Below are 56,885 nucleotides of genomic sequence, written 5' to 3'. Positions count from 1 at the left end.
TGCACGATGTCCACGGTGTTGGCGGACTCGAAGGAAATGCTCACCAGGCCGTGGGCCTTTTTGAAGTCGAAGAGCACCTGGGGCAGCACGTAGTCCGCCAGGGTGGTGGAGGCCCCCAGGCGCAGGTTCCCGGCCATGTCGTCGGAGACCACCAGGCCCAGGCTGTCGTTGAGCTGGCGGTACAGGGGGGCCAGGTACGAGGCCAGGAGGCGGCCCTTCTCGTTGAGGCGGATGCCCCGGCCCACGCGGTCGAACAGGGGGATGCCCAGGTCCGCCTCCAGCTCGCGCAGGGCACTGGAAACCGCGGCCTGGGAGATGTACAGGCGCGAGGCCACCTCGCGCATGTTGGGCGTGCGGGCCAGGGCCAGAAAGATTTCCATATATCGAAGAGTCATTTGAATTGATAATCTCTGGTTGTCAAACTCAAAAGTTCTTTCCGTTTGCGCTGTTGATGCCAGGCGTCTAGATAGTTTCCCTGCGAGGGAAACGTCAACAAAAAGGTGCGGCATGATTTCCAGGTCCACGTATTTCAACGCCGATGCATTGAAGATCCTGAACGGAGTCTTGTTTGTTGCGCTCTTTGCGTCTGCAGCGTCACAAATTTCACATTGGAACGTCTTCACTGCTTTGGAGATCAGCCCCCTTATCGTCGGCGTGGTGCTGGGCATCGGGTACGGCAACACCCTGCGCCAGCATCTGCCGCAGCAGTGGGTGCCGGGAATCCTGTTTTCCTCCCGCAACCTGCTGCGTCTCGCCGTGGTGCTCTACGGGTTCCGGCTCACGGTCCAGGACGTGGCCTCGGTGGGCATGACGGGCATCCTCACGGACGTGGTCATGCTCTCCATCACCTTCGTGGGCGGCACCGTCCTGGGCGTGAAGGTCTTCGGCCTGCCCCGGCGCCTGGCCATGCTCACGGCGGCGGGCAGCTCGGTGTGCGGGGCCGCGGCCGTGCTGGCCACGGAGCCCGTGGTGCGCGCAAAGCCCCACGAGAGCAGCATCGCCGTGGGCACGGTGGTGGTCTTCGGCACCGTGGCCATGTTCGTCTATCCCCTGTTGTTCAAGAGCGGCCTGCTGGGCCTGCCCGAGAGCGGGTACGGCCTGTGGGTGGGCTCCACCATGCACGAGGTGGCCCACGCCGTGGCCGCCGGCAACGCGGTGTCCGCCCAGGCCGGAAACACCGCCGTCATCGTGAAGATGCTGCGCGTGGTGCTCATCGCTCCTCTTTTGGTGGGTGTGGGTTTGTGGCTGTCGCGCTTCCCCGAGGCCGGGGAGGCGGACGAAGCCGCTGAAGGCGGGGCGGCCGGGGCGCGTTCCTTCCCCTGGTTCGCCCTGCTCTTCATCCTCTGCATCGGCATCAATTCCCTGGGCGTGGTGCCCGCCCCGGTGGTCCGGGGCATCAACTCCCTGGACATCTTTCTGCTGACCATGGCCATGTGCGCCCTGGGCATGGAGACGAGCATGGAAAAGGTGCGGGTGGTGGGGCCGAAGCCCTTTCTCCTGGCCGGCGTGCTCGCCGTCTGGCTCATGGTGGGCGGCTACTTTGTGGCGAAAATCATGATGGGCTTAGGCCTCTGAGGCCGCGCAACCGGGTGTGAAGGGCGCCCGGTGGGAGGTTCCTGCCCTCCCGCGTTCCTGTCTGCGGCCCCCCGCTCCGGTTCCGGAGCGGGGGGCCGCGCGCGTTCGCGTCCCGCGTTTGACCGCTCCGCGCGATGGTACGATAGATATGTTAGTTGATATCACAAGGGTGGCCGTGGGGCGGCCCGCAACAAGGAGGAAAGCGTTATGGAACTGAGCGCGCGCAATCTCGTGCCCGGGACGATTAAGGAACTCACCGTGGGCATGGTCAACGCCGAGGTGGTCATCGAGGTGGCCCCGGGCGTGGAAGTGGTCTCGGTCATCACCAAGAATTCCGTGGAGCGCATGGGCCTGGCCGTGGGCGACAAGGTCAAGGCCATGATCAAGGCCTCCAGCGTGATGGTGGCCAAATAGGCGCATCCGCACACGCGGGCGACAAGGGGCGCGGCCTGGGGAACCGGGCCGCGCCCTTTTTCAGCGGTCCTGCTTCTTGCGCGTGGCGATGCCCGCCAGGCCCAGGTGGCGGTACACGCTGGGCACCGAGAGCCCGGACATGCGGCTGACCTCGGCCACGTCGTTGTCGCAGATGTCCATGAGGTGCTGGAAATAGGCCGCGTCGCGCATGGCCTTGTAGTCCGCGTAGGTCAGGATGCCCCCGGCGGCCTTGTCGCGGCGCTGGGCGGCGGGCTTGGGCTTGTCCAGTACCGACACGCGCAGCAGCCCGGGCAGGTGCTTGGGATAGATGGCCGGGTCGCCGCCGGCCTCGATGACCGCCGACTCCATGACGTTGCCCAGCTCGCGCACGTTGCCGGGCCAGGCGTAGCCCGTCAGCGTCTTGGCCAGGGACTTGGTGATGGTCTTGGGCGGCGTGCCGTAGCGTTCGCAGGCCCGGCGCATGAAATGCTCGGCCAGGAGCAGCACGTCGCCGCCGCGTTCCCGCAGGGGCGGCAGGGACACGCTCACCGTGCGCAGGCGGAAGAGCAGGTCGCTGCGGAATGTCCCGGCCTCGGTCATGGCCTCCAGGTCGCGGTTGGTGGCGGCCACCAGGCGGAAGTCGCTGCCCATCTCCCGGCCCCCGCCCACGGGGCGGAAGCGGTGCTCCTGCAGGACGCGCAAGAAGGATTTCTGCAGGGACATGGGCAGTTCGCCCACCTCGTCCAGGAACAGGGTGCCCCCGTCGGCCTCGGCCACCAGGCCCCGGTGGTCCGAGTGGGCGCTGGTGAAGGCCCCCTTCACGTGCCCGTAGAGCACGCTTTCCACGAGATTCTCCGAGAGGTTGGAGCAGTCCACCACGATGAAGGGGCGGCCCCGGCGCAGGCTGTTGGCGTGGATGGCCTGGGCGGCCAGCTCCTTGCCCACGCCGGTCTCGCCCAGGATCAGCACCCCGGCCTCGCTCTCGGCGGCCTTGGCGATGAGCTGCTTGGCCCGCTGCATGGGCGCGGACTCGCCGATGATGCCGCAGTCCATGAGGCTGGGCGCGGGCCTGGCCTGGGCGCCGCGGCCCTTGCGATAGCCCAGGGCGCTGGTCAGGGAGGCCCGGATGCTGGCCGGGGAGGCGGGCTTCTGGATGTAGTCCCAGGCCCCGTGCTCCATGGCCTCCCGGGCCCCGTAGTTGTCGTCGTGCCCCGTGAGCACGATGATCTCCGGGGAGCCGGGCGCGGCGGCCAGCTCGCCGATGGCCTCGCGCCCGTCGCCGTCGGGCAGGCCCAGGTCCAGGTAGATGACGTCCACCCCGGTCTCGGCCAGGGCCCGCCCCCGGGCCAGGCTGTCCGCCGTGAGCGCTTTGTGGCCCATGTCCTCGAAGCAGCGCGAAAGGCTGTTCAGGATGGGGCCGTCGTCGTCGATGATCAGTACTCTGGCCATGGATTGGCTCACTTCCGCCTAGCGGCCCTTTGAAAAATCAAGTTACGCAGGCCGTTCAAAAATAGTGAGATGCAAGTCGCTAGAAAAATTCAAGGCCGACGGGTACTCCCCGTACGCGAGGGTTTGAATTTTTCGCAGCAACGCAGCAGATTGCTGTTTTTCAACGGCCTGCTAGCGGCAGTACCGGAGAACGTTCTCCACCAGGGATTTTGGGCTGGTGGGTTTCATCAGGAACCCGGCCACGCCCGCCTCCTCGGCGCGGGCCTGGAGGCTGGGCTTCACGTGGCCCGTGCAGATGACCACCCGGCAGCCGGGGTCGTGGTCCAGGATGCGCGCGGCCATGTCCATGCCGCTCATGCCGGACATGGACTGGTCCGTGACCACCAGGTCGTAGCGGCCCTTGGCGCGGAAAAATTCCTTCAGCCCCTCCTCGCCGGTGTCCGCCGTGAACACCGTGAAGCCCGCGTCGCGCAGCACCCGCTGCATGGCCTTGAGCGCCCCGGCGTCGTCGTCCACCAGGAGCAGGCGGCCCGTGTTGCGGGGCGGGGCCTCGGCCTCGGTCCGCGCGTTCTTCTGCTCCAGGGGCCGCACGCAGGGCAGGTAGACCGTGAACCGCGTGCCCTGCCCCTCGGCGCTCTGAACGTGGATGCGGCCGCCGCTGCATTCGGCGATGGCGTGGACCACGGCCAGGCCCATGCCCGTGCCGCCGCTCTTCTTCTTGCTGGTGTAGAAGGGCTCGAAGATGCGCTCGATGTTCTCCGGGGCGATGCCGTGGCCCGTGTCGGACACCGAGAGCACCACGTATTCCCCGAGGCCCAGGCCGGGCAGGGGCGTGTCCTTGAGCGACTCCACGCGCTCGTTGCCGATGCCCACCCTGAGGGTCCCGCCGCCGGGCATGGCCTGCACCGCGTTGCGGCAGAGGTTCAGGATCAGCTGCTGGATCTGGGAGGGGTTGGCTGAAATGCAGTCCTGGTCCGCGCGGTAGTCCACCGTGAGGGCCACGCTGTCGGGCAGCGACGCCTGGAGCAGGGCCAGGTTCTCCTGGGCCAGGGGCGTGAGGTTCAGGGGCTCGCGGGTCACGTTCTGCTGGCGGCTGTACTCCAGGACCTGCTCCACCAGGTCGGCGGCCTTGTAGGCCGCGCGCAGGGCCTCCTCCAGGGGTTCGGCCAGGGCGGGGTCCGATATCTTGCCCAGCACGTGGTCCGTATTGAAGATGATGGGCACGAGGTTGTTGTTCAGGTCGTGGGCGATGCCCCCGGCCAGCACGCCGATGGCCCGCATTTTCTGGGCCTGCAGGAGCTCGCGCTCCACGCGCTTGAGCTCCGTGATGTCGAAGCCCAGCTCCATGACCAGGGGCTCGCCGTCGCTGTCCTCGAAGGGATAGTCGTAGATGTGGAAGATGCGGCCGTTGTTGTCCGTGAACTGCCAGTCCACGGGCTTGCCCGTGTCGAAGACCCGGAAGGTGGGGCAGTGGGGGCAGGGAGCGGTGAGGCCGCCGAAGACCTCGTAGCAGCGCCTGCCGGCCGTGTCCCCGTAGAAATTGATGGTCTTCTTGTTGGCGAAGGCCACGCTGTAGTCGCGGCGCTGCATGTAGACGAACACGGGCAGCTCGTCCACGACCTCGAAGAACAGCTTGCGCTCGCGCTCGGCCAGGAGCTGGGCCTTCCTGGCCCGCGTGCGCTCGGCCTTGAGCTTGTGCCTGAGGACCGGCACGGAGTCCTGGTCCCATATCTCCACTATCAGGGGCGTGTCCCCGTTCCCCTGCACCAGCCTATACAGCAGGCAGCGGCGCTTGCCCGCGCCCGTGTCCCCCTCCCAGGTGAAAGTGCGTTCGCCTTCCTCGGCCACCAGGGCTGCTTCCTTTACGGCCTGCTCCGTGAGGGACGGCGGCAGCAGGGGCAGCGGCGTCTTGCCGTTCTCGTCCCGGAGCAGGTCCCGCAGGGCCTGGTTGGCCCAGGACAGCCTGCCGTCCAGGCCCATGGCGGCCAGGGGGGTGGGGCTGTGCTCGGCGAAACGCAGGAAGGTCGAGGTCATGGGCAGGGTCCGTTGGATTGTTTTTACAATTATAGAATATTCACTCTATATTCCAGCCCCAGGAAAAACGCAAGAGCGAGTTTATGAGATAATATACTGTAATTAAAGAATTAAATAATTCATTTTTAAAAAACTAATTCTCATTTTTTAAAATTTGATTCTTACAAATGAGAAAACAGGCTCTTTCGCTGTCGTTTTGTCTTTGGCCTCATGGGTGCCCTAGGTCGGGAAGGCCTGTTCTGATAGGAAAAATGGGAAATCCGGTGTCTGTGGCACGAGTTTTGATACTATAATGGAGTAGATTAACAAAATTGAGCAGAATTTCTTGGAAAACTGTTTACAAAAAAGTAAAACTAAACCAGCAACGAGAGGCTACGCCAGTGTCCAAGTCCAGCGCCTTAGACATCATCAAGAAACAGATCAGGGACAACGACATCCAGTTCATCCGCTTCGAGCAGGCCGACCTGTACGGCGTGTCCCGGAGCAAGACCGTGCCTGTCAGCTGCTTCATGGATTATGTGGAGAACGGGCTGAACTTCTACGGCGGGCTGCTGGGGCTGGACATCCAGTCCATGGTGCCCACGGGCACGGGCTACGCCGAGGAGGTGGCCTTCGAGGACCACTGCACGGTGCCGGACCTCTCCACCTTCACGGTGCTGCCTTGGGTGCCCAACACCGCCAACATCACCGTGGATCCCTACTGGTACGACGGCCGCCCGGCCATGGCCTCTCCGCGCCTGCTCTTGAAGAAGCTCATCGATGAGTTCGACGCCATGGGCTACATCTGCCGCCTGGGCTACGAGTTCGAGTTCTACGTCCTGAACAAGGACACCCGCGAGCCCGTGTACACCGGCCAGCCCATCTTCGTGACGCTGAAGAACAACTTCGACCTGGACTACACCTACGACCTGATGCGCAAGATGGACCAGGCCGGGGTGCGCATCATCACCCAGAACTCCGAGCACGGCCCGGGCCAGCAGGAGATCAATCTCTACTACAAGGACGGCCTGGCCGCGGCCGACACCGCCTTCCTCTACAAGATGGGAGCCAAGGAAATCTCCCTCCAGCACGGCTACATCGCCACCTGGATGACCAAGCCCTTCATCGACTCCAGCGCGTCGGGCGCCCACTTCCACGTCAGCCTCATCGACAAGAAGACCGGCAGGAACGCCTTCAACGATCCCGACGCCGAGTACGGGCTCACGTCCCTGGCGCGCGATTTCCTGGCCGGGCTGCTCAAGCACGCCCGGGCCAACACCGTGTTCACCGCGCCGACCATCAACTGCTACAAGCGCTACCGCGTGAACTCCTTCGCCCCGCACACCGCCACCTGGGGCATGGAGAACCGCACCGTGGGCATCCGCTTGAAGGGCTGCCGCGGCGAGAGCACGCATTTAGAGAACCGCCTGGCCTGCGGCGGGGCCAACCCCTACCTGCAGGCCCTATCCACCCTGGCCGCCGGGCTGGAGGGCATCAAGTCCAAGCCCGCGCTGCCCGCCCCGGTCACGGACATCGCCTATGAGCGCGACGACCTGCCCCGGCTGCCCTTCACCCTGGACGAGGCCGTGGCCGAGTTCGAGAAGGACACGGACCTGCACTCCGTCCTGCACCCCGAGTTCATCAAGCTGGTGACGGCCGTGAAGAAATTCGAGGTGGCCAACGCCCGGGAGCATCTCAAGGACTACGGCACCCCGGAGTTCAACAACCGCGTGGATCCCTGGGAATGGGACTACTACATGGAGCTTCTGTGATCAGGCACCTCCCGTGAGGGGCGCGGAAGGATCGCCGGATTTCTTCCGCGCCCCCGCCCGGGGCCCGACGCAACGCCATATCGAGCAATGGAGACACAGAACATGTCCGCATCCCTTCCGGTCGTCGAACTGACCGGGACGCCCTACGAGATGGGCCTGGCCCACGGCAAGGCCATGAAGGCCCTGATCCGTGAATTCGCCGCCTCGGTGACCGCCGTGCACCAGGAGAACAACTCCCTGCTCAGGGTGGACGCCTCCTCCCTGACGGCCCTGTGCCGCAAGAACCTGGGCTTCATGGAGAAGTTCTCCCCGGACCTGGTGGCCGAGATGTGCGGCATCGCCGACGGGGCCGAGCTGCCCTTCGACGACATCCTGTATCTGAACTGCTTCCTGGAGCTGGAGGACCTGCGCGCGCCCGGGCTGGGCGCCCGCGTGCTGCCCGACAGGCTCTGGGGCTGCACCACCTTCAACGTCACGGGCGGCGCCTCCGCCGACGGCCGGGCCTACATCGGCCAGACCTTCGACATGGAGAAGTACTACGAAAAGTTCCTCTGCCTGCTGCGGGTCAGCCCCGAACACGGCCCCCGTGCCCTGGTGCTGAGCTTCGCGGGCGTGCTGGGCCTGGTGGGCATGAATTCCGCCGGGATCGGCGCGGTGATCAACAAGGTCGTGGCCACGGACGCCCGGCCCGGGGTCATCTACCCCTTCGTGATGCGCAAGGCCCTGGCCGCCGAGCGCGTGGGCGACGCCCTGGGGGCCATGATCTTCAGCCCCCGGGCCACGGGCATCAACTACCAGCTGGCGGGCGACGGGGTGGCCTTCTGCGCCGAGACCTCGGCCGCGCGCTACGAACTGTTGCCCATCGACGGGGCCATCGCCCACACCAACCACTACGTGGGCGGCCGCATGCGCGACTTCGAGACCCCGGGCTGGCTTTCCCACGGCGGGTCCATGGTCCGCAAGCAGGTGGCCGACGCGTTCCTGGCGCGCCACCGCGGCGGGCTGACCCCCGAGCTGCTCAAGGAGCTGACCCGCGACCACACCAACCACCCCAGCTGCATCTGCGCCCACGGCTTCCCGGGGGAGGGCGAAAACACGGCCTTCCACACCGTGTTCGGCGTGGTCATGGATCCCGAGGCCGGCTGGTGCGAGATCTGCCCGGGCAACCCCTGCGAAAACGGATATGAGCGCCACTCCCTGTAGCGGCGAACGTATAGTGTCGGACGGCTGAATATTTCCCCTTTTGACCGAGAGAGGTGTCTCCCATGAAAAAGAACCATAAGATCGACAAGGCATTGGAAGAGTTTGACGCCGGCTTGCTGAGCCGCCGCAAGTTCCTCAAGCAGATGACCGTGCTCGGCGTGTCCGCCTTCGTGGCCAACGCCGTGAGCCTGTCGCCCATGGGCGCGGTCAAGGCCTTCGCGGCCATCGGCGGCGCCGAGGAGCGCGCCTGGGAGCTGGCCAAGGTCGCCGCTGCCAAGGCCACCAAGAAGAAGCTGACCCTGCTCATCCCCACGGGCTCCATCGGCAACATGACCCCCTACGTGGACAAGTGGAAGAACGAGCTGGGCATCGACCTGGAGTTCATCGAGGAGCCCGACGAGGTCGTGCACACCAAGGGCATGCAGGAAGCCGTGGCCAAGACCGGCCGCTACGACGTGATGATGCCCACGGCCATGTCCTACCCGGACTGGATCGACTCCGGCGTGATCTACGACCTCACCGACTGGACCGAGAAGTACGACCCCGAGCTCTTCCACCCCGAGTGGGGCGTGGTCTTCCCGGCCAGCCACCACGCGCAGCTGTACAACGGCCGCGTGGCCGGCCTGCTCAACGACGGCGACCAGATCACCCTGCTTTGCCGCAAGGACCACCTGGAGAACGAGAAGAAGGCCAAGGCCTTCGAGGACAAGTTCGGCCGCAAGCTGGCCGTGCCCGACACCTGGAAGGAGTACTTCGAGCTCGCCCAGTTCATGCACGATCCGGCCAATGGTTTCTACGGCAGCCTGGAGTACCGCTCGCCCTACTACGTGAAGTGGATGTTCATGCAGCGCCTGGTGTCCAAGGGCCGCCTGTACTTCGACGGGGACATGAACCCGACCTTCAACTCCGACGAGGGCGTGGCCGCGCTGGAAGACATGCTGGCCATGAACCCCTACCTGCACCCCGACGCCTTCAGCTTCACTTGGTCGTCCAACTACAACGCCTTCGGCCGGGGCGAGGGCTTCATGAACATCGTCTGGCCCTCGGGCTTCAAGTACTCCAAGGCTCCGTCCACCGGCCCCGCCACCACCGGCAACATCGCCGCCACGGTGATGCCCGCGGACTACACCAGGGACGGCACCAAGCTCTACGCGGGCATGTTTTGCTGGGGCTACGGCTACGCCGTGTCCAAGTACTCGGCCAACCCCGAGTTGGCCTACGCCTACGCCCAGTGGATGACCTCGCCGACCATCGGCGCCGACGCCATCCCGTACCTAGGCGGCTACTCCGACCCCTACCGTGTCAACCACATGAAGGCCCCCACCAAGCGCCTCATCGACACCTACTCCCCCGAGTACTTGGAGACCCTGTACAACAACATGGTCAACACCGTGCCCGATTTCTGCCTGCCCGGCGGCTTCGAGTACCAGGACGCCCTGGACAAGCAGGTCCACGCCTGCATGACCGGCTCCAAGAAGCCCAAGGAGGCCCTGGACGCCGCGGCCCACTCCTTCGAGCGCATCACGCGCCGCATCGGCAAGGAAAAGGTCAGGAAGTCCTGGCTGGCCCTGGCCAAGAACCTGGCCGAGCCCATCAGGAAGGCCAGCGGCGCGGATACCTGGAGCTAAACGAGCAACCATAACCCCCAGCCGCTCCCCCGGGCGACCCCGCCCGGGGGGCGGCAAGGACAAAGAACGTGACGGATTCTGTAACCACTTCCGCCCAGGCCGCGCCGGCCAGGAAGGGCCTCTCCAACAAGGCCATCGCCCGCATCTTCACGGTGCCGGGCCAGGCCGTGTCAGTGCTGGTCCTGGTGATGCCGCTTCTGGTGGCCCTGTACATGAGCTTCACGGACTGGTCGCCCACGCGCGGCTCGCTGTTCGACGCCAGCTTCGTGGGCTTCGAGAACTACAGCGAGCTGCTCATCTGGGACACGCGCTTCGTGTACGCGGTCATCCGCACCCTGCTCATCTCCGCCATCTGCCTGAGCCTGGAGTTCGCCTTCGGCCTGGGCCTGGCGGTGCTGTTCATGCGCGATTTCCGCAGCAAGAGCTTCCTGTTCTCCGCGTTTCTCACGCCCATGATGATCCTGCCCGTGGTGGTGGGCTACATCTTTTGGATGCTCTTCCAGTCCAACGGGCCCATCAACCAGATCCTGGAGTTCCTGTTCGGGGCCCAGGCGTCCCTGGACTGGTTCAAGAGCGCTCCGGCGGCCCTGTTCGCGGTCGTGGTCACCGAGGTCTGGCACTGGACGCCCCTGTTCTTCCTGATCCTGCTTTCGGGGCTGAATTCCGTGCCCGAGAACCCGGTGCGCGCGGCGGTCATCCTGGGCGCCAGCCCGCGCCAGGTCTTCTGGCGGGTGATCATGCCCATGCTCAAGCCCGTGATCATCGTGGCCTTCGTCATCCGCTCCATGGAGATCATCAAGCTCTTCGACGAGGTCTTCATGCTCACGCGCGGCGGCCCGAGCTCGTCCACGGAAACCATCAGCCTGTACATCTACAAGCTGGCCTTCAACGATTTCCAGCTGGCCTACGGCGCGGCCGCGGCCTTCATCGTGCTGGTGGGCTCCCTGGCGCTGGTGCACCTGTTGCTCGCTCCGGTGCGCAACCAACTCCTGGAGGGCCGCTAGATGCAGGCCAAGAAACTCTCCCCCCTGCAGATGGTCATCATGGGCGCGGCCCTGATCCTGGTGCTGTTCCCGGTGTTCTGGGTGCTGATGACGGCCATCAAGCCGCCCACGGACTGGAACGCCTCCCCGGCCATCTGGGTTCCCTCGGAGCCCACCATGGTCAACTTCCAGACCCTGTTCGACCCCGAGGCCCTGGGCAAATACGGGGTGGGCGGCGTGAGCCAGTCGGCCACCAAGGCCGTGTTCGGCTCGCTCTTGGCGGCCGTCACCTCCACGGTGCTGTCCGTGGTCATCGGCCTGTTCTCGGCCATCGGCATCTCGCGCTACGGCAACAACTCCAAGGCCACGCCGCTGATCATCCTCTCGGGCCGGATGTTCCCGCCCGCGGCCATCGCCGTGCCCTTCGTGATCATTTTTTCCAACATCGGGCTCATCGACAGCTACGTGGGCCTGGTGGCCATCTACGTGGCCGTGACCCTGCCGTTCTCCACCTGGATGCTCAAGAGCTTCCTGGACGATTTGCCCCGGGAGATCGAGGAGGCGGCCATGATCGACGGTCGCTCCAAGCTGGCGGCCCATCTCACGGTGACCATTCCCCTGATCAAGGGCGGGCTGTTCGCCACCACCATGTTCATCTTCATCCTGAACTGGTCGGAGTTCATGTTCGCCCTGGTGCTCGCCTATTCCAACATCAACACCATCCCCGTGCAGCTCGCCAAGTACGTCACGGCCACGGCCGGGACCCTCTACGGCGTGCAGGCGGCCCTGGCCGTCCTGGCCATGGTCCCCCTGGTCCTGGTGGGCTACAAGATCCAGGGTCATCTGGCCCGGGGGATGACCTTCGGAGCGATCAAGCAATGAGCAGGCCCAAACTCGAACTGGTCTCCCTGCGCAAGGAGTACGAGGACGGCTCCGTGGTTGCCGTGGACGACATCGACCTGTCCATCAACGCGGGCGAGACCGTGGCGCTCCTCGGCTCCTCGGGCTGCGGCAAGTCCACCACCCTGAACATGATCGTGGGCCTGGAAAACCCCACCTCCGGGGACATCCAGATCGACGGCAAGTCCGTGGTGGGCGTCCCGGCGGGCAAGCGCAACGTGGGCCTGGTGTTCCAGGACTACGCCGTGTTCACCTCCATGACCGTGCGCAAGAACCTGGCCTTCGGCCTGGAGGTGCGCGGCAAGGGCAAGAACGAGATCGACAAGGCCGTGGACGAGGTGGCGGAGCTGTTGGGCATGGGCGACCGCCTGGACGCCCGGGCCCGGGAGCTCGGCGGGTCCGAGCTGCAGCGCGTGGCCATCGGCCGCACCCTGGTCACCAAGCCCGAGATCCTGCTCCTGGACGAGCCCCTGTCCAACCTGGAGTCCGCCGCGCGCCTGGCCATGCGCAAGGAATTGCGCCGTTTGGCCAAGGAGATCGGCCTGACCATCATCTACGTGACCCACGATCAGGTGGAGGCCCTGTCCCTGGCCGACCGTATCGCCGTGATGAACGCGGGGCACATCCTGCAGCTGGAGGAGACCGCGAAGATCTGCGAGCAGCCGGACCACAGCTTCGTGGCCGGGTTCCTGGGCTCCCCGCCCATGAACCTGCTCTGGGGCCGGTTCCAGAAGGACGAGGCCGGAGCGGCCTTCGTCAAGAGCGGGTTCTCCCTGCCTTTGACCCTGCCCGCGTCCATGGCCGAGCCGTCCAAGGACTATTTCATTCTCGGCATTCGGCCCGAGTCCCTGCGCCTGGCCGCCCCCGGCGAGGCCCCGCTGCACGGCGAGGTCAAGGTGGTGGAGCCCCGGGGCCCCGAATGCGTGGTCACCGTGGAGGTGGCCAGGGAGCCGCTGAAGTGCGTGGCCCCGTCGGGCGTGGACATCCGCCAGGGCCAGACCGTGGGCCTGGCCGTGGACTATGACTCCCTGTTCTTCTTCGGCGGGGACAGCAACCGCAGGGTGGACCTGCATGTGACCGCGAGGGATGCGTGATGAACCAGGCGGCGAACAGCGAAACGACGCCCCCGGTGCTTGCCATAGAGGGCTTGAGCAAAAGCTTCCACGGCAAACCGGCCCTCGCGGACGTGAGCTTCGAGGTGCCCCCGGCCTCCCTGGTGGTCATCCTGGGTCCGGCGGGCGCGGGCAAGACCACGACCCTGCGCATGATCGCGGGTCTGGACGTGCCCGACGAGGGCCGCGTCCTGCTCTCGGGCCAGGATGTCCTGGGCTGGGAGCCCAAGGACCGCAACGTGGCCATGATCTTCGACAACCTGGCCCTGTATCCCAACAAGTCCGGCTACGCCAACATCGCCAGCCCCCTGGTCATCCGCAAGGAGTCCCCGGAGGTCATCAAGGAGCGCGTGGCCGCCGTGGCCAAGACCCTGCAAATCGCCCACATCCTGGACCGCCTGCCCAAGACCATGAGCGGCGGCGAGCGCCAGCGCATCGCCCTGGGCCGCGCCCTGATCCGCACGCCCAACCTGTTCCTGCTGGACGAACCCCTGTCCAGCCTGGACGCCAAGCTGCGGGCCGAGCTGCGCACGGAGCTTCGGCGCATGCAGCAGGAGCAGGGCTACACCTTCCTCATGGCCACCCCGGATTTCAACGAGGCCATGGCCATCGCGGACACCGTGGTCATGCTGCAGCAGGGCAGGGTGGTGCAGATCGCCGATCCCCAGACCCTGTACGACGACCCCGTGGACGCCGAGACCGCCCGCTTTGTGGGCGCGCCGGAGATCAACCTGCTGCCCGCGCGGAGCCGGGACGGACGGCTGGACTTCGCCGGGGCGGACCTGCCCATGCCCGGGCATCTGGCCGCCGTGTTCGGCGGTACGGACCAGGACTTCGACCTGGGGCTGCGCCCTGAGAACCTGCTGGTGGCGGATGCGGATTCCGCGCCCATCCGGGGCCTGCTCAGCGACGTCGAGCCCTTGGGCCCCAAGTCCGTGCTCACCGTGAGCAACGACCACGCCGAACTGCGCCTCACCGTGCCCACCGCCGAGGCCCGCGAAATGAGCCTGGACCAGGCCGTGGGCCTGGAGCTGGCCGAGCCGTCGCGCCTGCTGGCCTTTGACCCGCACAGCGGCCGGCGCCTGGCCGCGGACTGAGGCCGGACCCCGGGCTCCCGGGGCCAGAGAGTATAATGATCAATATATTCGTGACCTATCGCTGCAACCTGGCCTGCTCCTACTGCTTCGCCAGGGAGCTGCATACGGAATACCCCGACGACCTGAGCCCCGAGAACTTCGCGAGGCTGCTGGCCTGGATGCGCGGGGCCGGGATGCCCAGCGTGGCCTTCATCGGCGGGGAGCCCACCCTGCATCCCCGGCTGGTGGAGATGATCGCCGAGACCGTGGACGCGGGCACCGCCGCGGTGCTGTTCACCAACGGCCTGTTCCCCGACGGGCTGGCCGACGAGCTGGCCCCCCTGGTGTCCAATTTCGTGGTCAACTACAACGACCCCTCCCTGTACGCCGGGGCCCAGTCCGAACAGCTGCACGCCAATCTCTCCCGCCTGCGGGACCTGGGCGCGCACCTGACCTTCTCCAAGAACTTCTCGGCCGCGTACATGGCCTACGACTATCTGCTGGAGGGCTGCGAGCGCTACGGGGTGGACAGCGTGCGCTACGACATCTCGCGGCCCAGCGGGGGGCGGGGAAACGATCATTTCACCCTGGAGGACACGCGCGGGATCATGGCCCACATCGTGGGCTTCGTGAAGGCCTGCGAGGCCCGGGGCGTGCGCACGGGCCTTGACTGCAGCGTGCGACTCTGCGACCTGCGTGACGAGGACCGCAGCTACCTGGAGCGGGCGTCCATGAAGTTCACGGGCATCTGCCATCCGTCCATGGACGTGCATCCGGACCTGTCCGCGTCCTACTGCCTGCCCCTGCGGGACATGGCCGTGCCCGACATCACCGCCTTTGCGGACCAGCGGGCCCTGATGTGGCATTTCGCGGAAATGGTCCGGCCCCTGCGCAGCAGGAACGTGTCCCAGAACTGCCTGGACTGTCGGGATTTTATGCGCCGCTGCCAGGGCGGGTGCATGGCCCTGCGCCGGGCCGGGAGCGCGGACAACGAGTGAGGCAACAGAGTTGAAGATGAAGAAGACCGTCGTCACCACCTGCACGCGCGACTGCGCCAACACCTGCGGCCTGGTGGCCACCGTGGACAACGGCCGCCTGGTGAAGCTCGCGGGCGATCCGGACCATCCCCTGACCCGGGGCGTGGCCTGCCACAAGGCCGCCAAGTACGTGCGCCGCGTGTACAATCCCGAGCGCGTCACCCATCCCCTGATCCGCAGGAACGGCGTGTTCGAGCGCGCTTCCTGGGACGAGGCCCTGGACCTCGTGGCCCAGCGCATGCAGGACATCGCCGCCGAGACCGGGCCCGAGTCCATCCTCTACTACCAGGGCTACGGCGAGCGCACGGCCCTGAAGCTGCTGAACAAGTATTTCTTCAATCTCTTCGGGCCGGTGACAACGCTTCGCGGGTCCCTGTGCGGGGGCGCGGGCCAGGGCTCCCAGAACCTGGACGTGGGCGACCGCGTGTCCCACGACCCCCTGGACCACTACAACAGCGCCTCCATGATCCTCTGGGGCCGCAACCCCGTGTCCACCAACATCAGCCTGGTGCCCATCATTCGCGACATCAGGAAGCGCGGGGGCCGGGTCATCCTGGTGGACCCGGCGGCCAGCCGCTCGGTCCAGCTGGCGGAGCGGCACATCGCCCCGCATCCGGGCCGGGACTGCTTCCTGGCCATGGCCGCGGCCAAGCTCGTGCTGGCCGCCGGGGCCGAGGACCGCGAATTCCTGGAAAATCGCACCGAGGGCTGGGCCGAGTACCGGTCCATCCTGGATCGCTACGAGGTGGACGACCTCTGCGCCCGGGCCGGGGTGTCCGTGGATGACGCCGAGTACCTGGCCGAAACCCTCATGACCCAGCGGCCCACGTCCATCCTCATGGGCTGGGGCCTGCACCGCTACGAGTACGCCGACTATTCCATCCGTTGCGTGGACGCCCTGGGCGCCGTGGCGGGCCTGCTGGGCGCGCCCGGGGGCGGGGTCAGCCAGGGCTTCGAGGAATACGGGGCCTACGACGAGCAATGGTGGGGCGACCACCTGCACCCGGACCGGCGCACCCTGCTCATGCCCACGGTGGGCGAGGAACTGCTGGCGGCCACGGACCCGGCCATCCGCATGATCGTGGTCACCGCGGCCAACCCCGTGTGCATGGCCCCCAACGCGGACAAGGTGGCCCGGGCCTTCAAAAAGGCCGAGTTCATCGTCTATTCCGGTCACTTCCTGGACGACACCTCGGACCTCGCCGACGTCTTCCTGCCCGCAACGACCTTCCTGGAGGAGGACGACTTCATGGGCAGCTACGGGCACAACTTCGTTGGGCCCGTGAACAGGGCCATCGAGCCCGTGGGCGAGTGCCGCTCCGAATTCGAGATGTTCCACGGCCTGGCCGCGCGCTTCGCGTTCGCCGAGGAGTTTCGCAAGAGCGCGGAGGAATGGTTCCAACTGCTGCTCAAGCCCGTGCTGGACCTGGGCGTATCCCTGGACGAGCTGCGCGAGTGCGCCTACCGCCTGCCCGCGCCCATGGTGCCCTACGAGGGCGGCGTGTTCCCCACGCCCTCGGGCAAATACCGTTTCATCACCGAGCTGGAGCCCGCCAACCTCGCGGACTGCCCGCCCGAGTATCCCTTCCGCTTCCTGACCATCGCGGCCCACGGCTACATCTGCTCCGAGCGGACCATGGCCGAGCACACGGCCCTGCCCGAGATAACCATGAACGCCGTCGACGCCGGGGCCCTGGGCCTGGAATCCGGGGCGCCCGTGGAGGTCTCGAGCCTGCATGGCCGGACCACGGCCCTGCTGCGCACGGACCCGGACCAGCGCCCGGGCGTGGTGGTGGCCGAGCGCGGAGGCTGGGCCAAGGCCGGGCACGGCCTGAACCGCCTGACCAGGGACCTGGCCAGCAAGGTGGGCAACGGCACCCCGTACTACGAGTCCTGCGTGTCCGTGGCTCCGTGCGCCGGGGAGCGGGCCCGGGTGCTGGTGGTCCAGCACTGCGACCGTGCGCCCGGGGGCAACTTCTGCAAGCAGTTGGAGCGCCGGGGCGCGGAGCTGACCACCCTTTGGCCGGAAAACGGCGACGCCCTGCCCGCGAACCCGGACGGGTACGACGCCCTGGTGGTCCTGGGCGGGCCGCAGCACGCCTTCGACGACGGGCCCTCGCCCCATTTCCCTCGGCTGCTGGAGTTGATGCGCGCCTTTGACGCGGCGGGCAGGCCCGTGGCGGGCATCTGCCTGGGCTGCCAGCTCCTGGCCCGGGCCCATGGCGGGCAGCCAGCGGCCATGGGCGACCTGGAATACGGGTTCACGGCCCTGGAGGCCACCGCCGAGGGCGGCGAGGATCCGGTGCTGGCCCCGGCCCTGCCCCTGCCGCGGCTCATGGAATTTCACCAGGACACCTTTTCCCTGCCCCCGGAGGCCGCTCTCCTGGTGCGCGGCGCGGCCTGCCCCAACCAGGCCTTCCGCGTGGGCAGGGCCTCCTACGGCTTCCAGTTCCATCTGGAGGCGGACCCGCCCACCGTGGCCGCCTGGATCGAACTGCTGCAAAAGGACGAGGAGGGCGAGTTCGCCCGCTACGCGCACAGGTACGACGCGGAATTCTTTGGCGAGTTCCAGGCGGACCTGGCCCTGCTCACCGCCCGTTCCGAGGAATTCTGCCGCAAGGTGGCCGACGTCTGGCTGGATCTGGCCCGCAAGGACCGCCCGTAGCGCGCTTTTCTTTTGCCGGTCCGGGGGCTAGTCTGCGGTTCGCCGCGGCGGGGATTCGTCTTTCCTCGCGGTGCGCCTCGGGACCCCAGCGAAGGACGCCGGTAGTGCCTTTCCACATTTCGCAGCACGCACAAGGCCGCGGACACGGCGTCCGCGGCCTTCGGCGCGTTGCCCGGATGCCTCCGGGCGGCGGGCCTCATGAAGGGCTTCTCCCCTCCCCTCAAAAGTCCCGCCTGTCTCTAGTCAATTTTCAGGCTGTCCCAAAACGCACGATTGCTGCGTTGCCGCGGGAAATGCAAACCCTCGCGTATTGGGATACGCGTCGGTCTCGCATTTCCCTTGCGCCTTGCACTCGCACATTTTGGGCCACCATGAAAACTCCTTGTTATCAGTATGTTACTAGCGCAGTATGGTTATCTCACGCTCATGCATCAGGCGCATGATCTCCAGCCGGTCGCGGCCGTCGCGCTTGGCGCTCGGGCCCGCGAGGGCGGTCGTCTCGCCCCGGGGTTCGTTCAGGAACGTCAGGTGCCACCACACGTCGTCCATGCTCACGTGCCGCCGCAGGTAGGCCTCGGCCGGGGCGTGGCTGAAGTGGTGGACCAGGGCGTTCATGACCACGGCCCCGCGCAGGTTGTCCCGGCGCAGGGCCGAGTTGATGTAGAACTCGTCGGCCCGCGAGATTCCCTGGGGCAGGCGCAGGGGCATGGGCACGATGCGCTCCACCATGTCGCCGTCGAACAGCAGGCAGTCCGCGCTGATGTGGCTCAGGTACACGTGCCTGGGCCGTTCCAGGGCGAAGTACTTGCCCACCAGGTCGTCGTGCAGGACCTTTTCCCAGACGAAGCGGTGGTAGATGCTGTTCCGTTCCATGGGCGTCGTGGGCAGGCGGCGGCGCTCGTCCGGGTAGTGGGCCCGCAGCACGCGGTCCAGGACTTGGCGGCCCGTGCGGCTCACGGGCGTCATGGCCGAGATCACGGGGATGCTTTCCTGGCCCCGGTGCAGCTTGTAGCTGGCCAGCAGCCGCTCCAGCCAGTGGGGCGTCACGAACACGTCCTCGGACAGGCGCAGGATCACGTCGTTCTTGTGGCGCTCCATAATGAAGTTTTCCATGGACACCATGGCCGGAATCTGGCCTCTGGGCGTGGCGTGCACGTCGATGACGTTGGGATGCCTGCGCTGGAAGGACTTGATGATCACGGCGTGCTCGTCGGTCACGTCGTTGGCCACCACGTAGATCTTCTTGAAGCGGGACAGGTCGGTGTACAACTCGAGGCACTTGACGCAGAGCAGGAAACAGTCCACCCGGTGGGACGTGAGAAGCATCAGAACAGGTCTGATGCCCTGGGATTTCGGGGTGATGTCGATGATCCTGGCCATGCGTTCCTCGCGCTTTCCGATCCCTGGAAGGGGCAGGGGCACAATTTGCCTTCTGGGTGCAAGTCTTATCGGGCGTTATAGGGATTACTTTAGGGCTGCGGCCCGGTATTTTTCATTTTTGTGATAACAGATTAGGACTAAAGGAGATTTCGGCAGTGATTTTTTGCGAACACGGGCTTCCGGAAAGGGGCCCCTCAGAAAGCGCGGGCCGCGCGGCCGGGCCCGGGGAGACTTTCCATGAACGATGAAGCCGCCCGGCGGCGGATGTATATTTTTCTCCTGGCCCTGACCGTGGCCTCCACCATGGGGCTTCAGGGCTGGCGGACATTGGTCAACAATTTCGCTGTGGAAGTGGCGTCCGTGGACGGCCTGGGCATGGGCGTGGTGCAGTCCGTGCGCGAGGTGCCCGGGTTCTTGTCCCTGCTCGTGGTCTATCTGCTGCTGGTGGTGAGCGAGCACCGGCTGGCGGCCCTGAGCGTGCTGATCATGGGCCTGGGCGTGGCGGCCACGGGGCTGCTGCCCTCGGTCTGGGGCCTGACCTTCACCACCCTGATCATGTCCTTCGGCTTCCACTTCATGCAGACCTGCAACCAGTCCATGAGCCTGCAGTACTTCGACAGGAACACGGCCCCGGTGGTCCTGGGGCGGCAGCGCAGCGCCGGGGCACTGGGCAACCTGGTCATCGGCGGCGTGGTCTTCCTGCTAGCCGGGGGGATGGATTACATGGCCATGTTCGGCCTGCTGGGCGGGGTCGTGGTCCTGGGCGGAGCGGGGCTCTTGTTCTTCCGGCCCGAGGTGCGCCCCGTGGCCGTGCAGAAAAAGGGCATGGTCCTGCGCAAGCGCTATTGGCTGTACTACGTGCTGACCTTCCTGGCCGGGGCCAGGCGGCAGGTGTTCGTGGCCTTCGCCGTGTTCCTGCTGGTGCAGCGCTTCGGGTTCAGCGTGCGCGAGGTCACGGTGCTCTTCGTGGTCAACAACGTCATCAACTGGTTCGCGGGGCCGCGCATCGGCTGGGCCGTGGCGCGCCTGGGCGAGCGCAAGGTGCTCAGCGTGGAGTACGCGGGGCTCATCGTGGTCTTCATGGTCTACGCCCTGTCCGAGAGCAAGGGCCTCGTGGCCACGATGTACGTGGTGGACAACCTGCTCTACGGGTTCAGCCTGGGCATCAACACCTTCTTCCAGAAGATCGCGGACCCCGGGGACATCGCCCCGAGCATGGCCGTGGGCTTCACCATCAACCATGTCGCTGCGGTGATCATCCCCTTTGCGGGCGGCCTGCTCTGGACCCTGCGCCCCTCGGTGGTCTTCATGGCCGGAGCCGGTATGGCGGCCTTGTCCCTGTTCTTCGTGCAGCTGATCCGCGTGCCGGAGGAAGCGTAAGCCGGGCTTGGCCACGCCGCAGGCCGTTCAAAAATAGTGAGATGCAAGGCGCAAGAGAAATGCAAGACCGAAGCGTACTCCCCGTACGTGAGGTTTTGTATTTTTCGCAGCAACGCCGCAGATTGCTGTTTTTCAACGGCCTGCTAGATGTCCAGGGTCTTTTCGCCGCGCAATAGGGCCTCGGCCTCCTCGCGGGGGATGGGTCGCGAGAACAGGTAGCCCTGGGCGTATTCGCAGCCCAGCTCTTTGAGCATCTCGTTTTGTAGGGGGGTGTCCACGCCCTCGGCCACCACGGCCACGCCCAGGTTCTTGGCCAGGGAGATGATGGACCGCACCAGGACCTGGGACTCCCGGTCCTCCCCGAAGCGGGAGATGAAGCTGCGGTCGATTTTCAGGGCGTCGATGGGGAATTGCCGGAGGTAGGACAGGGACGAGTATCCCGTGCCGAAGTCGTCCATGGACAGGGAGATGCCCAGGGTCTTGAGCTGGCCCAGCATGTCCGAGGCCAGGGACGAGTGGTTCATGAGCACGGTCTCGCCGATCTCCAGGCAGATGTTGGCCGGGGTGATGCCCGTGCGTTCCAGGAATTCCCGGATCTGCGAAACCAGCGTGGGCTGGATGAACTGCTTGGTGGACAGGTTCACGGAGATGGACAGGGGCGCGTCCGGCGGGAACTCCCGCTCCCAGTCCGCGAGCATGGAGCAGACGTTCTCCACTATCCAGATGCCCAGGGGATGGATGAGCCCCGTGTCCTCGGCCAGGGGGATGAACTCCCCGGGCGCGATCATGCCCAGGCGCGGGTGCAGCCAGCGCACCAGGGCCTCGAATCCGCACAGGCGCTTCTGGTTCAGGTCCACGATGGGTTGCAGCAGGATCGTGAAGTGCCCCTGCTCGATGGAGCGGCGCAGCTCCATCTCCATCTCCAGCAGGCGCAGGCTCTGCTCGTGCATGCGCTGGCTGAAGACCTTCAGCCTGCGGGCGCCCCCGGATTCCTTGGCGTGGTACATGGCCGTGTCCGCGTCGCGCAGCACGGCCTCGGGGCTGTCGTACTGGTCCGTGAGCAGGACGACGCCGATGCTGGCCGAGGTGTGCACGTCGTATCCCGAGAGGCGCGCGGGCTCGGCCACGGCGTTGGCGATGCGCCGGGCGATGGTGATGGCCTCCTTGGGCTGGTGCATCTCCTCCAGGAGCACGGCGAACTCGTCGCCGCCGAAGCGGGCCACCGTGTCCATGCCGCGCACGGCCTGCTCCAGCTTGCGCGCCACGTGAATGAGCAGCTCGTCGCCCACGTTGTGGCCCAGGCTGTCGTTGACGATCTTGAAGCGGTTCAGGTCCATGTACAGGACCGCGTACACGTACTCCCTGCGGCGGCGCGAGCGCTTCATGGCCATGCGCATGTGGTCCAGGAACATGATGCGGTTGGGCAGGCCGGTGAGGGGGTCGTGGAAGGCCTGGTGCCGCAGGCTGATCTCGGCCTCCTTGCTGTCGCTCACGTCCTGCACGGAGCCCTCGTAGAAGCCGATCTCGCCGTCCTCGTCGCGCACGGCCCGGGCGTTCTGGGTGACCCAGACGATGTGCCCGTCCCGGCGCCGGGCCTGGGACTCGAAGCCGCGCACTTCGCCCGTTTCCACCAGCTGGGACCAGAATTCGCGCCCCCGTTCCTCGTTGACGTGGAAGCTCTCCATGCCCGAATTGGCTGCGGCCAGCAGCGCCGAGGGCGAGGCGTAGCCGTAGATGCGGGCCATGGCCGGGTTGGCCGCGATGTACGTGCCGTCGGGCGAGATCTGGAAGATGCCCTCCAGGGCGTGTTCGAAGATGCCCCGGTACTTGGCTTCGGCCCGGCGCAGGGCCTGCTCGGCGGCGCCGCGCTCGTGGGCCTCGGCCAGCAGGCGCTTGTTGATTTCGGACAATTCCCTGGTGCGGCGCTCCACGCGCTGCTCCATCTCGTCGTGGGCCTGGCGCAGGTTTTCTTCCGCGCGCTTGCGCTCGGCGATGTCGCGCAGGATGCAGACCACGTTCACGTCGCCGTGCACTCCGAACAGGGCCAGGGACATCTCCGCCGGGAATTGCGAGCCGTCCGCGCGCCCGGCCGTGAGCTCCAGGGAGGCGCCCCTGGACGGGGCTCCGGCCTCGGGGTCGTAGCCCTCGGCCAGGCCCGAGCGGGCCAGGATGTCGCGCATGGCCGCGCCCAGGAAGCGGCCCGCATCGCCGCCCGCGAGACCGTTCTCGCCTTCGCCCAGCATCCGCGCCAGGGCGGAATTGTGCCTGAGCACCGTGCCGTTCAGGTCAGTGACCAGGAGCCCGTCGGCCATGCTCTGGAGGATCGCCGAAACAGTGGCCAGGGCGTCCTGCATCTCGTCCGTGGCGTTCTCCACGGCGTTTTCCAGGCCGCTGATGAGCCCGGCGAGTTCCTCGGCCGTGGAGCGCAGGGTCGTGGCCAGCTCGCCCACCTCGTCCCGGGCGCTGATGTCCACGTGGGCCTCGAACTCGCGGTTGCGGATCCTGCGCGCGTATTCCGTGAGCTGCACCAGGGGCTTGGATATCTGTTCCGTGAAGAACCAGGCCGCCAGGGTGCAGACCGCGAACAGACCCAGGGCCAGGATCTGGGTGTTCAGGACGGAGGCCTTGATGGCTTGGGCGATGAGCCTCTTGTCCATGCCGATGTGGATGCTGCCCGCCTCGCCCGCCAGCACCGGGTGGGCCACGTGGATGAATTCGCCCACGCCCTGGGCCTTCACGGCCATGCTCCTGGGCTCCCTGATCCGTCCCATGTCCGTGGTGCGCAGGTCCCAGAGGGCCGCCGTGACCTCCGGGGGCACCTCGGGCACGAAGGTGTGGGCCACCACGTCGCCCGAGCGGGAGAGCACCAGCACGTAGGACACGCCCTCGATCTCCAGGAACTGGTCGATCTTGGACTGGATGCGGGCCGCGTTTTCCGAGAGCAGGAGTTCCACGCTGGAGTTGGCCAGGGACTTGCCGATGGCCAGGGCCTTGGATTCGTATTCCCGCGACAGGCGCTGGTTCAGGGTCCAGCCGGAATACAGCGACGAAATCGCGGCGATGACGCCGAAGGCCACGAGCATGAACAGGAGCGTCTTGCGCAGCAGGCGGGACATCTTCATTTGCGCCACCGCCCGAAGTCGGAGATCGGCACGGGCCCGCCGGGTTCCACGCTCACGAAATACACGTCGCTCAGGGCCTGGTTGCAGCCAGGGGCGAAACACGCGGGCGGGCCGATGCCCAGGTCGAAGGGGGCCTCGCGGCAGGCCTTGGGTATCCCGGCCTGGTCCGCCTGGGGGCCGAGGCGCCTTAAGACCTCCACCACCAGCTTGGCGTTGAGGAAGCCCTCGAAGGCCACGGGGTTGAGGCTCGGGGCCGGGCAGGGGGCCTGGACGAGGCCCGGCGGAAGCGAAGGCGGGTGCGCGGCCAGGAGGCGCTTGAAGTCCCGCACCGCGGGCAGGGTTTCGTCCTCGTGGCTGGGCGTGGTCAGGCTGCCTATGAGCCCGGCGGCGAGGGGCTCGACGTGCTCGCGGCGCAGGATGTCCTGCACCTCCCCGGCCGGGGCGAAGGACAGGACGGCCACGGGCGCGTCCAGGCCCAGGGCCTGGGCGTCCCGCACGAAGGCGGCCACGGCCTCGGCCGTGCCCGCCGCGATGACCGCCTCGGGTTTGACGCGGGCCAGGGCCCGCACCTGGGGCCGCATGTCCGTGGCGAAGCCTGAGCCTCTGCGGTAGGTGGCCTCGGCGGCGATGGCCAGGCCGCTTTCCGCCAGGGCCGCGCGCACCCCGCTCCAGGCGCTGCGGCCGAAGGAGTCCACCTGGTAGAACACGGCTATGCGCGTGCGCCCCGCGGCGAGGAAGCGGTCCACCAGGGCCCGGGTCTCCTGGGCGTAGGAGGCCCGCAGATTGAAGACGTACTGGTCGTAGGGCGGCTGGCGCAAAAAATGCGTGCCCGAAAGCGGCGTGAGCAGGAAGACGTTGCGGGCGGCGTAGCGCTTGAGCAGGGGCAGGATGCGTGTGGCCGTGGGCGTGCCCACGTAGTTGAACAGGGCGAAGACGTCGTCCTTCTCCACCAGGCGCACGGTGTTGGCTATGGCCGGGTCCGGGGCGTAGCCGTCGTCCAGGGCCAGGATCCGGACCGGGCGGTCGTGGATTCCGCCCTGGCGGTTGACCTCGTCCAGGTACAGGGCCGCCCCGCGCCAGAGTTCCACGCCCAGGCTCCGGGCCGGGCCGCTGAAATCCGCGGACATGCCCAGCACGATGGCCTCGCCGGCCGTTGCGGGCCGGGCGCACAGCAATGCGGCCAGCAGGACGAGAGCCTGGATGTACGACGCGCGATTCATGCCTGCTCCGAAAGGGGTGCCTAAGTGTAGACCCCATACCAAAGTTGCCCAGGATAAACAAACAAATATCGCCATAATGGCGCTTCCCCCGGGCTCGCATTCCAGCCGGGCCTGTGCTAAAAACCACGGCTTCGGGCGGAGAGGCTTTCACGCGCCGCCAAAATACGGAGGAAAAAATGGATCGACCGCGCATCGTCGTCATGGACGGCTTCAACCTGAACCCCGGGGACAACCCGTGGGACGAGGTTGCTGCCCTGGGAGAACTCACCGTGCATCAGCGCACCGCCGCCAGCGAGGTGCTGGAGCGCGCAACCGGGGCGGACGTGGTCTTGACCAACAAGGTCGTGATCCCCGGCGACGTGATCAAGGCCCTGCCTGACTTGAAATTCGTTTCCCTGCTGTCCACGGGATACGACAGGGTGGACATCAGGGTGGCCGCCGAGCGGGGCATCCCGGTGTGCAACGTGCCCGCCTACAGCACCACCACCGTGGCCCAGTTCGCCTTCGCCCTGATCCTGGGCCTGAACCACCGCGTGGCCGATCACGACAGGGGCCTGCGCGAGGGCCTTTGGCACAAGGGTGGCCTGAACTGGGGTTTCTGGAACGCCCCGCAGGTGGAGCTGGCCGGCCAGACCATGGGCGTGGTGGGCTTCGGCGATATCGGCTCCCGCGTGGCCGAGTTGGCCCATGCCTTCGGCATGCGCGTCTTGGCCTACGCCCCCCGGCCCAAGCCCGCGCCCTGGTACAAGCCTTTCGGGTTCGTGTCCCTGGAGGAGCTGTTCGAGCAGTCCGACGTGGTCAGCCTGCACTGCCCCCTGACCGCGGACAACGCGGGCTTCGTCAACGCGTCGCTCATCGACCGCATGAAGTCCGACGCCATCATCGTGAACACCGCCCGGGGCGCGCTGATCAACGAGGACGACCTCCTGGCCGCCCTCACGGCCAAGCGCATCCGCGGCGCGGGCCTGGACGTGGTGGCCAAGGAGCCCATGGTGGCCGACCACCCGTTCCTGAAGCTGGACAACTGCCTGCTGACCCCGCACATGGCCTGGGGCTCCCTGGCCGCGCGCCAGCGGCTCATGCACCAGACCGCCGAGAACATCAAAGCCTGGATGGCCGGAGCGCCGGTGAACGTGGTCAACGGCCTCTGATCCGACGGAAAGCCATGCCTTTTGGGGGCGGGGCGGCTTTCGGCCGCCCCGCCCCCGTGCGTTCCGGGCGTTTGAACTCCCCGGGGGATGTGTTAGTTTGGCGTTGTATGGATACAGGCCCGCAGCATGATTGCAAGGAGTTCCCATGAGCGACCGCGAAAAGCACGACCATCAGGACGCCCCCGGTGACGGGGACTGGCTCCTGCCCGAGGACAGCCGTGAGCACCTGCGCACGGCCTTCGCCGAGATGCCCGCCCCCGTGACCGTGGAGGTCTTCACCCGGGAGGGGGACAACGATCCCTACAACGAGGCCGTGACCAAGTTCCTCAAGGACGTGGACCGCCTGGGCGAGAAGATCACGGTGAACCACAACGGCCTGGACGGGGACAAGGCCAAGGCATACGGGGTGGACCGCTCCCCGACCCTGCTCGTCGAACCCGATAGATTCCGCCTGCGTTACACGGGCGCGCCCCTGGGCGAGGAGGCGCGGGTCTTCATCGAGATCCTGCTCCTGGCGTCCCAGGGCAAGAGCGGCCTGTCCGAGGCCTCGCGAGGGTTTCTGGCTGAGTTGGACGAGCCGCGCGACGTCCGGGTCTTCATCAGCCCCACCTGCCCCTATTGCCCCGGCCAGGTGAGCCTGGCCATGCGCGCCGCTCTGGAGCGGCCGGACCTCGTGTCCGCCGAGTGCGTGGAGACCGGGGAGAACCAGGATCTGGCCGAGAAATTCGACGCCCGCTCCGTGCCGCTCACCGTGACCAACGGGACCTTCCGCCAGAACGGCCTGCTGCCCGAGGAACGCTTCGTCCTGGAGCTGGTGCATCTGAAGGACGCCGAGGAGCTGCTCAAGGAATTCGAGGGCAGGGAGGACAACCCCGTGCCCCAGGCCGAGGCCGCGCCCGCCGGGGCCTATGACGTGATCGTGGCCGGGGGCGGCCCCGCCGGGCTCACGGCGGGCATTTACGCCGAGCGCAGCGGTTTGAAGACCCTGGTGCTGGAGAAGAACGTGCTGGGCGGCCAGGTGGTGCTGACCCCCGAGGTGGAGAACTACCCCGGATTCAGGCAGGTGGGCGGCCAGAAGCTGGTGGAGATGATGGCCGAGCAGGCCCGGGTCTATTGCACGATCCACGAGGGCGAGGGGCTCACGGAGCTCAAGATCGGCAAGGCCATCGAGGTCTTCACCTCCAAGGGCCGCTACACGGCCAAGGCCCTGGTCCTGGCCACCGGGGCCAGCGCCAAGCGCCTGGGCGTGCCCGGGGAGAACCGCTTCTTCGGCCAGGGCGTGTCCGTGTGCGCGTCCTGCGACGGCTGGGCCTACAAGGGCAAGGATGTGGTCATGGTGGGCGGGGGCAACACCGCACTCACCGAGGCCCTGCACCTGCACGCCATGGGCGTGAACGTGACCATCATGCACCGCCGGGGCGAGTTCCGCGCGGAAAAGCATCTCCGCAACGCTGTGGACCGGGCCGGGATCAAGGTGGTCTGGAACACCGTGGTCCTGTCCTTCGAGGGCGGGGATGACGGCCTCTCCGCCGTGCGCGTCAGGAATGTGGAGACTGGCGAGGAGAGCGAGATCAAGACCGACGGGGTCTTCCTGGCCATCGGCTGGAATCCGGACACCGAGCTGGCCGAACAGGTGGGCTTGGCCCTGGACCAGTGGGGGTACATCAAGGTAGACCGGTCCATGCGCACGAGCATCCCACGCATCTACGCCTGCGGCGACGTGGTGGGCGGCGTGCAGCAGATCGCCACGGCTGTGGGCGAGGGCGCCACCGCGGCCCTGGCCCTGTTCGAGGACATCTCCAACCCCTACTGGACCCGCGCGGAATAAGACCCATGCACTACGACGGCACCATCATCCGTCCGCCCAGCGAGGCGGACAGCATCCTGTTGGAAGTCACCACCGGCTGTTCGCACAACAAATGCACCTTTTGCGGGGTGTTCAAGAACGAGCGCTTCCGCATCAAGCCCATGGACGTGATCCGCGAGGACGTGCATTGGGCCGCGCGGAACATGCCCCGGGCCCGGCGCATGTTCCTCTGCGGGGGCGACGCCCTGGTCATGCCCCAGGCGCGGCTCCTGGAGATCCTGGCCCTGGTGCGCGAGGTCCTGCCCCGGGTGGTGCGCGTGGGCGTGTACGGCAACGCCAAGTCCATAGGCATGAAGAGCGACGCGGAACTGGCCGAGCTGGCCGGGGCCGGGCTGGGCATCGTGTACATGGGCCTGGAGTCCGGGGACGACGCCACCCTGGCCGAAGTGCGCAAGCACGGCACCAGCGAGGCCATCGTCCGCGCCGGGCGGCGCGTGCGCGAGGCGGGCATGCGCCTGTCCGTGACCGTGCTCCTGGGTCTGGCCGGGGAGGAGCGCTCCCTGGAGCACGCCCGGTCCACGGGCCGGGCGCTGACTGCCATGGCCCCGGACTACGTGGGCGCCTTGACCCTGATGCCCATGCCGGGCACCTCCCTGCATGAGGACTGGGAGAGCGGCGCGTTCCGTCTGCCCGGGGCCCTGGGCATGTTGGCCGAGCTGCGGGAGATGCTGGCCGCCACGGACATGGACGGCGGCCTGTTCATGGCCAACCACGCCTCCAACTACCTGCCCCTCAAGGTGCGCATGCCCGGGGGCAAGGCCGAGGCCCTGGCCTCCATTGACAAGGCCCTGGCCGGGGAGCGGGCCCTCAAGCCCGAGGGCTTCCGGGGCTTCTGACCGCCCGTCCGGCGCTCGATCCGCATATGGCTTGGTTCCGGAATCCCAAGAATACCGCCTGTGCCGCTTGACATGGATGATTAATAGTAATAGTTATTACTCAGGAGGAGCCTATCCCATGTCCGAACCCAAGCCCCAGAGAATGACCAAGCAGCGCAGGATCATCCTGGACGAGTTGCGCAAACTGACCTCGCACCCCACGGCCGACGAGCTTTACGAGATCGTGCGCAAGCGCCTGCCGCGCATCAGCCTGGGCACCGTGTATCGGAACCTGGAGGTGCTCTCCGAGAACGGGGACATCCTCAAGCTGGAGAGCGCGGGCAGCCAGAAGCGTTTCGACGGCGAGGCCCGCGCCCACTGCCACGTGCGTTGCGTGCACTGCGGCCGCGTGGGCGACGTGGAGGGCGAGGTTCCCGCGCCCTCGGTGGCGGGGGTCACGGCCCCCGGGTTCACCATCACCCAGGGAAGCGTCGAGTTTTATGGAGTTTGTGAACGCTGCGCCGGCACCCACTAGGCAGACTGCCCCAAAACGCACGTTCGCTGAGTTGCTGCGAAAAATGCAAACCCTCGCGTAGCGTAACCGCGGGGAGTACGCGTCGGGCTTGCATTTTTCTTGCGCCTTGCGCCCGCACATTTTGGAACAGTTTGCCAAGCTTCGGCTGATGGGGGGAGTCCGCGGTGCGCTTCGCTGCCGCGGATGGATGGGAAAGATTTGGAGTTGGACGAAAGCAGAACGCCCCCGGGGTCCGGGGGCGTTTATTTTATGGGGCGTTTAGTCTTTGTTGGCGGATTTCATGCGCGGGGATTTTTCGATCAGGTCCAGGAGCAGCAGGGCCGAGGTCATGTCCTTGTTGTTCCTGGTGTTGACCTCGCCCAGTACGTAGTCCTTGAGGGAGCGCACGGCCTCCTTGAGTATCTGGCTCTTGCCCGGGTCGTAGTGGTAGGCCGCGTCCAGCACGCAGAGGATCAGGTATTGCCACTCCTCGTTGGAGCGCACGTGATAGCGCAGGATCTCCCTGATCTTGAGGATGGCGAAGACCTGGCCGCCGATGCTCGTGTAGTCGCGGGCGAAGATTTCGCTGTCGTTGATGCGCGGGCGCGGGTAGAGGGTTGCCTCCAACCCGCATTCCGGCTCTTTGGCGCGGCGGAATTCGTCCAGGGCGATGACTGAGCCCATGAATCGTGCCTCCCGTGGGGAAGTTTGGTTCGTCCCGGTTGAGGGATTTCCTGCAGAAACCCCATGCCGTTCTTTTCGGCCGCGCCCGGGAAAACATTAGCCGGATTCGGGACGGGATGGGGGTGTCCGAATTCCGACGCAAGGCCCGGGACACGGGCGTTTTACGGCCTTCGCAACCCTTGTTTCTCCTTGTTTTACGGGTCTAAATCGAGGTTCATCCATGGCTGGTCCGATAATTGCTCAAATGCCTCCAGATTGGAATCAACGGGGGCCGCCCCCCGCAACCACACGGAGACGCACGAGCATGAGACCCCGAACCCCCGAACCGACCCAGGAAGAGATGAACAGGACCTTCGAGCAGCTGCGCGCCCACCTCAAGCCCAAGGTGCTTGCGGATGTCATGCACAGCGGCCTGCGCGACAGCGTGATCAACGAGTACAAGGACCTGGCCCTGGCCACCCGCGACCTCATCGACCTGTTGAACGCCACGGGCGCGGCCAGCCTGCTCATGGGCAAGGCCGTGGAGCAGTACGAGCATATCCTTGCAAAATTTTCCGTGAGCGGCCAGCGCATGCGGCTGCTCATCGACGAGTCCTCGGCCGTGGACGAGACAGCGCTCCTGGCCATTGCGGGCGACGAATATTCGACGGTGAACTAGCGTCGAAGCGCCCGCGCTTGAGAGGGGAATCGCGTCCAGGAGGGACGCGCCGTGTGATTGTCTCCTTGGGGGGACGCGAAAGAGCGCCCGGCCGGATGGCCGAGCGCTCTTTTTATTCTTTTAGAGGCTGTCCCACACAGCCTCCCCTTGTATGGTTTAGGGCGGCCTAAAGGTCCTTGAGCATCTTCACCGCGCAGAACTCGCCGCACATGGCGCATTCCTTGAGATCCTTGTGCTCCTTGCGGCGCTCGTGCAGGGCCGAGGGGTCCAGGGCCACCTTGGCCATCTTGTCCCAGTTCAGTTCGGCGCGCGCCTTGTTCATGGCCATGTCGCGCTGTCTGGCCAGGGGGCGGCCCATGGCGTTTTCCGCGGCCTGGGCGGCGATGCGCGAGGCCATGACGCCCGCGAACACGTCCTTGCCGTCGGGCAGGGTCAGATGTTCGGCCGGGGTCAGATAGCACAGGAAGTCCGCGCCGGAGCTGGCCGCGATGGCGCCGCCGATGGCACCCACGATGTGGTCGTAGCCCGGGGCGCAGTCCGTGACCAGGGGCCCGAGCACGTACAGGGGCGCGCCCATGCACAGCTGCTTGATGCCCTGGATCTGGGCCTGCACCAGGTTCATGGGCACATGGCCGGGGCCTTCGATCATGACCTGCACGCCCGCGTCCCAGGCGCGCCGGGTCAGCTCCGCCAGGGTCACCACCTCTTCCCACTGGGCCGTGTCGCCCGCGTCGCACCCGGCCCCGGGGCGCATGCCGTCGCCGAGGCTGAGGGTCACGTTGTGGCGCTTGGCGATGTCCAGGAGCCTGTCGTACTGCTCGTACAGCGGGTTTTCCTTGCCCGTGTCGCGCATGTAGCGGGCGGTGATGGAGCCGCCGCGCGAGACCACGCCCATGACGCGCTCGGCCTTTTCGGCCAGCTCGGCGCTGCGGAGGGTCACGCCGCAGTGCACGGTCATGAAGTCCACGCCCTGCTCGGCCTGGGCCTCGATTTCCTCGAACAGGCCGTCGGCGGTGAAGGTGGCCGGATGGGCCCCGGCGCGCACGCGCTTCTGGGCGGCGGCGTACAGGGGCACCGTGCCCAGGGGCAGGGGGCAGGCTTCGAGGATGCTTTGGCGGATGGCGTCCAGGTCGCCGCCCGTGGACAGGTCCATGATGGTGTGGGCGCCGGCGGCCCGGGCCAGGTCGACTTTTTTCAGTTCCTTGGCCGGGTCCTCGATGAGGGGCGAGGTGCCCAGGTTGGCGTTGACCTTTATGGTGGCGGGCTGGCCCACCAGGATGGGGGCCACGTTCTTGTGGGCCGGGTTGGCCAGGAGCACCATGGTGCCCTGGGCCACGGCCTGGCGGATGGTATCCTCGTCCAGGGCCTCGAGCCCGGCCAGGTCGGAAATGTGCCGATTCAACAGGTCGTTCAGAATGGCGTTCTCAGGCATGGCGGCAATGTATCCTCTTAAGGTTGTCGGGCGCCGCCCCGGCGGGCGCGCCACAGCAGATAGGCACCAAACAGTGCGAGGGGCAGGGAGAGCAGCTGGCCCATGGTCAGTCCCAGGGCCACCTGGCCCAGCTGCGGGTCGGGCTCGCGCACGAATTCCACCAGGAAGCGGAACACGCCGTAGCACAGGGCGAAGAGCCCGGACACGGCCCCGGCCGGGCGGCGGCGGGAGGAATAGACGAACAGCGTGACGAACAGGACCACGCCCTCCAGGGCGAATTCATAGAGCTGCGAGGGATGGCGGGGGTAGGGACCGGCCTGCCAGCCCGGAAATATCATGGCCCAGGGCACGTCGCTGACGCGTCCCCAGAGCTCCGCGTTGATGAAGTTGCCCAGCCGCCCGGCGGCCAGGCCGATGGGAACCAGGGGCGCGATGAAGTCCGAGACCTGCCAGAAGGAGCGGCCGGTCTTCCTGGCGTGCAGGACGAAGCAGGCCAGCACGCCCAGCAGCCCGCCGTGGAAGGACATGCCCCCGTTCCAGATCTTGAGGGCCTCCAGGGGGTGGGCCAGGTAGGCCATGGGCTCGTAGAACAGCACGTAGCCCAGCCTGCCGCCAAGGACCACGCCGAACATGCACAGGGCCACCAGGTCGTCCACCTCGCCCGGCTTCCAGCCCGAGCCCGGGCGCGAGGCCCGCCAGCGCCCCAGGAGCCAGCCGCCCGCGAAACCCACCAAATACATCAGCCCGTACCAGCGCACGGACAGGGGGCCGATGCTGAAGGCCGTTGGGTCGAAGCGTGGATAGGTGAGCATGGGGGTCCTTTTTCGGCTGCCCGGGCAAACTCTTCAGATTGCTATGAAGTTGTCTGGCGCAGGCCGTTCCAAAATAGTGAGATGCAAGGCGCAAGAAAAATTCAAGTCCGACGTGTACTCACCGTACACGAGGGTTTGAATTTTCCGCAGCAACGCAGCAGATCGCTGTTTTGGGGCGGCCTGCTAAGCGTTGCGTTTGAGCCAGTCGGCCACCAGGGCGCGCTCCTCGCCCCAGCCCTCGGAAAACCGCAGGGTCAGGAACTGGAAGTACGCCGCGTCCAGGAATTCCAGGCAGCGCTCCACGAGATACATCTTTTCCAGGAAGGGCGCGTCCGGGTCGTCGCCCTCCTCCTGCTTGAACTCCACCTTGGGCGTTTTCAGGGAGTTCAGGCTGAAGTCTTCGGCCTTGACGGTGGTCTGCCAGGAGTCGGCGTCCACTTCGATGCGGATCAGCGCCTTGGAGACCTTCTTGCCCAGGGTCAGCCCGGCCTTGGCCTCCTTGAGTTCGCTCATCAGCCCGGAGACCGAGGTGGTCTCCTTGGCGTCGCCCTCGCCGCCGGTCACGGAGATGCGCTGCTCCATGTACAGGGCGAAGGCCTCGTTGTCCGGCGTGCTGAAGGTGCCGCCCAGGGCCTCGCTCTTGTACCACAGCCAGGTCAGGAAATCCTGGCCCAGCATCACGTCGGAGGCCTGTCCGAGGTATTCGTTTTCCATGGTCGGCTCCTCTTACGCGAAGATGGCGGGTTCGTAGTCGTCGAGCTGGGCCTGGCGGTTCTCGCCCAGGACCTGCAGCGCCTGATAGTAGGGCGTCAAAGGCTCGAGGTGCAGGTCGAAAGTCAGGGTGAAGCAGTCCTCGAACAGGGACCGCAGCTTGGACTGCACCGAGGCCAGGTAGATCACGCCCGAGCGTGTGTTCCAGACCACGTCGAAGACGGCGGGGATGGGCAGGGTGCGCGCCATGATCCGCAGCTTGGTCTGGTCCTTGAGCTCGCGCTTGCGGTCACGGGAAACGAACTTCTTGCCGTCCTTTTCCATGCGCTCCATTTCGTCGTTCATGGCCAGGGTGAAATGCTTCTTGAGCACGGCGGCGGAGATGCGTCGGGTGTCCAGGCGCAGGGCGAAGGTCAGGAACTCGCCCTTTTCCGGGGGCGCGACCCTGAAGGCCGGGTCCAGCATGTCGTCGAAGGAAACCCAGCCGAAGGACCGTTCGTCCGCGGTGTGGTCGATGTCCTGGAAGGCGTTGCGCTTGAGCCTGTCCAGGATTTCGGGCCACAGGGTGTCGGGCACCTCGCCCTGGATGCGGTAGCGCGTGAAACTTGTGCTGGCGGAGAGAAATCCCACTGGACGCTCCTTGGTTGCGGCCCGCGCGCGGGCCGTGTCGATCGAGAGTTGTCACATACCGTTCCGCGCGGGCCGGGGCAAGTGCAAACCGCCAAGGCGCATTTTTAGCGCCTTGAATGCCGTCCGGGGCTGGGCTATGCGATAATGACGGGCACAAAGGAGGAAACCATGCCGAGATACGCGGGAGTCAATCATCTGGCCATGGCCACGGGCGACATGGAGGCAACGGTGCGCTTCTGGCGCGATTTGCTGGGCATGCGCCTGGTGGCGGGCCTGGGCAGGCCGGGCTACCGGCACTATTTTTTCGAGATATCGGACAGCGACATGATCGCGTTCTTCGAGTGGCCGGGGGTGGAGCCCCTGGCCATGAAGGATCACGGGTTCCCGGTGCGCGGGCCCTTCGCCTTCGACCATGTGGCCATCGGCGTGGCCGACGAGGAGGACCTGTGGGAGGTCAAGGCGCTGCTCACCGCCGCCGGGTTCGAGCCCAGCGAGGTGGTGGACCACGGGTTCATCCATTCGGTGTACGCCTTCGACCCCAACAATGTGGCCATCGAGTTTTCCTGGGCCGTGCCCGGCGCGGATCCGCGCGCGCATCCGGCCATGGCGGACAGGGAGCCCTGCGCCGCGGCCCTGGAGGGGCCGGAGCCCCGGGCCGGGCATTGGCCGGGCGTCGATCCTGGGGCGCAGGACGAGCGCGAGGTCTATCCCGGCGAGGGCCGGGAGGTGCTGGACCCGGCGCGCGACGCCTGGGAAGGACGGGAGGGGGAGTAGAGGGGAACGGGGTGTCCCGGGGGGCTGTCAGTCCCGGGCGTCCTGCTGCTTCACGTCCACGCCGTGGCAGGCCATGCGGCGGCCCGATTCCGCGTAGTGTTCGCGCAGCTCCTTTTCCACCAGCACGGGATCGCGGGTGAGCAAGGCGTCCAGGAGGATCCTGTGGCGCTCGCAGAAGCGCTGGGGCGAGTAGAGCTTCAGCCAGTCCCTGTAGAACAGGAACTTGGAGATGCCCTGGCAGGAGCGCTTGCACAGCTCCACCAGGAGGTCGTTGTCCACGCGCGAGAACAGCACCCCGTGGAATTCGTTGTCCAGGGGCGCCATCTCCTTCATGCCCTCGCCCTTGTCCGCGACGTCGTACATCCGCCGCAGGATTTCCTCCATGCGCAGGAAATCCTCTTCGGTGTAGCTGTCCAGCACGTGGGCCACGGCTGCGGCCTCCAGCACCGCCCCGGTGAAGTAGCTGTTTTCGATCTCCTTGGCGGTGAGGGCGGCGATGTACTTGCCGCGCTGTGGGCTGGACTGGATCAGGCCTTCCTTGACCAGTGTCTGCAAGGCCTCGCGGACCGGGGCCCGGCTGATGGTCAGCTCCGTGGCGATGGCCACCTCGGTGACCTTGTCGCCGGGGTTGAGCTTGCCGTCGAGGATGCGCTGGCGGATGTATTCCTGGACCTGGTCGCTGTAGGTCTGTTTTTTGAATTCGGCCATAGGTAGAGGGAGTTTGGGGTGGCTTGTCGATTGTAGGCAGTTCCGTCCGTCTCTCGATCTATGGTCTATTTTCCCTGAAAGGGCAATGCCCCCCTTCCATCGGAAGGGGGGCATTGCAAGGAGCCCAAGAGGAGGGGCGGATCAGCTTTCTACCTGTATCTCTTCCATTTTCGCCAAGGGAGTGGCGGCCATCTCGCGGTCCAGGGTTCCTTCCAGGGCCGCAACGACCACTCCGGAGGAGTTGTCGCCGAAGATGTTGGTGGTGGTCCGGAACATGTCCAGGATGCGGTCGATGCCCGCGACGATGGCGATGCCCTCCAGGGGCAGGCCCACGGACTCCAGCACCATGGTCAGCATGATCAGGCCGCCGCCGGGGATGCTCGCCGTGCCCACCGAGGCCAGCACGGCCGTGAGCACGATGACTCCCTGCTGGGTCAGGGTCAGGTCGATGTTGAAGGCGTTGGCTACGAAGATGGCGGCCACGGCCTGGTACAGGGCGGTGCCGTCCATGTTGATGGTCAGGGCCATGGGCAGGGTGAAGCCCGAGACCTTGTCCGGTACGCCCAGCTGCTTCTGCGCGCGCATGGTGAAGGGGAACGCGGCCGCGGCGCTGCACGTGGACAGGCCGATCATGGCGGGCTCCATGACCTTCTTCAGGAAGTCCAGGGGGCTGATGCGCGCCACCAGGGACACGATGCTGGTGTAGGAGATGAGCACGTGCAGCAGGCTGGCGGCCAGGGCGGCCATGATCAGCTTGCCCATGGGCAACAGGATGTCCAGGCCGAACTTGCCCGTGGTCCAGGCGATGAGGGCGAACACGCCGTAGGGGGCCATCTTGATGACGATGTCCGAGACCTTGAACATGACCTCGGCCAGGGACTCGAAGAACCGGGCCACGGGCTTGCCCTTCTCGCCGGCCAGGGAGACGCCCGCGCCGAAGAGCAGGGCGAAGACGATGATCTGCAGCACGCGGCCCTTGGCCAGGGATTCCATGGGGTTGATGGGGAACATGTTGATGAGCATGTCCGCCGGGGAGACGGTGTCCGGGCGCTTGATGGCGCTCACCTCGCCCAGGGTCAGGCCGGAGCCGGGCTGGACCAGGTTGGCCACGACCAGGCCGATGACCACGGCCAGGGTGGTGGTGAGCATGAAATAGATCAGCGTGCGGATGCCCATGCGGCCGATCTTGCGCACGTCGCCGGTGCTGGTGACGCCCGTGATGAGGGTGGAAAGGATCAGGGGCACGACGATGAGACGCAGGCAGCGGATGAAGATGTCGCCGATGGGTTTCAGGTAGGCGGCTTTCTCGCCCAAGGCGAGGCCGGCGATGATACCCAGGACCAAACCGATCATGATCTTGTGATAGAGCTTCATGGTGGGTGCCTCCTTGGTGGTGGAGGGCACGGCCCCGGAGGGCCGTGCCGTGAAGGGGTACGGGCTATTTTCGGAAGGTGTCGAGATATGCGTACAGGGCGGGGGAGCCGCCGGTGTGCAGGAAGAGGATGTCGCCGCAGTCGTCGAAGGTCCCCTTGCGCACCAGGTCGATGAGCCCGGCCATGGCCTTGCCCGAGTACACGGGGTCGAGGAGGATGCCTTCGGTGGAGGCCAGGAGCTTCACGGCCTCGGTCATGGAGTCCGTGGGCAGGGAGTAGCCCGGACCCACGTAGTCGCCGTAGCAGCGCACGGCCTCGCGGGGCACGCCGCCGGTCACGCCCACGCGCTCGGCCGTGGCCTGGACCAGCTTGTAGACCAGCTCTTCCTGGACCTCGCGGGTGCGGCTGACGTTGATGCCGCTCACGGGGATGTTGGCGTTGGTGCCCGCCATGCCGGTGACGATGCCCGCGTGGGTGCCGGCCGATCCGCTGGGCACGATCATGTGCTTGATGTTCAGGCCCATGGCGAACAGCTGCTGCATGGTTTCCTCGGCGCAGGCCACGTAGCCCGTGGCGCCGATGGGGTTGGAGGCCCCGCCGGGGATGATGTAGGGCTTCTTGCCGTCGTCGGCCACCTTGTCGGCAACCTGCCGCATGGCCGCGGGCATGTCGCTGCCCCCGGGCACCACGGTGATGCTCTTCACGCCCATGAGCTGGAACAGGAAGTTGTTGCCCGAGGCCTCGGGGTTGTAGCTGCCGGCCACGCGCTCCTCGAGCACCAGGTGGCAGTCCATGCCCTCGTAGACGGCCCAGGACAGGGTCAGGCGGCAGTGGTTGGACTGCACGGCGCCGCAGGTGATCACGGTGTCGCAGCCCTGCTCCAGGGCGTCGGCAAAGCAGAAGTCCAGTTTGCGGGTCTTGTTGCCCCCGGCGCAGCCCGGGAGCAGGTCGTCGCGTTTGATCCAGACGTTGACCCGATTGCCCAGGGCCTTGCTGAAATTCTTCAGGGGCTCGATGGGGGTGGGGCTCTTCAGGTAACCGCGGCGTGGGAATTGGGCCAGATTCATGGAAATCTCCTCCTAATGCGAAGTGTCGGAAGCTGCCGCTTGCCCCTGGCCGTCGTGGGCAGTGCGCACGTGCAAAGCCCCGGCAGCCGCCGATTCCTACCATTTTGTCGTGTATAATGTCGGCTGTCGACATTCGGCATTGAGTCTTGTCTATGCCCTTTCTCCAAGGAGTGTCAAGAGTTCGGGGAATTTTCGCGGCAAAGGAAAAGGCCCGCCCCCAATGGGGACGGGCCTTTGGCACTGCAAACAGGCCCGGAGTTCGGGTCCGGGCCGAGGGGGCTTAGGCCGCGGCCTTCTTCACGCTCACGGCGATCTTCCAGAGCACGGTCACGATGAACGCGCCCAGGGCGTAGATGCCCATGGAGATCAAGAGCTCGGTGCCCGAAGGCATGTATTCGGTCACGCCCTCGAACATGTTGGGGATGAAGCCCGCCACCACCAGGCCCATGCCCTTGTCGATCCACGTGCCGGCCACGAGGATGATCAGAGCGAAGATCAGCACGGGCTTGCAGTTGCGGGTCGTGGAGGGGATGAGCAGGATCAGCGAGAGGATGGCCATCACCGACGCCGCGAGGAAGAAGGGCACGTAGGCGGTGTGCCCGTCCAGGCCCGAGAACAGGTACACGATGGAGTGCATGTGCCCGGGGATGTTGGAGTAGAACGCGGTGAACAGCTCGAGGCCGAAGAAGAAGACGTTGAAGATCATGGCGTAGGTGATGATCCGCGCCAGCATCTTCACGGCGTCCTTTTCCAGCTTGAAGTCCGCAACCTTCTCCATCACGAACAGCAGAAGCAGCATGATGGCGGGACCGGCGCAGAACGCGCTGGCCAGGAAGCGGGCGGCCATGATCGCGGTCAGCCAGAAGTGGCGGGCCGGGATGCCGGCGTACAGGAACGCCGTGACCGTGTGGATGGAGAAGGCGAAGGGCACGGATACGATGGCCAGCACCTTGACCCACTGGGCGTAGGGCACGCCCTTCTTCTGCGCCTCCAGGGAGGCCCAGCCCACGATGATGTTCAGGAACATGTAGCCGTTCAGGACGCAGGCGTCCCAGAACAGGATGGAGTTCGGCGTGGGGTGCAGGAAGAGGTTCATCAGGCGCTGGGGCTGGCCCAGGTCCACCACGACGAACAGCATGCACATGATGATGGCGCCGATGGCCATGAATTCGCCGAACACCACGAGGTTCCCGAATTTCTTGTAGTCATGCAGGTAATAGGGAAGCACCAGCATGACGCCCGACGCGGCCACGCCCACCAGATAGGTGAGCTGGGCGATGTAGAAGCCCCAGGACACGTCGCGGCTCATGTTGGTCAGTTTCAGGCCTTCCTGGAACTGCTGCAGGTAGCTGTAGCCGCCTATGAGCATCAGGACTCCCAGGAACCCGAGCCAAAGCCAGTATCTCTTGTCACCCTTGAGTGCATTTTCCAGCATATCGCACCACCTTAGATGATGTAGAAGACGCTGGGTTCGGTTCCCAGGTCAGGTTTGCGGCGGATGGTGTAGTTCTCGGCCAGAACCTTGCGGATCTCGGACTCGGGATCCTCCAGGTCGCCGAACACCAGCTTGCCCTGGGCGGCCTCCACGCAGGCCGGGAGCTTGCCCTGCTCCAGGCGCTCCACGCAGAAGTCGCATTTCTCGACCACGCCCTTGGTGCGGGTGGGGTATTCGGGATTCTGCTCGGCGATGAAGGGCCTGGGATCCTGGAAGTTGAAGCTCCGGGACCCGTAGGGGCAGCCCGCCATGCAGAAGCGACAGCCGATGCAGCGGTGCATGTCCATCATCACGATGCCGTCCTCGCGCTTGAACGTCGCCTGGGTGGGGCAGACGCGCACGCAGGGCGGGTTCTTGCAGTGGTTGCACATCAGGATGAACTGGCGATGGTGCACGTCCTCGGCCAGGTATTCGTTGTGGCTGTACGGGAAGGTGTGATGGAAGCTGTCCGTCCAGATCCACTTGATTTCCTGGGTGCCGGGGATGGTGGGCACGTTGTGGGCCTTGTGGCAGGCCGTGACCAGGGGCTTGAAGTCCTCGGGGCCGTGGAAGGCCCGGGTGTCGATGACCATTCCCCAGCGCTTGGCCGTGAGATGGCCGTGCTCGGGGGCCACGTGGTCGTAGTGCGGCAGATAGCTCGCCGCGGCGGGACCCGCGGCCGCCAGCCCAAGGGCCGTGACTCCGGCCACCTTGAGGAAGTGTCTTCTATTGGTTTTCATCTACTTCTCCTCCTTGGGCTCGATGTGGCAGTCCCAGCAGTAGGGGGCGACAGCGGCGGCCGTGTGGCACTTGTCGCAGAACTCCTTTTTGCTGGTATGGCACTTCATGCAGGTCTTCTGCAGGCTCATCTCGTAGTGATGGCCGTCGAGCTTGCTGGTGTAGACCCGGTCGGCGTCGCGCACGACCCAGTCCCGCCAATGGTCGAGGAGCTGCATGTGTTCGGCACGCATCCATTCCGTGGACTCCACGCATTTCGTGGCCACGTCCTTGGGGGGAAGCTGCAGCTCGGGCGTCTTATACGCGGCCTGACCGACGTTGTACCAGAAGGGGAACGTCATCAGGGCGAGGAAGACGATGATTCCGGCAATGATTTTACCACCGTCGAACATAGGTCATCCTCCCTTTATTCGGCGCCCGGCAGGGGTTCCTGCCTGAGGTTCACTTCTCTGGGGATCTCCCCTTCCATCACCAGGGCGTTGGCCACCAGCTCGTGGCAGCCGTACACCTCCACGCCCGGGGCCCAGTAGTTGGCCAGGGGCGGCAGGGTCGCGCGGTCGATGGCGCAGACCGTGGCCAGGGTGTTCACGTCATGCTTCTCCTGCACGTACCTGAGGGCGTTGCCTCGGGGCAGGCCGCCGCGCATGCGCATTTCCATGTACTCGTCGGTGTTCAGGCCGGAGCCGCCCGCGCAGCAGAAGGTCTTCTCGCGGATGGTGTCCTCGGGCATCTCGAAGAAGTTGTTGCACACGTTCTGGATGACGTAGCGCGGCTCGTCGAGAAGGCCCATGGCCCGCGCCGGGTTGCACGAGTCGTGGAAGGTGACCCGCAGATGGTCGTTGCGGCTGGGGTCGAGTTTGAGCTTGTTGTGCTTGATGAGGTCTGAGGTGAACTCCGTGATGTGGATCATGGAGGTCCCGGCCGCGTGGTCGAAGCGGGTGCCCGTGATGGGGCTCACCGGGGTCTCCAGGAAGTCCGCCGGGCCGTTCATGGTGTCCATGTACTGGTTGATGACGCGCCACATGTGGCCGCACTCGCCGCCGATGATGTACTTCACGCCCAGGCGCTTGGCCTCGGCGTACATCTTGGCGTTCAATTTTTTCATCATGGAGTCCGAGGTGAACAGGCCGAAGTTGCCGCCCTCGGAGGCGTATGTGGACCAGGTGTAGTCCAGCCCGATCTCGTGGAAGAGCATCAGGTAGCCCATGTAGGTGTACGTGCCCGGGTCGGCGAAGATGTCGCCCGACGGGGTGATGAACAGGACCTCGTGGCCCTTCTCGTTCACCGGACAGTTGACCTTCACGCCCGTGATCTCCTCGATGTCGTCCACGAAGAACTCCATCATGTCGTAGTAGGCGTGGGGCTGGATGCCCATGTGGTTGCCCGTGCGGTTGGAGTTGGACGCGGGCTCCAGGATCCAGTTGATGTTCAGGCCCAGCAGGTGCAGCAGCTCACGCGCCATCATGGTGATCTCGGCGGTGTCGATGCCGTAGGGGCAGAACAGGGAGCAGCGGCGGCACTCGGTGCACTGGTAGAAGTAGAGGAACCATTCCTTGATGACGTCCTCTTCCAGCTTGCGCGCGCCGGCCAGCTTGCCCAGGATCTTGCCCGCGATGGTGAACTCGCCGCGGTAGATGGAGCGCAAGAGCTCGGCGCGCAGCACCGGCATGTTCTTGGGGTCGCCGCCGCCGATGTAGAAGTGGCACTTATCCGCGCAGGCGCCGCAGCGCACGCAGACATCCATGAAGACCTTGAAGGAGCGGTACTTGTTCAGGCGCTCGCGGAAGCCTTCCTTGACGATCTCGCGCCAGTTCTCGGGCAGCTTCCAGTCCTCGTCCGTGGGGTTCCACTCGCGCGCGTAGGGGAACTGGCCGGGCAGGGCGTTGTTCAGATAGTTGACGATTTCCGGTTTGCCCGGATAGCACCAGTTGCCGTCACGGAACTCCGGCGGCACATCCATCCAGTTCTTTTGCGGAACCTTGTAGTCGTACTGCAAAAGTTCTTCGGGTTTGACATTCCAAGCCATGGTCTACTCCTTATGGCTACTGGGCTTCGGTTTGGGCGGCTTCTTCCATGGTCTTCTCCACGGGCAGGCCGGCCTCGATCATCTTCTCGCGGAACTCGTCCTCGTAGGCCGCATAGGAATGGACCTTCACAGCCGGGTTGTTCCAGGGATTGACGTGGTGCCTGGTGCGGCTGTCGTTGGGCAGGTTCCTGGTGGGGGAGAGGAACACGCCGCCCATGTGCATCAGCTTGCTGAACGGGAAGTAGGCGATGAGCACGCTCACCAGGAAGATGTGCACGTAGAAGATGATCCCGATGCCCTCGACGTGCGCCGGGGGATGGAAGCTGAACAGCCCCATGGTCAGCTCCTTGACCTGCATGATGTCGGTCTTGGCCCAGTAGCGCATCAGGATGCCGGACAGGGCGATGGCCAGGATCAGGAACAGGGGGAAGAAGTCGTTGGCCAGGGAGATGTAGCGCACCTGCGGGATGAGCACCCTGCGCAGGAACAGGAGAGTCACGCCCAGGACCAGCAGGGCGTCCGTGAGGTACAGGGTGGGCACGCCGATCTGCAGGATGCCGTCCAGGAACTCGATGCCCGTGAGGAAGCCCGGCACCGGATCCACGAACAGCCGCCAGTGGCGGATGAAAACCAGCAAAAAGGAGTAGTGGAAAATCAGGGCGAAGCCCCACAGCCACTTGGAGGAGGCGTAGCGGATCTTGACGTCCACACCGTCCTCGGAGCTTCCGAAGCGCTGCACCGCGAGGTTGCGGAACAGGGAGCGGAAACAGAGGACCTCCAAGGCCATGCGCAGGATGTTCTGGCCGGTGGTGGCCGGGTTGTCCAGGACATCGTGCTTGATCCAGTCGTGGGACTTCTGCTGTCCCGCCGTGGTGGGGATCCTGAACGGAACGGGCGATTTGGCCCAGTTCAGGATCTTGGCGACGAAGCCCACGAAGAAGATGGCCGCCGCCGCGTAGGGAATGACCACCCCGAACAAGTAGGTCATTCCGGCCGCCCCCGCGCCCAGGGCGATGAGCACCAGGACGAAGACAGCGAAAAGTGAGTACAGTGCGTTCATAAGCCCCTACCTCGATTGATGTTGCAGTGCCAGTTACCCGTCACTCTTCTCCGAAGACGATTCATCTGCCGACTCGTCGAACTTCGGGTATTCGACAATGATGCCCTTCTGCCTGAGGAGCCCGGTGAAGTGGATCTTGAAATCATTGAGCCTGATTTCGTACAGCTGGTTGCGGCACTTCGTGTAGATGTCGAAGGCCACCAGCATCATGGAATCCACCCGGGACTCGAACTGCAGCAACTCGCCCACCGGCACCCCACCGGAGGCGATTTCCTCGGCGCATTGCTCGCGTACCACGTGCTTCACGAACAGCAGTATGGCCACGGCCTCGGACGGCGAATACTGCTGCACGGCCCGGATGCGCACCACCTCGTCCAGGAGCGGGGCCAACCCCTCGTCGGCCTCGTCCTTGAGCAGTTGGTCGAACAACCCGGCGATGGCGCCTTCGATGTTCGTGCCCACCGGGTTGCCCCAGCGGTGCTTTTTGCGCAGAAAGATCGAACTCAGGCCGGGATAGGTCTTGACGATCAGGTCGAACCAGCGTTCCAGGATCGCGTCTTTGCGCTCAGCCAGGAGGTCGTGCAGTCGCATGTCAGAAGCCGGACCTTTTTTGTGGTATTCCAGCGCCTTGAAGGCAACAAAAATCGCCGCAGGAGGAAGTCGTCCTGCGCGTCGCAATAGTCGAGAATCTGTTTCCAGCAAAGGAGAACGGGCGCCCTCACCCTAACGGGCCACCCGATCGGCGGATCCCCACGTCATCCGCTTGCCCTCGCGTATAATGAAATATGGGGCCTTTCGTCAAACTATTCGTGCACATTTTCACAACCTTCCGGTAAAGGGCGCAGGCGTCGGACGCCTCCTTTACCGGGGTTGCCCCCCTCCTCGGGGATGTGGCCTTTGCATCGGGCTTCGGGTACACCAAAATCCAGCCCGGAGGCAAGGACCATGATTCCACCGCGTGTGGCGCTCATATATCCGTATTGGCTTGAGGAACGAACCCACACGGAAGACGTGGAGTGCGTGCCCATGGGCGTGTACGCGGTGGCCGCGGCCTGCATCGAGGCCGGTTGCGAGGTGCGCGTTTTCGACTGGCACGCCATGCGCGGCCGCGAGGACGAGATGCGCGCGGCCCTGGCGGAATTCTCCCCCCACGTGGCCGGGTTCACGGTGCTCCAGGCCAACCGCTTCGGCGCCCTGGACATCGCGCGCCTGGCACGCGAGGCCGCGCCGGACGCCGGGATCGTCTTCGGCGGGGTCTCGGCCACGGCCCTCTGGGAGTTCTTTTTGCGCCGCTGTCCCGAGGTGGACGCCGTGGTCCTGGGCGAGGGCGACGCGACCATGCCCGAGCTGGCCTGCGCCCTGGCCCGGGGCGAAGACATGGCGGGCGTGGCGGGCATCGCCCTGCGCGGGCCCGACGGGCCCCTGCGCACCGCGCCCCGGCCGCCGGTGGCGGATCTGGATTCCCTGCCCATCCCCGCGCGATGGTTCTCCTACCGCCACACCGCCCTGACCCGGGGCTGCCCCGGGCGCTGCACCTTTTGCGGCTCCCCGGATTTCTGGGGCCCCAGGGTGCGCTTCCGCTCGCCCGGGCATTTCGTGGACGAGATGCAGATGCTCGCCGAGCGCGGCGTGGACTTCCTGTACGTGTCCGACGACACCTTCACCCTGGACCGCAAACGGGTCCTGGCCGTGTGCCGTGAGATCACGGACCGGGGCCTCGCGGTGGAATGGCAGGCCATCTCCCGGGTCAACGCCGTGGACGAGGAGGTGCTCATGGCCATGCGCAGGGCCGGGTGCATCCAGATCAGCTTCGGCGTGGAGAGCGGGGACCCGGCCATCCGCGACGCCCTGCAAAAGAACATCCGCGACGAGGACGTGGTGCGGGCCTTCGCCCTGGCCCACTCCTGCGGCATGCTGGCCCGGGCCTATTTCATCTACGGCTGCCCCGGGGAGAACGACGGGACCATCGGCCGCACCCTGGCCCTCATGGAGCGCATCCGGCCCCTGGTGGCCCATTTCTTCATCCTCTCCATCTTCCCGGGCACGGCCCTGTACGAGGATTTCAAGTCCCGCACCGGGGCCACGGACGACATCTGGCTGAACCCGGTGGAGGACATCAAGCACTTCGAGACGGACGAGGCCCTGGACCTGGACGCGGTGGAGGCCATGGGGCGGCGCCTGCGCGGGGAATACCACGCCCGGCTGCCCGAATACGCCCGTTCCCTGGAACTGTCCCCCGATCCGGAGCTGGCCATGGGCCACGCGGACTTCCTGGCCCGCCTGGGCATGACCTTCCACCAGGGCGACTACGCGGACAATCCCCTGGTGCCCGATCCCCCGGCCGTGGCCGAGGAGCTGTACCGCAGGGCGCTGTCCCACCACCCCGACGCCACGGCCTGCCTGGGCCTGGGGCTCCTGCTCCAGCGCCGCCGCGAGTATCCCGAGTCCGTGCGCGTTCTGGCCCTGGGGCTCACGGCCAACCCCGAACACCCCAAGCTGGCCAAGGCTCTGGCCGTGTCCCTCATGAACCTGGGCGAGTTCCGGACGGCCCTGGGCTACCTGGAGCCCCTGGCCGGCGATCCCCAGGCTCTGCGCTACGCCGCCCTGTGCCACCGCAACCTGGGCCGGCCCGGGGACGAGGCCAGGTATCTGGACCTGGCGCGCCGCGTGGAGGGCTGAGGGCGTCCCCCCCCGGACGCGGCGGCCGGGGGGCGGTTTTCAGTGGAAAAGGTTGACAATCATGGCGTCGCGAAGGAAGACGGAGCGGGTATGGTCGTCGGGCGGAGGCCCGGACGGGCCGGGCGCTCCGGCGTCCGACAGGCAACCGAGACGCAAGGCCCGGCAGGCTGCCGCCGCCGGGAAAAGAGGTTCGATACGTGAGTAATCTGGCAGTGGTTTTCGGCGGGGCGGGTTTCCTGGGCAGCCATGTGTGCGACGCCCTGACCCGCGCCGGATACCGGGTGCGCGTCTGCGACCTGGTGGAATCCCCCTACCTGCGGGAGGGCCAGGAGATGGTCCTCTGCGACATCCTGGACCCCGGATGTCTGGGCGACGCCGTGGCCGGAGCCTCGGCGGTCTACAATTTCGCGGGCCTGGCGGACATCGACGAGGCCAAGAACAAGCCCGTGGAGACCATCCGGCTCAACGTCCTGGGCAACACCTACATCCTGGACGCCTGCCGCGAGGCCGGGGTGGGGCGCTACGTCTTCGCCAGCACGGTCTACGTGTACAGCGAGAAGGGCTCCTTCTACCGCGCCAGCAAGCAGGCCTCCGAGCGCATCATCGAGGCCTACGGCGAGCGCTACGACATCGACTACACCATCCTGCGCTACGGCTCCCTGTACGGCAGGCGCGCGGACATGCGCAACGGCATCTACCGCATCCTGCACTCGGCCATCTCCGAGGGCCGGGTGACCTATTCGGGCACCGGCGAGGAGCAGCGCGAATACATCCACGTGGGCGACGCGGCCCGGCTCTCCGTGCGCATCCTGTCCCAGGAATACGCCAACCAGCACGTCATCCTCACGGGCCCCTACCCCTACAAGGTCCGGGATTTGATGGAGATGGTGCGCGAGATTCTGGGCAACAAGCCGGACATCGAGTTCCTGAACCAGCCCCTGGGCGGCCACTACAACATCACGCCCTACGCCTTCCTGCCGCGCATCGGCGCCAAGCTGGTGGGCGAATCCTACACGGACATGGGCCAGGGGCTCCTGGACTGCCTGGCCGAGATGCACGACGCCCTGGCCGCCACGGACGAGGACGCCTGAGGAACCGGCCAACTTTTTCCATTCCGCAACCAGCACCGACAAATTCCGGGCCCCACGGGTCCGGCCGGAGTACGCAATGACGATGCCTTTCATCAATCTCAAGGCCCAGTTCAAGGAACTGGAATCCGACATCCGCGCCCGCATGGACGCCGTGCTTGAGCACGGGCAGTACATCATGGGCCCGGAGGTGCATGAGCTGGAAGAGAAGCTGGCCGAGTTCTCGGGCGTGCGCAACGCCGTGGCCTGCTCCAGCGGCACCGACGCCCTGCTCCTGGCGCTGATGGCCTACGGCGTGGGCCCGGGCGACGCGGTGTTCACCACGCCGTTTACCTTCATCGCCACGGCCGAGGTGGTCTCGCTCCTGGGCGCGACCCCGGTGTTCGTGGACGTGGACCCCGAGACCTTCAACATGGATCCCGAGGCCCTGGAGCGTGCGGTGCGAGCCCTGAAGAGGGGCGAGCCCGAGCGCTATCCCCTGCCCAAGAATTTCAAGGGCCTGGAGCCCAAGGCCGTCATCCCCGTGGACATCTTCGGCGCGCCCGCGGACTACGACGCCATCATGGACGTGGCCAACCGCCACGGCCTGTTCGTGCTCCAGGACGGGGCCCAGAGCTACGGGGCCCTGTACAAGGGCAAGCGCACCGGGAGCCTGGGCCATGTCTCGGCCACCAGCTTCTTCCCGGCCAAGCCCCTGGGCTGCTACGGGGACGGCGGAGCCGTGTTCACCGACGACGACGAGGTCGCCGGACTGATGCGCTCCCTCCTGGCCCACGGCCAGGGCGGGCACAAGTACGACAACGACCGCATCGGCATCAACGGCCGCCTGGACTGCCTGCAGGCAGCCGTGCTCCTGGTCAAGCTGCAGGTCTTCCCCCACGAGCTGGACGTGCGCCAGCAGGTGGCCGAGCGCTACACCGAACTGTTGTCCGAGATCCCGGGCGTGACCTTCCAGAAGGTGACCCCGGGCAACCGCAGCGCCTGGGCCCAGTATTCCATCCTGGTGCAAGGGCGCGACGCGGTGCAGGCCGCCCTCAAGGAGGACGGCATCCCCACGGCCGTGTACTATCCCAAGCCCCTGCACATGCAGAAGGCCTTCGCCTCCCTGGGCTACGCGCCCAAGGACATGCCCGTGTCCATGGACCTGGCCGGGCGCATCTTCAGCCTGCCCATGCATCCCTATCTCACCGAGCAGCAGATCACGGAGATCGCCGGGGCCGTGGCCGAGGCCCTGGCCTGATTCCCGGGCGATCGCCCGCCATGAAAAAAAGAACGCCGGTCCCCTCACGGGGGCCGGCGTTTTGTTTGCGCGCCTGTGGCGGGGCGGGATCTAGTCCATGCCCTGCTGGAAGTGGCGTTCGATGACCTGGGCGTCGGCCTCGGCGGCCTTGGCGTTCAGGGTCTTGGCCTCGCCGTGGCAGATGAAGCGCCCACCGGTCTGGTTCACGTAGCCCGCCGAGAGCACCGTTGAATAGGGCAGCTGCTCCCTGAGCTCCTCGTGGTCGATGCGGTCCGGAAACAGGACGGGAATAGACTGCCCGGAAAAATCTTCGAAAATGATGTATTTCATATCCGGCTCCTTATCGTGTCGTCTGGCGCGGCCTCGCCGCCATCCCCTGCATACTGCCTAAGCGAGATGATGTAAAACCCCAATCTTCCAGGCCCGATGTGTCCTCGCCACGGGTTCCCCTCCTGGTGGTGGAGAACCCGGGAATGTTTAATGCAACAGGCGATGCTTTTCCCGGAATAGGCATGTGCATGATGAAATGAATACGCTGTTGATCTTTTCTCAGTATTTGTGGTAATAGTTTTGGTGGGCATGTACCCATGAGTTGCCGGTGCTGCCGGAACGTTCGGCGAGCATCTTCTGCAACGATATTTATTCTCATCTTGATTCAAAGGAGCGGGCTGTAATGGAAGACTATCTCAAGGAAGCGCTGGATATCGTCAAGGCGCAGGCCAGTGTGCGGACAATGACCGAGGAAGAGATCACCTCCATGGTGCATAAGCTTTCCGAGGGCATCCGGCGCATCGCCGACGGCGGCAGCGCCGAAGATGCCCCGGTCTCCTCGGTTGATCCCAAAAAGGCCATCCGCGAGAAGACCATCATCAACCTTGAGGACGGCAAGGCCTACAAAATTCTTACCAAGAAGAACCTCGCCAAGTTCGGGCTGACGCCGGACGAGTACCGCGAGAAGTGGGGCTACAAGAAGGGCACCCCGCTGATCTGCAAGAGCCTGCAGCGCGAGCGCCGCAAGAAGATGAAGGACATGAAGCTCTGGACCAAGCGCAAGAAGAAAGCCGTCAAGAAGTAAGTCCCGAGGGGGGGAACAAAGCGGTTCGCCCTCCGGTTTCGGCCGGAGGGCGTTTCTATTTTCCGGCCCCGTGCTCCAGGAACCAGGCGTAGGTGTCGGCCAGGCCCCGCTCCAGGCTGATGGAGGCCTTCCACCCGGCCTCGCTCAGGCGCGATACGTCCAGGAGCTTTTGCGGCGTGCCGTCGGGCTTGGAGGAGTCGTAGACCACCCGGCCCGCGAAGCCCACGGTGCGCGCCACAAGGTCCGCCAGTTCGGCGATGGTCAAGTCCTCGCCCGTGCCCACGTTGACGATGTTTTCGCCCTCGTAGGTGTTCATCAGGAACACGGCGGCCTCGGCCAGGTCGTCCACGTGCAGGAATTCCCTGCGCGGGCGGCCCGTGCCCCAGACCGTCACCGTGTCCGCGCCCGAGGCCTTGGCCTCGTGGAACTTGCGCAGCAGGGCGGGCAGCACGTGGGAATTCTCGAGGTCGAAATTGTCCTCGGGGCCGTAGAGGTTGGTGGGCATCAGGCTGATGGCGTCGAAGCCGTACTGCCGTCGGTAGGCTTGGCACATCTTGATGCCCGCGATCTTGGCCAGGGCGTAGGCGTCGTTGGTGGGCTCCAGCTCCCCGGTGAGCAGGCTGTCCTCGCGGATGGGCTGGGGCGCGAACTTGGGGTAGATGCACGAGGAGCCCAGGAATTCCAGCTTCTTGACGCCGTTTTCATGGGCCGCGTCGATGACGTTGGTCTGGATGAGCAGGTTGTCGCGGATGAATTCCGCAGGCCGCGTGGCGTTGGCCTGGATGCCGCCCACCCGGGCGGCGGCCAGGAACACGTAGTCCGGCTTTTCGGCCGCGAAGAATTCCCGCACGGCGCGCTGGTCCGTGAGGTCGCATTCGGCGTGGGTGCGGGTCAGGATGTTCCCGTATCCGGCGCGCCTCAGCGCGCGCATGATGGCCGAGCCCACCAGGCCCCTGTGCCCGGCCACGTAAATCAGGGCGTCTTTTTCCACGGGAGGGTAGCTCCTTGGCTTCTATCCTTGTTTGCTGTCGGATTTTTCCATGCCGATGAAGAAGGAAAGCAGGCAGGGGGTCACGAATATCGTGAACACCGTGGACAGGGCAAGCCCTCCCATGATCACCGCGCCCAGGCCTCGGTAGAGCTCGCTGCCCGGTCCGGGCCACACGGCCAGGGGCAGCATGCCGAAGATGGACGTGGTGGCGCTCATGTAGATGGGCCGCAGGCGCGTGCGCACGGATTCCAGGATGGCCTCCTGTCGCTCCATGCCGCCCTCGCGTACGTTGTTCAGGGCCTGGTGCACGATGAGGATGGCGTTGTTCACCACCACGCCCATGAGGATCACGAAGCCCAGCATGGTCAGCACGTCCAGGGGCTGGCGCGCCAGGAGCAGGTTCTCCAGGCCGAGGCCCAGGAACCCGCCCGCCGCGGCCAGGGGCACGGTGAAGAGGATGACCAGTGGGTACAGGAAGTTGCCGAACAGCGAGGCCATCAGCAGATAGATGATGGCCAGGGCCAGCACGAAGTTCCACTGCAGGGCCTCGCGGGTCTGGGTCAGCTTGTCCGCCGCGCCCGACAGGCGCACGGCCTCGCCCTTCAGCACGCCCTTGGCGCGCAGGTCCGGGACCAGCTTGCCCTGGATCAGGTCCATGGCCTCTTCCAGGGCGATGTCTGCGGGCGGGGTGACCTGCAGGGTGAAGGTGCGGTTGCGCTCCAGGTGGCGGATCTGCTCGATGCCCGTGGTGCGGGTCAGCTTCGCCAGGGAGGAGATGGGCACCAGCCGGCCGTTCGGGGTGGACAGGGCGGCCCGGTAGAGGTCCTCGGGCGAGGCGATGTCCTCGCGCGAGGCCTTGAGCACCAGGTCGATGGACGGCTCGCCCTCTTCCTTGAAGTCCCCGATTTTGCGCCCGTCCATGAGCACGTCGGCGCACAGGCCCAGGTCCTCGGCCGTGAGCCCGGCGGATTTCAGGCGGTCGCGCAGGGGCGTGAGGCGCACCTCCGGGAAGGTCAGCTCGAAGGACGGCAAAGGCCGCACCTGGGCCCCGGGCATCATCTGGGGCAGGGCCAGGAACATGGTGCGCGAGGCCGCGGCCATGGCCGTCAGGTCCGGCCCGGAGATGTCCACGTCGATGGTCCGGTCTCCGCCGATCTGGTTCTGGAACAGCCCGGCCTGGAAGCTGAATCCCGAGATGCCGGGCATGGAATTGGACCAACCCATGAGCAGGGGCAGGAGCCTGCCCGCCTGCTGCTCCTGTGAGCTGATGACGCCGTAGATGGTGAAGCCCGGCGCGCCCACGTAGAACATGTTCTGGATGCCCGGCAGGCCGTCCACCTCCTCCTTGCCGATGAAGGGCCCGGCCAGGTCGAAGAGGTGCCTGCCCAGGCTCTCGAATTCGTTCACGGACAGGCCCGGCGGCGGGATGAGCACGGATACGAGCATGTTGCGGTTGCCCGCGGGCAGGTATTCCATCTTGGGCATGGCCAGCCAGGACGCGCCCACGGCCACGGTTGTCAGCAGCAGCACCGTGCCCAGGCGGGTGGCCGTGCTTTTCAGGCAGGCCCGCACCAGGCCCATGATCAGGGCCGCCGCGCCCGCGCCCAGCCGGCTCAGGGGGGCCAGCACGCGCAGCTCCGTGCGCCGCCCGGCCCGGCGCCTGTCCATGAAGGAGAAGAACTGCCCGCCCAGGCAGGGGATCACGGACACGGACACGAACAGGGACAGGCTCACGGCGCAGGTCACGGCGATGGCGATGTCCTTGAACAGCTGCCCGGCCTCCTCCTGGATGAAGACCACGGGCAGGAACACGGCCACGGTGGTCAGGGTGGAGGCCAGCACCGCGCCCCAGACCTCGCGCGCCCCGTCGTAGGCCGCCAGCCCCGGGGCCTTGCCCAACTGCTTGCGGTGGCGGTCGATGTTTTCCAGGACCACGATGGCGTTGTCCACCAGCATGCCCACGGCAAAGGAGATGCCCGCCAGGGAGACCACGTTCAGGTTGCGGCCGAAGGCCTTCATGAAGATGAAGGTCCCGATGACGCTGATGGGGATGGCCACGGCCACGATGACCGTGGAGGACAGGCTGCGCAAGAACAGCAGCAGGACCATCACGGCCAGGGCCCCGCCGATGAGGATGTTCTGGCGCACCAGCCCGATGGCCCCGTTGATGTAGGGGCGCTGGTCGTAGGTCCAGTCGATGTAAAGACCCTGGTCCTTGAGCATCCCCGCATTGAGGTCCTGGACCACGGCGTACACCTGGTCGGTCATGTCCAGGATGTTGGTGCCGGGCTCGGGCTTCACGCCGATGGCGATGCCCGGTTCTTTGTTGTGCAGCATGGCCGCCTCGGGCTTTTCGTTGCCGAAGCGGGCCTGGCCCAGGTCGCCCAGGGTCACGCGCTGTTGGCCGTTGGAGCGGATGACCACGGCCTCGATGTCCTCGGGCGAGCGGAATTCGCCCACCGATCGGATGCGGTACTGGCGGCGGCCCAGGTCCATGTTTCCGGCGGAGACGTTGACGTTCTCGGCCGAGAGCGCGTCCATAAGCCCGGGGATGGTCAGGCCGTGGGCGGCCATGCGCCCGGGGTCCACCACCACGTGCATCTCGTTTTCCGTGCCCCCGCCGATGAACAGGTCCGCCACCCCGGGCACGCGTTCGATGTGCTGGCGCACCCGCTCTTCAAGGAAGGTGCGGTAGGTGGCGATGTCGCGCGGGTTGCCGGGCAGGTTCTTGAGCACCAGCCAGATCACGGGAGAGGCCGCGGAGCCCGTGGCCGTGATGATGGGCTTGTCCGCGTTCCCCGGGTAGGAGGGGACCTCGTTCAGCTTGTTGGACACGCGCAGCAGCGCGTCGTCCGTGTCCGTGCCGATGGTGAATTTCAGCGTCAGTTCGCCGCGCCCGTTCTGGGAGGTGCTGTCCATCTCCTTGAGGGCCGGGATGCCCTTGAGGACCTTTTCCTGCTCCTCGATGATGTCGCGTTCGATCTCGTAGGGCGTGGCCCCGGTCCAGGTGGTGGTGACGGTGATCTCGGGTTCCGTGACGTCGGGGGTCAGCTGGTAGGGCAGGGCCGCCAGGCCGATGAGCCCGAAGAGCACCACCAGGATGATGCCCACCAGCACGGACACGGGTTTGGCGATGGACGCCCGGATGATGTCCATGACGGGCCTCCTGCTATTTGCTGTTCGCCGTGCGCACGGGCGCGCCCGGATACAGGCGTTCGTTGCCCTTGACCACCACCTGCATGCCCTCGGCCAGGCCCGGGCCGTTCACGGCGGCGCTGAGCCCCTGGTAGGCCACCACCGCGACGGGGATCATCCGCGCCTGTCCCTGGTCCACGGCGAAGACCACGGGCCGGTCCTGGAGCAGGATCACCGCGTCGCGCGGCACGGTCACGGCCTGGACCTTTTCGCCCACGGGCAGGTGGGCCGTGGCCCGCATGCCCTGGGCCAGGCCCGTTCCGCCGGGGATGCGGATCTTCACCGGGAAGGTGCGCGTGGCAACGTCTCCGAGGGGGATCACCGCGCGCACGGCTCCGGCTTGGCGCTTGCCGCCCGCCGTGACCTCCACCTTCTGGCCCCTGGCCACGAAGGGCAGCACGGATTCGGGCACGTTGACCACCACGTCCACGGCGTCGTCCCGGGCCAGGGAGGCCACGGCCGCGCCAGCGGCCAGCCATTGCCCGCGCTCCACCCGCCGCGCCAGGACCACGCCGTCAAAGGGCGCGGGCACGCGCGACTTGGCGATCTCCAGGGCCAGGCGTTCGGCCTCCGCGTCCAGGGCCAGGACCTTGTTCTCCAGTTCACGGGCCGCATAGAACGCGGAGTCGTATTCCTGGACCGAGATGGAGCCGCTGTCCACCAGGCGCTTGCGGCGCTTGAGTTCGATGTTGGCCAGCTCCAGGCCGGCGGCGGCCTGTTCCCTGTTGCCCCGGGCCGCGTCCAGGCGCTTGGCCGCAAGGGAGGTGTCCAGGGTCACCAGGCTTTGCGCCCGGGCCACCCTGTCGCCTTCGTCGAAATGTACGGAAAGGACCCGCCCCGAGACTTCCGAGGCCACTTCCGAGACCTCGGGGAAATACACCGTGCCCACGTAGTCCGAGCGCGGGGTCACGGTGTCCGAGGCGGCGGCGGCCACCTCCACCAGGGCGGGAGGAGGCCCCTGGGACCAGGCGGCCAGGGGCGCCAGCAACACAAGCACACAGAGGAAGCCGCGAACAAAAGCCATGGTGCCCCCGAGCGGTTGGATTATGTGTTTTCGCGCATGAAGCTGATGTGATTGTACAGCCTGTTCAGCATTTCCAGGAGCTGTCGCTGCTCCTTTTCGGTGAGGCATGCGTAGGCCCGGGTCTCCTGGGCCAGGACCACGGGATTGACCACGTCGCGCAGGGCCCGGCCCGCATCCGTGAGATAGATGCGGTAGGTGCGCCTGTCCTTGGAGTCGCGCTGGCGCCGTACGATGCCCTTGCCCTCCAGCACGTCCAGCATGCGGGTGATGTTGGCCGTGTCCTTGAAGGAGCACTCGGCCAGTTCCTTTTGCGAACGCCCCTCGCGTTCCCAAAGCCTGCAGAGCAGGGCGTACTGCTCGCTGGTGAGGTCGATGTCCGCCTCGCGGAAGTAGTGGCGCAGCTCGAATTTGATGGCTTTGCCGGTGCGGGCGATGGCGTAGGCCACGCACTGGTCAAGGGAGAACAGCTCTTGAGTCATGATTCTCCTGTACATGAAATGGTTGCCATGGAAAGTATCGGCGGGGTCCGGCGATGTCAACGCGGGCCTCGGGCCCCGTCCGGACCGGGCTCAGGCCTGGGACTGCGGACGGACCTGGGCCGCGAGCATGCCCGCGAGCATCAGGGCGCAGCCCGCCAGGGCCCGGGCGGTCAGGGTCTCGCTCAGCACCAGCCAGCCGCACAGGGCCGCGAACACGGCCTCCAGGCTGAGGATGATGGCCGCGTGGGTGGGCGGAGCGTCCTTCTGGGCCACCACCTGCAGGGTGTAGGCCACGCCCACGGGCATGATCCCGCCGTACACGATGGGCAGCCAGCCAGCCTTGAGGGCGGCCAGGGTCACGTCCTCGGTGAGGAAGGCCGCGACGAAATGGATCAGGGAGCAGACCGCGAACTGGCCGCAGGCCAGCTTCACGCAGTCCATGTGCGGGGACAGGCGCGCCAGCACGTGCACGTGCACGGCCCAGAACAGGGCGCTGGCCAGGACCCAGCCGTCCCCCGGGGCCAGGGAGAATTCATCGGTCACGGAGAGCAGGTACAGCCCGCACACGGCGGCCGCCGCGCCCAGCCCCTCGCCCAGCCCCGGGCGCTGGCCCAGGAACAGGCCCAGGAAGGGCACCAGCACCACATACATCCCGGTGATGAAACCGCCCTTGGCCGCGGTGGTGTGCACCAGGCCCACCTGCTGCAGGGCCACGCCCAGGAACAGCACGCACCCGGCCACGAGGGTCCCGCGCAGGACGAAGCGCGTGGACGGCGGCCCGCCGGGCTGGCAGGCCGGAGCCCGGTGCGAGGACCAGAGGATCAGGGGAACCAGGGACAGCGCGCCGATGGCGAAGCGCAGCGCGTTGAAGATCATGGGGCCCACGTACTGCATGCCCGAGCGCTGGGCCACGAAGCCCGAGCCCCAGATCATTGCCGTGAGCAGGAGAAGGATGTTGGCCTTGAGGACCCGTGAACGCATGCACGCGGTGTACGCGCAAACCCTCCGCAAGGCAAGGGTTCTGGGCTATTCCACGAGAACGGTGCCTCCGGAGAAGACCTCCACCTTGTAGACCCCGTTGCAGCGGGGGCAGACCTCGGCGCTGCGCTTTTTCACGGCGTACTCCGTGCGGTGCTCGGTCTTGCACCGGGGGCAGCGGATGACGATGTTGCCGCCCATGTTGCGGCGGTCGGGAAAGAGAAGAGTCATGATGCCGCCTCCTTGTATTTCTGTCGTTTGTTTGCGCGCACCATGCGCGCGATGTGCGGCGGAGTTGGGGCGGGGAGGTGACTTGTGTGTGACTGGGGAGGGGATTTTTTGGTGGAGCGGGGGTGGCAGGCGGGGGTGTATGTTTGTGGTTGGGCGTTGTCTTTTTGGTCGTGGCGCAAAACCAACGGTGCCCTCCCTCCCCACCCGCCGCTTTCCCTCGCGGGTAGGGCGTTGGTTTGTCGGGAGTGTTGGGGGAGGTGACGCGGCCGCGTCCCAGGCGGGTACGGAGGGCTTCGCTTCGGGGGTTGCCACCCAGGTCGCTGCGCCCCCCGCACCCGCCTGGGACGCGGGGAAGCCGCGGTGGTGCGGTCCTTAATGATTTTGCCACTCGTGTCGCGGCATAGATGATGCCGCCCCGTCGCACGAGCCCGGCTTCGCTTCGCTGATTTCCATCACAGCCGCTGCGCCGGGCAGCGCGCCGG

General features: G+C 66.0%; 49 protein-coding genes (1 of these 49 running past the window's edge). 22 read left to right on the top strand and 27 right to left on the bottom strand.

What is annotated here, in order from left to right:
• Positions 1-380: the beginning of a LysR family transcriptional regulator gene (locus ACYYG1_RS12675; RefSeq protein WP_461210689.1), read on the bottom strand. The gene continues 517 nt to the left of window position 1, outside the view; the window shows 380 of its 897 coding nt (coding positions 1-380); its start codon is at positions 378-380; its stop codon lies off the left edge, out of view.
• Between the two features lie 127 nt (positions 381-507).
• Here ACYYG1_RS12675 and ACYYG1_RS12670 point away from each other — a divergent pair, with 127 nt between their 5' ends.
• Positions 508-1,575, top strand: coding sequence for a YeiH family protein (locus ACYYG1_RS12670; protein ID WP_461210688.1), 1,068 nt, complete (start codon positions 508-510; stop codon positions 1,573-1,575).
• Between the two features lie 207 nt (positions 1,576-1,782).
• Positions 1,783-1,989, top strand: coding sequence for a TOBE domain-containing protein (locus ACYYG1_RS12665; RefSeq protein ID WP_461210687.1), 207 nt, complete (start codon positions 1,783-1,785; stop codon positions 1,987-1,989).
• 60 nt (positions 1,990-2,049) lie between these two features.
• Here the strand turns inward: ACYYG1_RS12665 and ACYYG1_RS12660 are convergent, their stop codons facing one another.
• Both ACYYG1_RS12660 and ACYYG1_RS12655 read right to left on the bottom strand, forming a co-directional pair.
• The gene (locus ACYYG1_RS12660; protein WP_461210686.1) at positions 2,050-3,438 is read right to left on the bottom strand and encodes a sigma-54-dependent transcriptional regulator; all 1,389 of its coding nucleotides are present in this window, start codon (positions 3,436-3,438) and stop codon (positions 2,050-2,052) included.
• Positions 3,439-3,609: 171 nt separating this feature from the next.
• The gene (locus tag ACYYG1_RS12655) at positions 3,610-5,472 is read right to left on the bottom strand and encodes a hybrid sensor histidine kinase/response regulator (protein WP_461210685.1); all 1,863 of its coding nucleotides are present in this window, start codon (positions 5,470-5,472) and stop codon (positions 3,610-3,612) included.
• A 380-nt stretch (positions 5,473-5,852) separates the two neighbouring features.
• Here ACYYG1_RS12655 and ACYYG1_RS12650 point away from each other — a divergent pair, with 380 nt between their 5' ends.
• The 9 genes from ACYYG1_RS12650 (at position 5,853) to ACYYG1_RS12610 (ending at position 17,827) form a co-directional block, all read left to right on the top strand.
• Positions 5,853-7,223: a glutamine synthetase family protein gene (locus ACYYG1_RS12650; RefSeq protein ID WP_461210684.1), complete on the top strand. Its 1,371-nt coding sequence runs from the start codon at positions 5,853-5,855 to the stop codon at positions 7,221-7,223.
• A gap of 102 nt (positions 7,224-7,325) precedes the next feature.
• Entirely contained in the window at positions 7,326-8,426 is a 1,101-nt protein-coding gene (locus ACYYG1_RS12645; protein ID WP_461210683.1) for a C45 family autoproteolytic acyltransferase/hydrolase, read from the top strand.
• Positions 8,427-8,488: 62 nt separating this feature from the next.
• Positions 8,489-10,054, top strand: coding sequence for an extracellular solute-binding protein (locus ACYYG1_RS12640; RefSeq protein WP_461210682.1), 1,566 nt, complete (start codon positions 8,489-8,491; stop codon positions 10,052-10,054).
• A gap of 68 nt (positions 10,055-10,122) precedes the next feature.
• A complete protein-coding gene (locus ACYYG1_RS12635) occupies positions 10,123-11,058 on the top strand; it encodes a carbohydrate ABC transporter permease (protein ID WP_461210681.1) in 936 nt (311 codons plus the stop codon).
• Positions 11,059-11,919, top strand: coding sequence for a carbohydrate ABC transporter permease (locus tag ACYYG1_RS12630; RefSeq protein ID WP_461210680.1), 861 nt, complete (start codon positions 11,059-11,061; stop codon positions 11,917-11,919).
• Complete coding sequence (locus ACYYG1_RS12625; protein ID WP_461210679.1) at positions 11,916-13,031, top strand: ABC transporter ATP-binding protein; 1,116 nt, start codon at positions 11,916-11,918, stop codon at positions 13,029-13,031. The genes ACYYG1_RS12630 and ACYYG1_RS12625 overlap by 4 nt, the downstream gene beginning before the upstream one ends.
• Positions 13,031-14,146, top strand: a complete 1,116-nt coding sequence (locus ACYYG1_RS12620) for an ABC transporter ATP-binding protein (RefSeq protein ID WP_461210678.1) — start codon at positions 13,031-13,033, stop codon at positions 14,144-14,146. The genes ACYYG1_RS12625 and ACYYG1_RS12620 overlap by 1 nt, the downstream gene beginning before the upstream one ends.
• A gap of 35 nt (positions 14,147-14,181) precedes the next feature.
• On the top strand, positions 14,182-15,123 hold the full coding sequence (locus tag ACYYG1_RS12615; protein WP_461210677.1) for a radical SAM protein: 942 nt from the start codon (positions 14,182-14,184) through the stop codon (positions 15,121-15,123).
• Positions 15,124-15,139: 16 nt separating this feature from the next.
• Positions 15,140-17,827 carry a molybdopterin-dependent oxidoreductase gene (locus tag ACYYG1_RS12610; RefSeq protein ID WP_461210676.1) on the top strand — a complete coding sequence of 896 codons (2,688 nt, stop codon included), beginning with the start codon at positions 15,140-15,142 and terminating at the stop codon, positions 17,825-17,827.
• Positions 17,828-18,226: 399 nt separating this feature from the next.
• Here the strand turns inward: ACYYG1_RS12610 and ACYYG1_RS12605 are convergent, their stop codons facing one another.
• Positions 18,227-19,207 carry a glycosyltransferase family 2 protein gene (locus ACYYG1_RS12605; RefSeq protein ID WP_461210675.1) on the bottom strand — a complete coding sequence of 327 codons (981 nt, stop codon included), beginning with the start codon at positions 19,205-19,207 and terminating at the stop codon, positions 18,227-18,229.
• A gap of 237 nt (positions 19,208-19,444) precedes the next feature.
• Between ACYYG1_RS12605 and ACYYG1_RS12600 the strand changes: the two genes are divergently transcribed.
• Positions 19,445-20,587, top strand: a complete 1,143-nt coding sequence (locus ACYYG1_RS12600; RefSeq protein ID WP_461210674.1) for an MFS transporter — start codon at positions 19,445-19,447, stop codon at positions 20,585-20,587.
• Positions 20,588-20,730: 143 nt separating this feature from the next.
• Here the strand turns inward: ACYYG1_RS12600 and ACYYG1_RS12595 are convergent, their stop codons facing one another.
• On the bottom strand, positions 20,731-23,709 hold the full coding sequence (locus ACYYG1_RS12595; protein ID WP_461210673.1) for an EAL domain-containing protein: 2,979 nt from the start codon (positions 23,707-23,709) through the stop codon (positions 20,731-20,733).
• On the bottom strand, positions 23,706-24,929 hold the full coding sequence (locus ACYYG1_RS12590) for an ABC transporter substrate-binding protein (protein WP_461210672.1): 1,224 nt from the start codon (positions 24,927-24,929) through the stop codon (positions 23,706-23,708). Before ACYYG1_RS12590 ends, ACYYG1_RS12595 begins: the two co-directional genes overlap by 4 nt.
• A gap of 176 nt (positions 24,930-25,105) precedes the next feature.
• Here ACYYG1_RS12590 and ACYYG1_RS12585 point away from each other — a divergent pair, with 176 nt between their 5' ends.
• From ACYYG1_RS12585 to ACYYG1_RS12570, 4 genes are all read left to right on the top strand, one after another.
• Positions 25,106-26,080 (top strand): D-2-hydroxyacid dehydrogenase, encoded by a 975-nt coding sequence (locus tag ACYYG1_RS12585; protein ID WP_461210671.1) that lies wholly within the window; start codon positions 25,106-25,108, stop codon positions 26,078-26,080.
• Positions 26,081-26,225: 145 nt separating this feature from the next.
• Positions 26,226-27,908, top strand: coding sequence for an FAD-dependent oxidoreductase (locus ACYYG1_RS12580; RefSeq protein WP_461210670.1), 1,683 nt, complete (start codon positions 26,226-26,228; stop codon positions 27,906-27,908).
• A 5-nt stretch (positions 27,909-27,913) separates the two neighbouring features.
• Positions 27,914-28,783 (top strand): radical SAM protein, encoded by an 870-nt coding sequence (locus tag ACYYG1_RS12575; RefSeq protein ID WP_461210669.1) that lies wholly within the window; start codon positions 27,914-27,916, stop codon positions 28,781-28,783.
• A 118-nt stretch (positions 28,784-28,901) separates the two neighbouring features.
• A complete protein-coding gene (locus tag ACYYG1_RS12570) occupies positions 28,902-29,297 on the top strand; it encodes a Fur family transcriptional regulator (RefSeq protein ID WP_461210668.1) in 396 nt (131 codons plus the stop codon).
• A gap of 258 nt (positions 29,298-29,555) precedes the next feature.
• Here ACYYG1_RS12570 and ACYYG1_RS12565 read toward each other — a convergent pair whose 3' ends face one another.
• On the bottom strand, positions 29,556-29,960 hold the full coding sequence (locus ACYYG1_RS12565) for a hypothetical protein (protein ID WP_461210667.1): 405 nt from the start codon (positions 29,958-29,960) through the stop codon (positions 29,556-29,558).
• 304 nt (positions 29,961-30,264) lie between these two features.
• On the opposite strand from ACYYG1_RS12565, the gene ACYYG1_RS12560 reads away from it, so the two are divergent.
• A complete protein-coding gene (locus ACYYG1_RS12560) occupies positions 30,265-30,618 on the top strand; it encodes a hypothetical protein (protein WP_461210666.1) in 354 nt (117 codons plus the stop codon).
• A gap of 166 nt (positions 30,619-30,784) precedes the next feature.
• Here the strand turns inward: ACYYG1_RS12560 and thiC are convergent, their stop codons facing one another.
• The 4 genes from thiC to ACYYG1_RS12540 all read right to left on the bottom strand — a co-directional run bounded on the left by thiC (position 30,785) and on the right by ACYYG1_RS12540 (position 34,203).
• Positions 30,785-32,059 carry a phosphomethylpyrimidine synthase ThiC gene (gene thiC / locus ACYYG1_RS12555; RefSeq protein ID WP_461210707.1) on the bottom strand — a complete coding sequence of 425 codons (1,275 nt, stop codon included), beginning with the start codon at positions 32,057-32,059 and terminating at the stop codon, positions 30,785-30,787.
• Positions 32,060-32,067: 8 nt separating this feature from the next.
• Positions 32,068-32,862, bottom strand: a complete 795-nt coding sequence (gene lgt / locus ACYYG1_RS12550; protein WP_461210665.1) for a prolipoprotein diacylglyceryl transferase — start codon at positions 32,860-32,862, stop codon at positions 32,068-32,070.
• A gap of 183 nt (positions 32,863-33,045) precedes the next feature.
• Entirely contained in the window at positions 33,046-33,576 is a 531-nt protein-coding gene (locus tag ACYYG1_RS12545; RefSeq protein ID WP_461210664.1) for a hypothetical protein, read from the bottom strand.
• A gap of 12 nt (positions 33,577-33,588) precedes the next feature.
• Positions 33,589-34,203: a hypothetical protein gene (locus tag ACYYG1_RS12540; protein ID WP_461210663.1), complete on the bottom strand. Its 615-nt coding sequence runs from the start codon at positions 34,201-34,203 to the stop codon at positions 33,589-33,591.
• A gap of 168 nt (positions 34,204-34,371) precedes the next feature.
• On the opposite strand from ACYYG1_RS12540, the gene ACYYG1_RS12535 reads away from it, so the two are divergent.
• Positions 34,372-34,977 (top strand): VOC family protein, encoded by a 606-nt coding sequence (locus tag ACYYG1_RS12535; protein ID WP_461210662.1) that lies wholly within the window; start codon positions 34,372-34,374, stop codon positions 34,975-34,977.
• A 27-nt stretch (positions 34,978-35,004) separates the two neighbouring features.
• On the opposite strand, the gene ACYYG1_RS12530 is transcribed toward ACYYG1_RS12535, so the two are convergent.
• From ACYYG1_RS12530 to ACYYG1_RS12490, 9 genes are all read right to left on the bottom strand, one after another.
• Positions 35,005-35,685: a GntR family transcriptional regulator gene (locus ACYYG1_RS12530; RefSeq protein WP_461210661.1), complete on the bottom strand. Its 681-nt coding sequence runs from the start codon at positions 35,683-35,685 to the stop codon at positions 35,005-35,007.
• A 141-nt stretch (positions 35,686-35,826) separates the two neighbouring features.
• On the bottom strand, positions 35,827-37,059 hold the full coding sequence (locus ACYYG1_RS12525; protein WP_461210660.1) for a dicarboxylate/amino acid:cation symporter: 1,233 nt from the start codon (positions 37,057-37,059) through the stop codon (positions 35,827-35,829).
• Positions 37,060-37,123: 64 nt separating this feature from the next.
• On the bottom strand, positions 37,124-38,125 hold the full coding sequence (gene cuyA, locus ACYYG1_RS12520; RefSeq protein ID WP_461210659.1) for a D-cysteate sulfo-lyase: 1,002 nt from the start codon (positions 38,123-38,125) through the stop codon (positions 37,124-37,126).
• A gap of 280 nt (positions 38,126-38,405) precedes the next feature.
• On the bottom strand, positions 38,406-39,560 hold the full coding sequence (gene dsrP / locus ACYYG1_RS12515; protein ID WP_461210658.1) for a sulfate reduction electron transfer complex DsrMKJOP subunit DsrP: 1,155 nt from the start codon (positions 39,558-39,560) through the stop codon (positions 38,406-38,408).
• 11 nt (positions 39,561-39,571) lie between these two features.
• Entirely contained in the window at positions 39,572-40,339 is a 768-nt protein-coding gene (gene dsrO / locus ACYYG1_RS12510) for a sulfate reduction electron transfer complex DsrMKJOP subunit DsrO (protein ID WP_461210657.1), read from the bottom strand.
• Positions 40,340-40,729, bottom strand: a complete 390-nt coding sequence (dsrJ, locus tag ACYYG1_RS12505; RefSeq protein ID WP_461210656.1) for a sulfate reduction electron transfer complex DsrMKJOP subunit DsrJ — start codon at positions 40,727-40,729, stop codon at positions 40,340-40,342.
• 14 nt (positions 40,730-40,743) lie between these two features.
• A complete protein-coding gene (dsrK, locus tag ACYYG1_RS12500; protein ID WP_461210655.1) occupies positions 40,744-42,363 on the bottom strand; it encodes a sulfate reduction electron transfer complex DsrMKJOP subunit DsrK in 1,620 nt (539 codons plus the stop codon).
• A 16-nt stretch (positions 42,364-42,379) separates the two neighbouring features.
• Positions 42,380-43,423 (bottom strand): sulfate reduction electron transfer complex DsrMKJOP subunit DsrM, encoded by a 1,044-nt coding sequence (dsrM, locus tag ACYYG1_RS12495; RefSeq protein ID WP_461210654.1) that lies wholly within the window; start codon positions 43,421-43,423, stop codon positions 42,380-42,382.
• Positions 43,424-43,456: 33 nt separating this feature from the next.
• Positions 43,457-44,014, bottom strand: a complete 558-nt coding sequence (locus ACYYG1_RS12490) for an RsbRD N-terminal domain-containing protein (RefSeq protein WP_461210653.1) — start codon at positions 44,012-44,014, stop codon at positions 43,457-43,459.
• 354 nt (positions 44,015-44,368) lie between these two features.
• Here ACYYG1_RS12490 and ACYYG1_RS12485 point away from each other — a divergent pair, with 354 nt between their 5' ends.
• The 3 genes from ACYYG1_RS12485 (at position 44,369) to ACYYG1_RS12475 (ending at position 48,430) form a co-directional block, all read left to right on the top strand.
• Positions 44,369-46,102 (top strand): B12-binding domain-containing radical SAM protein, encoded by a 1,734-nt coding sequence (locus ACYYG1_RS12485; RefSeq protein WP_461210652.1) that lies wholly within the window; start codon positions 44,369-44,371, stop codon positions 46,100-46,102.
• Between the two features lie 197 nt (positions 46,103-46,299).
• Complete coding sequence (locus ACYYG1_RS12480; protein ID WP_461210651.1) at positions 46,300-47,193, top strand: NAD-dependent epimerase/dehydratase family protein; 894 nt, start codon at positions 46,300-46,302, stop codon at positions 47,191-47,193.
• Between the two features lie 76 nt (positions 47,194-47,269).
• Positions 47,270-48,430, top strand: coding sequence for a DegT/DnrJ/EryC1/StrS family aminotransferase (locus ACYYG1_RS12475; protein WP_461210650.1), 1,161 nt, complete (start codon positions 47,270-47,272; stop codon positions 48,428-48,430).
• Between the two features lie 90 nt (positions 48,431-48,520).
• Here ACYYG1_RS12475 and ACYYG1_RS12470 read toward each other — a convergent pair whose 3' ends face one another.
• Complete coding sequence (locus tag ACYYG1_RS12470; protein ID WP_461210649.1) at positions 48,521-48,760, bottom strand: hypothetical protein; 240 nt, start codon at positions 48,758-48,760, stop codon at positions 48,521-48,523.
• A gap of 343 nt (positions 48,761-49,103) precedes the next feature.
• Here ACYYG1_RS12470 and ACYYG1_RS12465 point away from each other — a divergent pair, with 343 nt between their 5' ends.
• Positions 49,104-49,505 carry a Ros/MucR family transcriptional regulator gene (locus ACYYG1_RS12465; protein ID WP_461210648.1) on the top strand — a complete coding sequence of 134 codons (402 nt, stop codon included), beginning with the start codon at positions 49,104-49,106 and terminating at the stop codon, positions 49,503-49,505.
• A 55-nt stretch (positions 49,506-49,560) separates the two neighbouring features.
• Here the strand turns inward: ACYYG1_RS12465 and fcl are convergent, their stop codons facing one another.
• From fcl to ACYYG1_RS12435, 6 genes are all read right to left on the bottom strand, one after another.
• Positions 49,561-50,496: a GDP-L-fucose synthase gene (gene fcl, locus ACYYG1_RS12460; RefSeq protein WP_461210647.1), complete on the bottom strand. Its 936-nt coding sequence runs from the start codon at positions 50,494-50,496 to the stop codon at positions 49,561-49,563.
• Positions 50,497-50,517: 21 nt separating this feature from the next.
• The gene (locus ACYYG1_RS12455; protein WP_461210646.1) at positions 50,518-53,652 is read right to left on the bottom strand and encodes an efflux RND transporter permease subunit; all 3,135 of its coding nucleotides are present in this window, start codon (positions 53,650-53,652) and stop codon (positions 50,518-50,520) included.
• A 13-nt stretch (positions 53,653-53,665) separates the two neighbouring features.
• Complete coding sequence (locus ACYYG1_RS12450; protein WP_461210645.1) at positions 53,666-54,715, bottom strand: efflux RND transporter periplasmic adaptor subunit; 1,050 nt, start codon at positions 54,713-54,715, stop codon at positions 53,666-53,668.
• A gap of 20 nt (positions 54,716-54,735) precedes the next feature.
• Positions 54,736-55,194, bottom strand: a complete 459-nt coding sequence (locus ACYYG1_RS12445; RefSeq protein ID WP_461210644.1) for a MarR family winged helix-turn-helix transcriptional regulator — start codon at positions 55,192-55,194, stop codon at positions 54,736-54,738.
• Between the two features lie 90 nt (positions 55,195-55,284).
• On the bottom strand, positions 55,285-56,175 hold the full coding sequence (locus ACYYG1_RS12440) for a DMT family transporter (RefSeq protein WP_461210643.1): 891 nt from the start codon (positions 56,173-56,175) through the stop codon (positions 55,285-55,287).
• A gap of 45 nt (positions 56,176-56,220) precedes the next feature.
• Positions 56,221-56,403: a hypothetical protein gene (locus tag ACYYG1_RS12435; protein ID WP_461210642.1), complete on the bottom strand. Its 183-nt coding sequence runs from the start codon at positions 56,401-56,403 to the stop codon at positions 56,221-56,223.
• Between the last annotated feature and the right edge of the window lie 482 nt (positions 56,404-56,885).

Source organism: Desulfocurvus sp. DL1XJH-121 (assembly GCF_054819825.1).
Note: the sequence above shows the minus strand (reverse complement) of the source record. Positions and strands in the feature narration are given on the sequence as shown.

What these genes read in the sequence shown, in the direction of transcription:
- dsrP (WP_461210658.1), bottom strand. Translation starts at nt 39,560, where the DNA reads ATGCTGGAAAATGCACTCAAGGGTGACAAGAGATACTGGCTTTGGCTC.
- ACYYG1_RS12620 (WP_461210678.1), top strand. Translation starts at nt 13,031, where the DNA reads ATGAACCAGGCGGCGAACAGCGAAACGACGCCCCCGGTGCTTGCCATA.
- ACYYG1_RS12570 (WP_461210668.1), top strand. Translation starts at nt 28,902, where the DNA reads ATGTCCGAACCCAAGCCCCAGAGAATGACCAAGCAGCGCAGGATCATC.
- ACYYG1_RS12630 (WP_461210680.1), top strand. Translation starts at nt 11,059, where the DNA reads ATGCAGGCCAAGAAACTCTCCCCCCTGCAGATGGTCATCATGGGCGCG.
- ACYYG1_RS12615 (WP_461210677.1), top strand. Translation starts at nt 14,182, where the DNA reads ATGATCAATATATTCGTGACCTATCGCTGCAACCTGGCCTGCTCCTAC.
- ACYYG1_RS12485 (WP_461210652.1), top strand. Translation starts at nt 44,369, where the DNA reads ATGATTCCACCGCGTGTGGCGCTCATATATCCGTATTGGCTTGAGGAA.
- ACYYG1_RS12640 (WP_461210682.1), top strand. Translation starts at nt 8,489, where the DNA reads ATGAAAAAGAACCATAAGATCGACAAGGCATTGGAAGAGTTTGACGCC.
- ACYYG1_RS12580 (WP_461210670.1), top strand. Translation starts at nt 26,226, where the DNA reads ATGAGCGACCGCGAAAAGCACGACCATCAGGACGCCCCCGGTGACGGG.
- ACYYG1_RS12590 (WP_461210672.1), bottom strand. Translation starts at nt 24,929, where the DNA reads ATGAATCGCGCGTCGTACATCCAGGCTCTCGTCCTGCTGGCCGCATTG.
- ACYYG1_RS12445 (WP_461210644.1), bottom strand. Translation starts at nt 55,194, where the DNA reads ATGACTCAAGAGCTGTTCTCCCTTGACCAGTGCGTGGCCTACGCCATC.
- ACYYG1_RS12655 (WP_461210685.1), bottom strand. Translation starts at nt 5,472, where the DNA reads ATGACCTCGACCTTCCTGCGTTTCGCCGAGCACAGCCCCACCCCCCTG.
- ACYYG1_RS12475 (WP_461210650.1), top strand. Translation starts at nt 47,270, where the DNA reads ATGACGATGCCTTTCATCAATCTCAAGGCCCAGTTCAAGGAACTGGAA.
- ACYYG1_RS12665 (WP_461210687.1), top strand. Translation starts at nt 1,783, where the DNA reads ATGGAACTGAGCGCGCGCAATCTCGTGCCCGGGACGATTAAGGAACTC.
- cuyA (WP_461210659.1), bottom strand. Translation starts at nt 38,125, where the DNA reads ATGAATCTGGCCCAATTCCCACGCCGCGGTTACCTGAAGAGCCCCACC.
- ACYYG1_RS12565 (WP_461210667.1), bottom strand. Translation starts at nt 29,960, where the DNA reads ATGGGCTCAGTCATCGCCCTGGACGAATTCCGCCGCGCCAAAGAGCCG.
- lgt (WP_461210665.1), bottom strand. Translation starts at nt 32,862, where the DNA reads ATGCTCACCTATCCACGCTTCGACCCAACGGCCTTCAGCATCGGCCCC.
- dsrM (WP_461210654.1), bottom strand. Translation starts at nt 43,423, where the DNA reads ATGAACGCACTGTACTCACTTTTCGCTGTCTTCGTCCTGGTGCTCATC.
- ACYYG1_RS12455 (WP_461210646.1), bottom strand. Translation starts at nt 53,652, where the DNA reads ATGGACATCATCCGGGCGTCCATCGCCAAACCCGTGTCCGTGCTGGTG.
- ACYYG1_RS12660 (WP_461210686.1), bottom strand. Translation starts at nt 3,438, where the DNA reads ATGGCCAGAGTACTGATCATCGACGACGACGGCCCCATCCTGAACAGC.
- ACYYG1_RS12625 (WP_461210679.1), top strand. Translation starts at nt 11,916, where the DNA reads ATGAGCAGGCCCAAACTCGAACTGGTCTCCCTGCGCAAGGAGTACGAG.
- ACYYG1_RS12575 (WP_461210669.1), top strand. Translation starts at nt 27,914, where the DNA reads ATGCACTACGACGGCACCATCATCCGTCCGCCCAGCGAGGCGGACAGC.
- ACYYG1_RS12585 (WP_461210671.1), top strand. Translation starts at nt 25,106, where the DNA reads ATGGATCGACCGCGCATCGTCGTCATGGACGGCTTCAACCTGAACCCC.
- ACYYG1_RS12435 (WP_461210642.1), bottom strand. Translation starts at nt 56,403, where the DNA reads ATGACTCTTCTCTTTCCCGACCGCCGCAACATGGGCGGCAACATCGTC.
- dsrK (WP_461210655.1), bottom strand. Translation starts at nt 42,363, where the DNA reads ATGGCTTGGAATGTCAAACCCGAAGAACTTTTGCAGTACGACTACAAG.
- ACYYG1_RS12545 (WP_461210664.1), bottom strand. Translation starts at nt 33,576, where the DNA reads ATGGAAAACGAATACCTCGGACAGGCCTCCGACGTGATGCTGGGCCAG.
- ACYYG1_RS12535 (WP_461210662.1), top strand. Translation starts at nt 34,372, where the DNA reads ATGCCGAGATACGCGGGAGTCAATCATCTGGCCATGGCCACGGGCGAC.
- dsrJ (WP_461210656.1), bottom strand. Translation starts at nt 40,729, where the DNA reads ATGTTCGACGGTGGTAAAATCATTGCCGGAATCATCGTCTTCCTCGCC.
- ACYYG1_RS12470 (WP_461210649.1), bottom strand. Translation starts at nt 48,760, where the DNA reads ATGAAATACATCATTTTCGAAGATTTTTCCGGGCAGTCTATTCCCGTC.
- ACYYG1_RS12440 (WP_461210643.1), bottom strand. Translation starts at nt 56,175, where the DNA reads ATGCGTTCACGGGTCCTCAAGGCCAACATCCTTCTCCTGCTCACGGCA.
- ACYYG1_RS12595 (WP_461210673.1), bottom strand. Translation starts at nt 23,709, where the DNA reads ATGAAGATGTCCCGCCTGCTGCGCAAGACGCTCCTGTTCATGCTCGTG.
- ACYYG1_RS12605 (WP_461210675.1), bottom strand. Translation starts at nt 19,207, where the DNA reads ATGGCCAGGATCATCGACATCACCCCGAAATCCCAGGGCATCAGACCT.
- ACYYG1_RS12525 (WP_461210660.1), bottom strand. Translation starts at nt 37,059, where the DNA reads ATGAAGCTCTATCACAAGATCATGATCGGTTTGGTCCTGGGTATCATC.
- ACYYG1_RS12490 (WP_461210653.1), bottom strand. Translation starts at nt 44,014, where the DNA reads ATGCGACTGCACGACCTCCTGGCTGAGCGCAAAGACGCGATCCTGGAA.
- ACYYG1_RS12645 (WP_461210683.1), top strand. Translation starts at nt 7,326, where the DNA reads ATGTCCGCATCCCTTCCGGTCGTCGAACTGACCGGGACGCCCTACGAG.
- ACYYG1_RS12450 (WP_461210645.1), bottom strand. Translation starts at nt 54,715, where the DNA reads ATGGCTTTTGTTCGCGGCTTCCTCTGTGTGCTTGTGTTGCTGGCGCCC.
- ACYYG1_RS12610 (WP_461210676.1), top strand. Translation starts at nt 15,140, where the DNA reads ATGAAGAAGACCGTCGTCACCACCTGCACGCGCGACTGCGCCAACACC.
- ACYYG1_RS12670 (WP_461210688.1), top strand. Translation starts at nt 508, where the DNA reads ATGATTTCCAGGTCCACGTATTTCAACGCCGATGCATTGAAGATCCTG.
- ACYYG1_RS12560 (WP_461210666.1), top strand. Translation starts at nt 30,265, where the DNA reads ATGAGACCCCGAACCCCCGAACCGACCCAGGAAGAGATGAACAGGACC.
- dsrO (WP_461210657.1), bottom strand. Translation starts at nt 40,339, where the DNA reads ATGAAAACCAATAGAAGACACTTCCTCAAGGTGGCCGGAGTCACGGCC.
- ACYYG1_RS12530 (WP_461210661.1), bottom strand. Translation starts at nt 35,685, where the DNA reads ATGGCCGAATTCAAAAAACAGACCTACAGCGACCAGGTCCAGGAATAC.
- ACYYG1_RS12465 (WP_461210648.1), top strand. Translation starts at nt 49,104, where the DNA reads ATGGAAGACTATCTCAAGGAAGCGCTGGATATCGTCAAGGCGCAGGCC.
- ACYYG1_RS12600 (WP_461210674.1), top strand. Translation starts at nt 19,445, where the DNA reads ATGAACGATGAAGCCGCCCGGCGGCGGATGTATATTTTTCTCCTGGCC.